The organism is Enterococcus sp. 125944, from assembly GCF_051909435.1.
GTDB lineage: Bacteria > Bacillota > Bacilli > Lactobacillales > Enterococcaceae > Enterococcus_D > Enterococcus_D gallinarum.
The window spans coordinates 173015-219869 of sequence record NZ_JBQASY010000004.1 but is presented as its reverse complement, the minus strand read 5'-3'; the positions used below and the strand labels follow the sequence as shown (position 1 = coordinate 219869).

The 46855-nt window shown below is 40.5% G+C and carries 42 protein-coding genes and 1 riboswitch (1 of these 43 only partly in view); of the genes, 11 read left to right on the top strand and 31 right to left on the bottom strand.

The genetic code is table 11. From position 1 onward, the window contains the following. Positions 1 to 5343: Spy0128 family protein (locus ACTFWY_RS05840; protein WP_439948473.1), on the bottom strand; the 5343-nt coding region annotated here is incomplete at its 3' end. Positions 5344 to 5723: 380 nt separating this feature from the next. On the opposite strand from ACTFWY_RS05840, the gene ACTFWY_RS05835 reads away from it, so the two are divergent. Beyond that, a complete protein-coding gene (locus tag ACTFWY_RS05835; RefSeq protein WP_311828275.1) occupies positions 5724 to 7154 on the top strand; it encodes a helix-turn-helix domain-containing protein in 1431 nt (476 codons plus the stop codon). A gap of 29 nt (positions 7155 to 7183) precedes the next feature. Here ACTFWY_RS05835 and ACTFWY_RS05830 read toward each other — a convergent pair whose 3' ends face one another. The 4 genes from ACTFWY_RS05830 to ACTFWY_RS05815 all read right to left on the bottom strand — a co-directional run bounded on the left by ACTFWY_RS05830 (position 7184) and on the right by ACTFWY_RS05815 (position 10430). Continuing rightward, positions 7184 to 7861, bottom strand: coding sequence for an NADPH-dependent F420 reductase (locus tag ACTFWY_RS05830; RefSeq protein WP_311828274.1), 678 nt, complete (start codon positions 7859 to 7861; stop codon positions 7184 to 7186). After that, positions 7861 to 8913: an LLM class flavin-dependent oxidoreductase gene (locus ACTFWY_RS05825; protein ID WP_311828273.1), complete on the bottom strand. Its 1053-nt coding sequence runs from the start codon at positions 8911 to 8913 to the stop codon at positions 7861 to 7863. The genes ACTFWY_RS05830 and ACTFWY_RS05825 overlap by 1 nt, the downstream gene beginning before the upstream one ends. Positions 8914 to 9085: 172 nt before the next feature. Then, positions 9086 to 9448 (bottom strand): TIGR02328 family protein, encoded by a 363-nt coding sequence (locus ACTFWY_RS05820; protein ID WP_171917231.1) that lies wholly within the window; start codon positions 9446 to 9448, stop codon positions 9086 to 9088. A 13-nt stretch (positions 9449 to 9461) separates the two neighbouring features. Beyond that, positions 9462 to 10430, bottom strand: a complete 969-nt coding sequence (locus ACTFWY_RS05815; protein ID WP_103301004.1) for an NADP-dependent oxidoreductase — start codon at positions 10428 to 10430, stop codon at positions 9462 to 9464. 228 nt (positions 10431 to 10658) lie between these two features. Here ACTFWY_RS05815 and ACTFWY_RS05810 point away from each other — a divergent pair, with 228 nt between their 5' ends. Together ACTFWY_RS05810 and ACTFWY_RS05805 are read left to right on the top strand one after the other, a co-directional pair. Next, complete coding sequence (locus tag ACTFWY_RS05810) at positions 10659 to 11738, top strand: ABC transporter substrate-binding protein (protein WP_138371106.1); 1080 nt, start codon at positions 10659 to 10661, stop codon at positions 11736 to 11738. A 1-nt stretch (position 11739) separates the two neighbouring features. Further along, positions 11740 to 13362: an amidohydrolase gene (locus ACTFWY_RS05805; RefSeq protein ID WP_195957861.1), complete on the top strand. Its 1623-nt coding sequence runs from the start codon at positions 11740 to 11742 to the stop codon at positions 13360 to 13362. A 287-nt stretch (positions 13363 to 13649) separates the two neighbouring features. On the opposite strand, the gene ACTFWY_RS05800 is transcribed toward ACTFWY_RS05805, so the two are convergent. Next, entirely contained in the window at positions 13650 to 13955 is a 306-nt protein-coding gene (locus ACTFWY_RS05800) for a prepilin peptidase (protein WP_081131553.1), read from the bottom strand. A 214-nt stretch (positions 13956 to 14169) separates the two neighbouring features. Then, the gene (locus ACTFWY_RS05795) at positions 14170 to 15651 is read right to left on the bottom strand and encodes a helix-turn-helix domain-containing protein (protein WP_138371108.1); all 1482 of its coding nucleotides are present in this window, start codon (positions 15649 to 15651) and stop codon (positions 14170 to 14172) included. A gap of 271 nt (positions 15652 to 15922) precedes the next feature. On the opposite strand from ACTFWY_RS05795, the gene ACTFWY_RS05790 reads away from it, so the two are divergent. Continuing rightward, entirely contained in the window at positions 15923 to 16069 is a 147-nt protein-coding gene (locus ACTFWY_RS05790; RefSeq protein WP_086269049.1) for a hypothetical protein, read from the top strand. A 258-nt stretch (positions 16070 to 16327) separates the two neighbouring features. Here ACTFWY_RS05790 and ACTFWY_RS05785 read toward each other — a convergent pair whose 3' ends face one another. From ACTFWY_RS05785 to ACTFWY_RS05740, 10 genes are read right to left on the bottom strand one after another with little or no spacing between them, the layout of a single operon-like run. Further along, complete coding sequence (locus tag ACTFWY_RS05785; RefSeq protein ID WP_423118774.1) at positions 16328 to 17722, bottom strand: oxaloacetate decarboxylase subunit alpha; 1395 nt, start codon at positions 17720 to 17722, stop codon at positions 16328 to 16330. After that, entirely contained in the window at positions 17715 to 18266 is a 552-nt protein-coding gene (gene citX, locus ACTFWY_RS05780) for a citrate lyase holo-[acyl-carrier protein] synthase (RefSeq protein WP_176332981.1), read from the bottom strand. The genes ACTFWY_RS05785 and citX overlap by 8 nt, the downstream gene beginning before the upstream one ends. Beyond that, entirely contained in the window at positions 18259 to 19791 is a 1533-nt protein-coding gene (gene citF, locus ACTFWY_RS05775; RefSeq protein ID WP_003125763.1) for a citrate lyase subunit alpha, read from the bottom strand. The genes citX and citF overlap by 8 nt, the downstream gene beginning before the upstream one ends. Positions 19792 to 19793: 2 nt before the next feature. Then, a complete protein-coding gene (gene citE / locus ACTFWY_RS05770; protein WP_003125762.1) occupies positions 19794 to 20681 on the bottom strand; it encodes a citrate (pro-3S)-lyase subunit beta in 888 nt (295 codons plus the stop codon). Next, positions 20669 to 20977, bottom strand: coding sequence for a citrate lyase acyl carrier protein (gene citD / locus ACTFWY_RS05765; RefSeq protein ID WP_003125761.1), 309 nt, complete (start codon positions 20975 to 20977; stop codon positions 20669 to 20671). The genes citE and citD overlap by 13 nt, the downstream gene beginning before the upstream one ends. Positions 20978 to 20983: 6 nt before the next feature. Continuing rightward, positions 20984 to 21970 (bottom strand): [citrate (pro-3S)-lyase] ligase, encoded by a 987-nt coding sequence (citC, locus tag ACTFWY_RS05760; protein WP_081131558.1) that lies wholly within the window; start codon positions 21968 to 21970, stop codon positions 20984 to 20986. 21 nt (positions 21971 to 21991) lie between these two features. Continuing rightward, positions 21992 to 22117 carry an OadG-related small transporter subunit gene (locus ACTFWY_RS05755; protein WP_005470670.1) on the bottom strand — a complete coding sequence of 42 codons (126 nt, stop codon included), beginning with the start codon at positions 22115 to 22117 and terminating at the stop codon, positions 21992 to 21994. 15 nt (positions 22118 to 22132) lie between these two features. Beyond that, positions 22133 to 23248 carry a sodium ion-translocating decarboxylase subunit beta gene (locus ACTFWY_RS05750; protein ID WP_138371111.1) on the bottom strand — a complete coding sequence of 372 codons (1116 nt, stop codon included), beginning with the start codon at positions 23246 to 23248 and terminating at the stop codon, positions 22133 to 22135. Between the two features lie 47 nt (positions 23249 to 23295). Next, positions 23296 to 23691 carry an acetyl-CoA carboxylase biotin carboxyl carrier protein subunit gene (locus ACTFWY_RS05745; protein WP_003125756.1) on the bottom strand — a complete coding sequence of 132 codons (396 nt, stop codon included), beginning with the start codon at positions 23689 to 23691 and terminating at the stop codon, positions 23296 to 23298. Positions 23692 to 23709: 18 nt separating this feature from the next. Further along, complete coding sequence (locus ACTFWY_RS05740; RefSeq protein WP_005470668.1) at positions 23710 to 24036, bottom strand: hypothetical protein; 327 nt, start codon at positions 24034 to 24036, stop codon at positions 23710 to 23712. Positions 24037 to 24456: 420 nt separating this feature from the next. Between ACTFWY_RS05740 and ACTFWY_RS05735 the strand changes: the two genes are divergently transcribed. From ACTFWY_RS05735 to citG, 3 genes are all read left to right on the top strand, one after another. Then, on the top strand, positions 24457 to 25803 hold the full coding sequence (locus ACTFWY_RS05735) for a CitMHS family transporter (RefSeq protein ID WP_005470665.1): 1347 nt from the start codon (positions 24457 to 24459) through the stop codon (positions 25801 to 25803). Positions 25804 to 25947: 144 nt separating this feature from the next. Beyond that, complete coding sequence (locus ACTFWY_RS05730; protein WP_003125752.1) at positions 25948 to 26643, top strand: GntR family transcriptional regulator; 696 nt, start codon at positions 25948 to 25950, stop codon at positions 26641 to 26643. Next, a complete protein-coding gene (gene citG / locus ACTFWY_RS05725; RefSeq protein WP_138371112.1) occupies positions 26636 to 27496 on the top strand; it encodes a triphosphoribosyl-dephospho-CoA synthase CitG in 861 nt (286 codons plus the stop codon). The genes ACTFWY_RS05730 and citG overlap by 8 nt, the downstream gene beginning before the upstream one ends. On the opposite strand, the gene ACTFWY_RS05720 is transcribed toward citG, so the two are convergent. Beyond that, positions 27493 to 28203: a response regulator transcription factor gene (locus ACTFWY_RS05720; protein WP_135172173.1), complete on the bottom strand. Its 711-nt coding sequence runs from the start codon at positions 28201 to 28203 to the stop codon at positions 27493 to 27495. The two genes, citG and ACTFWY_RS05720, sit on opposite strands and share 4 nt — an antisense overlap. A 50-nt stretch (positions 28204 to 28253) precedes the next feature. Here ACTFWY_RS05720 and ACTFWY_RS05715 point away from each other — a divergent pair, with 50 nt between their 5' ends. The 3 genes from ACTFWY_RS05715 to ACTFWY_RS05705 all read left to right on the top strand — a co-directional run bounded on the left by ACTFWY_RS05715 (position 28254) and on the right by ACTFWY_RS05705 (position 32488). Next, positions 28254 to 30065, top strand: a complete 1812-nt coding sequence (locus tag ACTFWY_RS05715) for a sensor histidine kinase (RefSeq protein ID WP_081131561.1) — start codon at positions 28254 to 28256, stop codon at positions 30063 to 30065. A gap of 380 nt (positions 30066 to 30445) precedes the next feature. After that, the gene (locus ACTFWY_RS05710; RefSeq protein ID WP_081131562.1) at positions 30446 to 31804 is read left to right on the top strand and encodes a Y-family DNA polymerase; all 1359 of its coding nucleotides are present in this window, start codon (positions 30446 to 30448) and stop codon (positions 31802 to 31804) included. Positions 31805 to 31906: 102 nt separating this feature from the next. Continuing rightward, positions 31907 to 32488, top strand: a complete 582-nt coding sequence (locus ACTFWY_RS05705; protein WP_103301012.1) for an SOS response-associated peptidase — start codon at positions 31907 to 31909, stop codon at positions 32486 to 32488. Between the two features lie 60 nt (positions 32489 to 32548). Here the strand turns inward: ACTFWY_RS05705 and ACTFWY_RS05700 are convergent, their stop codons facing one another. Beyond that, positions 32549 to 33151 (bottom strand): short chain dehydrogenase, encoded by a 603-nt coding sequence (locus tag ACTFWY_RS05700; RefSeq protein WP_081131564.1) that lies wholly within the window; start codon positions 33149 to 33151, stop codon positions 32549 to 32551. Between the two features lie 232 nt (positions 33152 to 33383). On the opposite strand from ACTFWY_RS05700, the gene ACTFWY_RS05695 reads away from it, so the two are divergent. Then, positions 33384 to 33560: a hypothetical protein gene (locus tag ACTFWY_RS05695; RefSeq protein ID WP_167757172.1), complete on the top strand. Its 177-nt coding sequence runs from the start codon at positions 33384 to 33386 to the stop codon at positions 33558 to 33560. Between the two features lie 104 nt (positions 33561 to 33664). Here ACTFWY_RS05695 and ACTFWY_RS05690 read toward each other — a convergent pair whose 3' ends face one another. The 12 genes from ACTFWY_RS05690 to ACTFWY_RS05635 form a co-directional block, all read right to left on the bottom strand. Then, on the bottom strand, positions 33665 to 35413 hold the full coding sequence (locus tag ACTFWY_RS05690) for an ABC transporter ATP-binding protein (protein WP_103301014.1): 1749 nt from the start codon (positions 35411 to 35413) through the stop codon (positions 33665 to 33667). Beyond that, a complete protein-coding gene (locus ACTFWY_RS05685; protein ID WP_176332976.1) occupies positions 35397 to 37151 on the bottom strand; it encodes an ABC transporter ATP-binding protein in 1755 nt (584 codons plus the stop codon). Before ACTFWY_RS05685 ends, ACTFWY_RS05690 begins: the two co-directional genes overlap by 17 nt. A 213-nt stretch (positions 37152 to 37364) precedes the next feature. Next, the gene (locus ACTFWY_RS05680; protein WP_113849383.1) at positions 37365 to 37631 is read right to left on the bottom strand and encodes a hypothetical protein; all 267 of its coding nucleotides are present in this window, start codon (positions 37629 to 37631) and stop codon (positions 37365 to 37367) included. Between the two features lie 192 nt (positions 37632 to 37823). Beyond that, complete coding sequence (locus tag ACTFWY_RS05675) at positions 37824 to 38285, bottom strand: single-stranded DNA-binding protein (RefSeq protein WP_003125737.1); 462 nt, start codon at positions 38283 to 38285, stop codon at positions 37824 to 37826. Between the two features lie 154 nt (positions 38286 to 38439). Further along, positions 38440 to 39801, bottom strand: a complete 1362-nt coding sequence (locus ACTFWY_RS05670; RefSeq protein ID WP_176332975.1) for a WD40/YVTN/BNR-like repeat-containing protein — start codon at positions 39799 to 39801, stop codon at positions 38440 to 38442. A 285-nt stretch (positions 39802 to 40086) separates the two neighbouring features. After that, positions 40087 to 41436, bottom strand: coding sequence for a bifunctional folylpolyglutamate synthase/dihydrofolate synthase (locus tag ACTFWY_RS05665; RefSeq protein ID WP_376715940.1), 1350 nt, complete (start codon positions 41434 to 41436; stop codon positions 40087 to 40089). 23 nt (positions 41437 to 41459) lie between these two features. Further along, entirely contained in the window at positions 41460 to 41981 is a 522-nt protein-coding gene (locus tag ACTFWY_RS05660; RefSeq protein WP_029486503.1) for a folate family ECF transporter S component, read from the bottom strand. 42 nt (positions 41982 to 42023) lie between these two features. Beyond that, a riboswitch (THF riboswitch) is annotated at positions 42024 to 42121 on the bottom strand. After that, positions 42105 to 42707: a HutD family protein gene (locus ACTFWY_RS05655; RefSeq protein ID WP_171917243.1), complete on the bottom strand. Its 603-nt coding sequence runs from the start codon at positions 42705 to 42707 to the stop codon at positions 42105 to 42107. (Overlaps the previous riboswitch by 17 nt.) Positions 42708 to 42716: 9 nt before the next feature. After that, a complete protein-coding gene (locus tag ACTFWY_RS05650) occupies positions 42717 to 43592 on the bottom strand; it encodes a YitT family protein (RefSeq protein WP_003125730.1) in 876 nt (291 codons plus the stop codon). Positions 43593 to 43674: 82 nt separating this feature from the next. Beyond that, positions 43675 to 45207: a histidine ammonia-lyase gene (gene hutH, locus ACTFWY_RS05645; RefSeq protein ID WP_003125729.1), complete on the bottom strand. Its 1533-nt coding sequence runs from the start codon at positions 45205 to 45207 to the stop codon at positions 43675 to 43677. A gap of 109 nt (positions 45208 to 45316) precedes the next feature. Beyond that, positions 45317 to 46684 carry an APC family permease gene (locus ACTFWY_RS05640; protein WP_311828271.1) on the bottom strand — a complete coding sequence of 456 codons (1368 nt, stop codon included), beginning with the start codon at positions 46682 to 46684 and terminating at the stop codon, positions 45317 to 45319. Between the two features lie 128 nt (positions 46685 to 46812). Continuing rightward, on the bottom strand, positions 46813 to 46855 hold the final stretch of the coding sequence (locus tag ACTFWY_RS05635; RefSeq protein ID WP_170081299.1) for a formate--tetrahydrofolate ligase. The gene runs 1625 nt beyond the window's last position; 43 of the gene's 1668 nt are visible here — the last part of the coding sequence; its start codon lies off the right edge, out of view; its stop codon occupies positions 46813 to 46815.

The window sequence follows — 46855 nt, the reverse complement described above, 5'->3', positions numbered from 1 at the left end:
GACGGCATTGCCTTCATAAGTCGCTGTTGCTTCCAATTGTCCTTCATTGTCCTTCACACTTACAGTCACTGGCACTTCCGTATCATCATAAGTGACTGTGTCATCTTGACCTGCTTTCTCACGGATCGTGTAGTTGTACTCGCCGGCTTTATCGTATGGAATCGCATCGAAGTAAACTTTCCCTGTGCCGTCGTTGGTTTGACTTTGAATCACTTGTCCCTCTTGATCGACTAACTCAAAAGTGAACTCCCCTGCGACTAATGAACGGCCAGTCAAGACTTTCTCAGCTTCCAGCACTACACTGCCGGCTTTTGGTGTGTAAGTGTTCGTGAAGACGGCATTGCCTTCATAAGTCGCTGTTGCTTCCAATTGTCCTTCATTGTCCTTCACACTTACAGTCACTGGCACTTCCGTATCATCATAAGTGACTGTGTCATCTTGACCCGCTTTCTCACGGATCGTGTAATTGTAGTCACCAGCCTCTTCGTATGGAATCGCATCGAAGTAAACTTTCCCTGTGCCATCGTTGGTTTGGCTTTGAATCACTTGTCCCTCTTGATCGACTAATTCAAAAGTGAACTCCCCTGCGAATAGTGAACGGCCCGTCAAGACTTTCTCAGCTTCCAACACTACACTGCCAGCTTTTGGCGTGTAAGTGTTCGTGAAGACGGCGTTGCCTTCATAAGTCGCTGTTGCTTCCAATTGTCCTTCATTGTCCTTCACGCTTACAGTCACTGGCACTTCCGTATCATCATAAGTGACTGTGTCATCTTGACCCGCTTTTTCACGGATCGTGTAATTGTAGTCACCAGCCTCTTCGTATGGAATCGCATCGAAGTAAACTTTCCCTGTGCCGTCATTGGTTTGACTTTGAATCACTTGTCCCTCTTGATCGACTAACTCAAAAGTGAACTCCCCTGCGACTAGTGAACGGCCAGTCAAGACTTTCTCAGCTTCCAACACTACACTGCCAGCTTTTGGTGTGTAAGTGTTCGTGAAGACGGCATTGCCTTCATAGGTGGCTGTTGCTTCTAACTGTCCTTCATTGTCCTTCACTCTTACAGTCACTGGCACTTCCGTATCATCATAAGTGACTGTGTCATCTTGACCCGCTTTCTCACGAATAGTGTAGTTGTACTCGCCGGCTTTATCGTATGGAATCGCGTCGAAGTAAACTTTCCCTGTGCCGTCATTGGTTTGACTTTGGATTACCTGTCCTTCTTGATCGACTAATTCAAAAGTAAATTCTCCTGCGACTAGTGAACGGCCAGTCAAGACTTTCTCAGCTTCCAACACTACACTGCCAGCTTTTGGTGTGTAAATGTTCGTGAAGACGGCGTTGCCTTCATAGGTGGCTGTTGCTTCCAGTTGTCCTTCATTGTCCTTGACGCTTACAGTCACTGGCACTTCCGTATCATCATAAGTGACTGTGTCATCTTGACCCGCTTTTTCACGGATCGTGTAATTGTAGTCACCAGCCTCTTCGTATGGAATCGCATCGAAGTAAATTTTTCCGCTACCATCGTTGGTTTGGCTTTGAATCACTTGCCCCTCTTGATCGACTAATTCAAAAGTGAACTCCCCTGCGACTAGTGAACGGCCAGTCAAGACTTTCTCAGCTTCCAACACTACACTGCCAGCTTTTGGTGTGTAAGTGTTCGTGAAGACGGCATTGCCTTCATAAGTCGCTGTTGCTTCCAATTGTCCGTCGTTATTTTTCACCTCTACTGTAACATTGGTGATTGAATCATCATAGCTAATCGTAGCGTCATGTCCTTGTACTTCATAAATTTTATATCGATAGGTTCCTTCTTTTTGATAAGTAATCTCATCAAAAAGAATATTATTTGCCTTGTTCGTCTTTTCTTGAAGGATTTTATTTTCTTCATCTGCCAAAACAAAAGTGAATTCCCCGTCTTCGATCTGTCGGCCTTCCAAAGCTTTCGTAGCCGTTAAAGCTAGGCTAGTTTCGATAATTTCCCTTGTATTAGCTAGTTCAAAGACATAATCGACTTCCTCGCTCGAGATCGTAAACGTATATTCTTTTTCATCCCGCTCATATCCATCTGGTGCTTTCGTTTCTTGGATTTTATAATCTCCATATCGTAGCCCATCTAAGCGGTCAAATTCGCTAGTTCCTTGAATCAACTTATTATTTCTGACAACAAGTTCGGAGAAAACAACTTCGTAATTTCCTTCGGCATTTTTACGACTGAGTTGGAAATGTGCCTCTTTGTTGATCCCAGCTTCCTTATCCCCTTCTCTGTCATATTTCTTGATTGTCAACGAGCCATTTGTTCCCGTTGAAGTACCGCTACCGTTGGTAGATTTGACGATTACGTCTTTTGTTACTTGATGGATTTCCGTCTGACTTCCGTAAAGAGACACATCATTTGAAACAACTTCATTATTTCGAATGCCAGGATCAAGTTTCGTTTGATAAACGATGAAGTATGGACTGTCAATGACATCCTCAAAAGCAATACGTAATGTGAATGTTCCATCAATACCATTCGTTGTTACATTTGGATTGTCTTGATTATTGAAAATAACTTTCTCACCTTTTATCCATTGATCTCCGTCTTTGACGGCTTTATACACATCAACAAGGACTTTTCCTGTCTCATCGTACAAGAAAGTCTGTTGATTATAATTGATCGTATCTTCAATCACAGCATTCTTGATCGTTCGACTATCTTGGTTAACCAGTACTTCCCAATCCAACAGTCGATTATTGTCAACATTTTGAGTGCCATTTTTTGTTAACCAGTTTCCTTTTGCGGATTTCTCAACTTGCGCTTCAGCAGTTAAATCCGTTGTACCATCTGTCAAAGAGATCATATTATTGTACTTGTAAACATCTGTAGCTGCTTCGACAGCAATGAAGACAGCAATCGTTTCTGAAGTGTCTTTCAACAGTTCTACTGTCACTTGTTTTGTCACTGGATCATACGTCAAGCGATAATCAGCTGAGCTCAATTCTTCCTTCAGAGATCTTACTTGGTTTCCTGTTCCGGATACGTCAACTGTATAAACTACTGCTTCTTTAAATGTTTGACCATCTTGTAATTGATCGACAATCTTGGTTCCTTCATGAAGTGTCGCTTTATACGTATTAAATAATCCCATCCAATAGATTTGATCACTTGTAGCAACATCTTCTGAAAAGATATTTGGGAAATTACGGTTAAAAGCTGCTTGCAAGTATGCTTTTACATCTCCTCCTTTTGGAATGAAAAGCCCTGCTTTTAGCGCGTTTAAGGTCCAAGTAGTGTCCATCCATGAATTTGCTTGAGCGGCTTCCCTATAAGAGTTACCGTCAATTTCATAATCGACAAAAGCAGAATTACTAAAACGTGTTTTGGCACTTCCTAAAGCGATCTGTGTCGTCATATCAAAAGTCGTTTTGAATCTGACCGTAATTTTGTCTGCTGTCTTTGCATAGTTTCCTTTTAGTTTAATTTGAAAACCAGATTCGTACTCAATTGGATTTTCTCCAGAAGTGGTTTCACGCTGCTTCGATAAATCAAAGTCGCTTGAAGTCAATTCTTTAACTTCTCCTGACTGGCTAGTTGCAGTTAAAACAAGAGAGTCTTCAATCAATTCTAATCCACTAATATTTGTCCCACTAATTTCTCGATAGCGATCTGTGATGACCATATTTTCCACTTCTACATATTGCTGATTTATCTCAATCTGCCATTGAATCGTTTGATCCTGATAACTTTTTGATGGTGCTGTTTTTGTCACACCAATTTTGCTTGTTGGGGTCACTGTTCCCGACCCATTATGAGAAGTTGTCGTATCATCTTTGATAGTTATATAGTTAGTAATTCTAGTATTCGCCAGTACTGGATCAAAGAGTTGTGTCTCATAACGAATCACATATTGTCCAGCATGAGCAAACACAAGTTGAAATTGAACAAGCTGATTATCTTTTTTTATTTCTCCTGCTTCATCAAAGTGCCAATCTGTCACAATACTGTTATCATTTTTGTTTCTGACCACTACAGAATCGGCTACTAAATAATGCAATGCATTTTCTGAAAGTGATCCAGAATACGTTTTATCAGTGAGAATTGAACCGTCTTTGCTAAGATCTAAAGAAACCTCCCAAGAAGCACGACCAGTTGACTGATCATAACCTAAAAATCGCTTATATTCCGCAGATTCATCATAGCTGACTGTTGCTTCAACTGATTTTTCATGGAAATTATCTCCAGTGATTTGAGCAACATTTTTGAAGGAGTTAATCGTTGGATCATTGACAACACTATAAATTTCAATTTTGACTGGCTTATCGATTTTTTGATTGAATGTAAAAGTTCCAGTCGTTGAGTTATAAGTATACAAGTCGCTAGTTCTAACCCAAGCGTCTCCATCATAAAGGTAACCATAAGAATGAGAATATGCCAATCCGCTTGGTAGTTTATCTGTCACAACGACGTTTTCCAGTTCCTTGCTTTCAGTATTATATACGATCTCCCAAACAATTGAGCCACTAGTACTTACTTTCCCACTCTTCGTAATATCGATTTGATAGATTGGTAAAGTAATCAGGATCTCATTGCCATCACGGTCATAAATACCAGTTTCGATGACAACATCTTCTGTGATTGTTGACACTTTCAATTCGGTTTCAAGATTGATTGTTCCACTTCTACCCGATAGATTCTCTGCGTTTTCATTGAAAACAATCTTTAATTCTCCATTTGCATTTAGATAAAAGTCTCCTAATGATCCTCCACCTGAACGCTGTAATGTGCCTGACACCTCATTGTGAACAGCAAAATAGCTTGGTAGCTGATAAATATAATAATCACCGTTTTTGATTTCCTCCTGATCAGATAATGACCAGTCAAAGTGAATCTTAATATTGTCGTTATAATAAGGAGGATTGTTTTGATCAAAAGGTTGATCATTCATATCTGTAATTCGTACATTATCAAATAGTTGAATTCCTCGAGCATTTAAATCTGGATTAACAGCATTTGGAGTGGCTGCTTGTTCGGTAGATTCAGTCTCTGAATCCTCCGTGGGTGCTCTTGGCTGTATTGTATTTTGATTCAACTCTGAAGTGGACGTTTCAGTCGTAGTAGTAGTGGTCGCTTTTTCCGGTTGACTGCTTGAGGTATCTTCGACTGTTTGACTAGTACTCTCCGCGTTTTCTGAAGTTGTTGTTGATTCTTCCGTTTTTGTGTCTGTCGCAGGTGAATTCGATTGACTCGTTTGACTTTCAACTTCTATATTTGAAACCATTTCAGCTACTGCAATTGCCGGTGTACAAAAAGTCGCACCTAGCAAAATCAACAAGCTCAAATATGCACATAGTTTTTTATTCATAGTGATTCATCCTTTCTAAAAAAACAACTGTTACTTTTTAGAAAAACTTAATTTTTTTACTTTTCTAAAATATAAATTTTTCTAAAAGAACCAACCAATATAATTATTTATGATGGCACCGTACTGTACGTTCTTCCCTCATTCTTCCGAAGACAGCATAACGATTGATATAGCTAGACCAGAACCTATTTTTCATTCAATAACATACCTTTTTTATAGAAAATCAGAGACAAGTATCAATAAAAAAGCATGTGTTATCTCACCTTTATTTTCCCAAATTTGCCACAAACCAAGTGTTCAAAAAAAAATCATTTTTCAAATATTTTTGACTATTTGGAAAAACGTGCTACCATCAATACATAACTGATTGGAGGAAAGCTATGTTCAGAGGTTTATTGTCAACTGCTTCACAAATAAAATTGCAGTTGATTGAAAGTTTGTTGCATGACCGTCACTGTTTTATTGCTGATTTGCTGGATGAATTTGACCTGTCTTTGTCGTTGTTCAGAAAGTATGTGACAGAGATCAATCACGATCTGTCCTTTCTTCAAATAAATATAGACAATCATTCCCAAGTGAGTTTGGAATTCCATTCTTTCGCTTCACGATCGGATGTCTATAGTTTTTTCTTGGCTGACTCTTCTGCTTTCAAACTCTTGGAACTTCTGTTTTCATCCCACTTTTCCAGTTATGAGACACTAGCGATTGAATTGAATCTAAGCAAATCCTCAATTATTCGTTTAATTAAAAAAATCAACACGGTCATACGTCCTTTTGATTTTCATATAGAAAAAAAACCTATCCGCATAGCTGGGAATGAAATTACTATTCGCCAGTTTTACATGGTTTTCTTTTTGGAGAAATACCAACATGAGTTTAGAGATGCCAGTAAAAATCAGGAACAAGAATTTTTAAAGGTTGCACAACTTTTGGCTGAAGTTACTCCATTAAAGCTGTATTTTTCTGACATACGAAAAATAGCGTTTATCATTTATGTACATAGTAAACGAGAGAAGCTTTTTGCCACGGAAGTGCAATCGAATAAAATTGAATATTTTCTAGAAAAAATCGATCTCGCTGAATTCTCTCGCTACAAACGCTCTTATTTAGAAAAAGTTATGGGTTATCTGACTTCTCATATCACAGCCGACCCAGCTATCTATAAACAAGTAAAAAAAATCTTCTATCAATTGACTAAACAAATTTTTCTTAAATACCATTACACCGAAACAGACTTTCAAGAAAAATTGGATGCTGTTAGTTTCAAATATTTGCTGGAAACGAATTTGAATGTTCCGTATTGTATTTTGAATGATCGCCTGGCCCGTTTTGTTGACAACTGCGATCCTGTCCAGCAAGCAATCAACAAAGATATTGTTCAGCTAGTGACTCATTCTGAATTACCGGCGATTCGCCCTGCTACGATCAACCATTTGATTTATATTTTCCATACTTCTTTTCCACTATTTACAAAACAAATCATTGATCAACATGCAGATTATCATCTCGCCTTGTTCTACGATACCAATAGCGACCATACGGAAATGATCCGAACACAAATCAAACAGTTCGTCCCCTACGACCTGAAAATCACGATTCTCAATCCGTTAGACTCTTTTTCAATCCCTGCCGTCAAAGCAACCTATGATTTGATTATCGGAAATATCGTCCCTCCTTTTCAGAAAGTTCCTTTCAAAGCAACAGACATCTTTATTACACGAAATGAGATTGGCTATATCGCAAACAGTATTCAAGAAAAAGCGATCCAGCAGATTGAGAAACAAAAAGAACCTCTTAGCCCTACTCACTGAAAAAGTGAGTTTCGCTAAAGAGGTTCTTTTTAATTTTGTCGTTCGAGTAATTGTTTGCCTTGAGCACTCTGATAAAACGTTTCAATTAAATGATTTAAATTTGTTTTTGTCTCACTGGCGCCAAAAAGTTCACCGCCAGGTTCTAGCATAAGACCATTGGCTAGACGACCGATCACTACCGGATCAAAGCCAAAGTCGTCAACGATTTTGGCCGTTTGAGACATAGATTCCGGATCATTACCAGCGATTGCCATGGCTTTTCTGGCTGGTGAACCAGCCGGCCGTGCTTCGTCTTGAACATCATGATAACCCATATGGTTGAATGCCTTGATAACTCTGCTTTTGTCAAAATATTTTTGGACCCTTTCTGAAGATGTTTCTTCAACAGTCGAATACGTTTTGCTGGTTCCATCAACTTCCCACCAATAGTTCATTGCATCGATCACAAGTTTACCAGCCAGCTGCTCTTTGGGAAGTGACGGATAGTTGCTTAAAGGGATTGCTAATAAAATGACTGGCATTTCCGTCAGGATCTCTGAGACATTCTTCACCTTTGCACCTGGAGCAAGGATTTCAACAGCTAGAGCATTCTTTTCCGCTGGCTTTCTGCTAGCGATCCAGACCTCATACCCAGCTTCTGCTCCTAATTTTGCTAAAGCTAACCCCAACTTGCCGGCTCCTAAGATGCCAATTCTAGATTTTTCCATTATTTCCCACCTGATCTCAATAGTTCTTTGACCCTAGGGATTACTTTTGTACCATAAAGTTCGATAGTCCGCAGACGGTCTTTTTGTAATTGTCCACCGGTTCCATAAACAAGATCAAACCGTTCGACGCCGACTTGCGGCATCGTTCGCGCAATTTTTTGTGCCACAGTCTCAGGACTGCCTACATAGTAAGAGCCATGTTCTACTTCAAAATCGAAACGTTCTTTCGACATCTCGGGCCAACCACGGTCTTCTCCGATTTTATCCATACTTTTCTTGATATAGTGCCAACCGATTTCGTACGCTTCTTCATCCGTCTCCGCAATCACCCCATGGGAATGCATCCCTACCGGAAGAATCGGTCTGCCCATTTGCTGCGCTGCTTTTTGATAAAGTTGTACATAGGGGGCAAATCGAGCAGGCTCCCCGCCAATGATTGCCAGCATAACTGGAAAGCCGTAGCGAACAGCACGAATAATCGACTCCGGTGTTCCTCCCACACCAATATACGTATCCAGTGTTCCTTCGGGTTTTGGATAAACTTCGGCATTCTCCAAAGATTGAGTAAATTTGCCTTTCCAGGTCAGTGGCTCCCCTTTAAGGAGTTCGTAAAACATTGCTACTTTTTCTTCAAATAATTCTTCATAATCTTGCAGATCATAGCCAAACAGTGGAAAAGATTCAGTGAATGACCCTCTTCCTAACATGATCTGCGCACGACCATTTGAAAGGGCATCAACTGTCGCAAATCGTTCATAGACCCGAACTGGATCATCAGAACTTAATACAGTTACTCCCGTTCCTAATTTGATTCTTTTAGTGACCATTGCCAGCGCAGCTAGCACGGTGTCTGGACTTGAGATTGCGTATTCTTCTCGATGGTGTTCGCCTAATGCGAGGATATCGACACCGACTTCATCGGCCAACTTTCCTTCTGCAATAATATTTCTTAATGATTGGCTGTAACTGATTCGTTCATGGGTTTGGTCATCAAAGGCAAGATCGCCAAAGGTATCTAACCCAAATTCTAATTGTTTGTTATTGATTGTCATGTCATTTCCCTCTTTTCAAATACTTCCTGCATTCACTATAACAACTTCTTTTTATTAACGCGAAAGATATGCTTACTTTTTGTAAGTCTAATGTATACGAATTGTTTTAGAAAGTAAAAGCGCGTCCTTGCTTCAAACAAGAACGCGCACTTTTTTGTTTTTTTATTAGCCATCAGAGATAGATCCCTTTGCTTCTTAAATTAGCTAAACACTCCTCTAAATACATTGCAGTATGTTCAGGATAAATAGGGACTGATTGCTCAATCGGCACTAACACCTGATAAGGAGGTGTCTTTTGACCGCGATAAGTAGGCTCTAACCATGCTGCTGCTGGACGGTATCCCCGATGCTGCATCTCTGCCATGACGAGTAGATGGTATTGATACAACTTATATGGAGAATGATCAAAAACATAATCGACTGTCGCATGTTTCTTTCCCCAGCCAGCGCCTCTCAGCGCAGCTACTTCCCGATGCTGTCCCAGCAATTGCTGCCGGGGTAATTTAGTCAAAAGTGCTTCATGCCACAATCTCATTTCCGCTCTTCCTCTACTTCGCTTGATTTTTATCCAGATTCTCTTGGTTGTCGAGCACGATTTTCCCTACCGCATGGTGTGTTTCACTTAATGCATGGGCATCATAGACACCTTGACGAGTCAATGGGAAAGTTTCGCCAATCACACTTACTAATTTGCCATCAGCCATTAGTTTAGCTAATTCGCTTAACTGTTCTCCATTTGTACGTAACCAAATTGCTTTTGCTTCAATTTGTTTCGTTGCGGCTAAGGTTTCATCTTCAATACTCAGTACAGAAATCAAGCGGCCATGCTCTTTTAGAACGGAGAAGCTTTTCTTTTGGATCTCGCCACCCATTGTATCAAAAACTAAATCAATGTCAGTAAGAACTTCTTCGAAATCCGTTGTATGGTAGTCGATCACTTCATCTGCACCTAATTTTTTAACAAGTTCATGATTACGGGGACTTGCCGTCGTGATGACATAGGCGCCGGCATTTTTCGCAAGTTGAATGGCGTAGGTCCCAACTCCGCCAGCTCCGGCATGAATCAACACTTTTTCGCCAGCTTTTAACGAACCATGATCAAATAGAGCTTGTAATGCAGTCAATCCTGCTAGAGGCACAGCTGCAGCTTCCGTGAAGGCAATAGATTCTGGCAGAGGTGCCAATAAGTTGGTATCCACGATCGTATAATCCGCATAGGTCCCAAATCGTGTCGTCTCTGGACGAGCGAAAATCCGATCGCCTACGTGATAGTCTTTAACCTTCTGACCAACTTCAACAATTTCTCCAGCAACATCCCATCCTAGAATAATCGGAAATGACCAAGGAAACATTTGCTTCAAGTATCCTTCGCGTAATTTCCAGTCAATTGGGTTGATCGAAGTTGCTGCAACTTTCACCAACACTTGATCCGCACCGAGTTCAGGTAGTGAAACTTTCGCTTCTGCTAGTTTTTCTTTACCACCATATTCATTAATAACAACTGCTCGTGTTTCCATGTAAATCACTCCTTGAGATTATGTAAATGAGCTTCCGTCATTTTTCTAAAGAAACGAAAGGTCTCTTTCATAGCTTAGGCAATGATCCCTGATTTTACAACTGTTTCGACTTTCCCTTTTCTATCAGAAAAAGCAGTTTTTTCACTGACTAACTTTTTATTGCCTTTTTAAAAGGTTTCATTTATTCTACAGGAATAAGAATGTGATAAGAAAGAAGGAATTGATGAATTGAAAAGATTGCACGTATTTTTTGGCGGGATCATTGCGATCCTAGGTATTCTTTTTGTTGGCAAAGCTGTACTGTCCAATGAAACAGGAAGTGCATCAGCAAATGATGCTAACACGGTTATTATTTATAATTGGGGAGAATATATTGACCCCGATCTGATAAAAAAATTCGAAACTGAAAGTGGCTATTCAGTGATTTATAATACATTTGATTCGAATGAAGCAATGGAAACAAAGGTCAAACAAGGCGGTACCAGGTACGATTTGATTTTCCCCAGTGAATCGATGATTCCTAAAATGATTGAGGAGCAGCTGCTGATTCCTTTAGAACATGATAAACTCGTCGGCAGTGAAGATCTTTCTGATTTTCTGATGGATCAGCGCTTTGACAAAAACAATCATTACTCCATTCCTTATTTTTGGGGAACTATTGGAATCATGGTTAATAGTGACCAAATCGATCCTACCACCATTCATGGCTGGGCAGATTTATGGCGCCCGGAATTTGCCAACGATATTCTAGTTGTTGATGGCGCAAGAGAAACGTTAGGAATGGCTTTGCAGACTTTAGATCTTTCTCAAAATGAGCTAGATACAGCAAACCTTCAACAAGCCATCGAGAAATTGGAAGCATTACGCCCCAATGTCAAAGCAGTCCTCACTGATGAGATCAAGACTTTGATGGTCAACAACGATGCACCGATCGGCATTGGCTATTCAGGAGATGCAGCGTATGTCATGTCTGAGAATCCTGCTATAACCTATGTCGTCCCTGATGATGGCGGTGCTATCTGGACAGATAACTTTGCGATTCCAAAAACAGTTGGCAATCTTGAAGGAGCTTATGCGTTTATCAATTTCATGCTGCGTCCTGAAAACGCCGCTCAAAACGCTGAGTATGTCGGTTATGCGACACCGAGTGAGACCGCGAAGCAACTGCTACCGACTGAATTGACCTCCAATAAAGCTTTCTATCCAGAGCCGGAAGCAATGCAACAGATGGAACACTACGAATACTTAGGAAAAAATGCCGTTGAACAGTACAACGATCTTTTTCTCGAATGGAAGTTGGGATTATAAAATGAATATACTATTGAAGTCTTCCTACATTTTTGATACAGAAAGAAAAACGACCTTTGCTGGTTTTATTTTGATTGAAGGAACTAGGATCAAGGATGTGGGTCCTTTGGATGCCACACCTACCAACTTACCGGCTGAAACAACGATCATTGATTGTCATGACCAAATGATCATTCCTGGCTTTATCGATGCCCATATTCACTTTTATCTTTCCGCTTTGCTTCATGCAGGGCAGTTAACTCATGTCACTGGAACAACTGAAGAAGCAGTTGCCCAGCAAGTACCGCAAATTCCTGTGACCCATGGCTGGAAAATTGGGATTGGTTGGTTCAGCAGTGACTTTGGACAACAAGTCTATCCCACAAAAGCAACGATTGATCACTACTGTGACGAAGTGCCAGTCATGCTGATCTCAGGAGACGCCCACAGCATTTGGTTAAACAGTAAAGGAATGGAAGCCTTAGAAATCACAACCGATTCAGTTCCTACCGGAATCAGTGGAGAAGCATTGATGAAAGATGGCGAATTGACGGGTTGTTTTCTTGAGGCAGTTGCTATTAATTACTTGGCGGAGGTGCTGCAATCTTTTCAAGCCAACAGTTACTCAACGTACCTTTCTTACATGAAGCAGCTCAATCGCTATGGCATTACTACAATCGGCGATGTTGCCCTGACTGGCGAAAGCTGGGACGACTTGATTTATCCAGAGCTTTACCAAAAAGTTGCCGAAAAAGCGACTTTACGGGCGGTTTTTTACCCTGCGATGCGTATGGAAATAGAGCATTTAACTGATATCTATCAAAACTATCGATCTGAGAAAGTCCAAATGGGTGGTGTGAAACAGTTCTTTGATGGTGTAACAAGTACCCATACTGCTTTGTTGAAGTCGGAGTACGAAACGCCTTATTTTACTGGTGATATTGGTATGCCGCTGATTGCAATTGAAAAAATGCGCCAGTTGATTTTCTTAGCAAACCAGCAAAATTGGCCGATGCGCATCCATACGATCGGTGACCAAGCGATCCATCAAGCGTTGTCTTTTTTTAATGAAAGTCACGCGCGCTTCCCTCTCTCTGCCGGTAAAAATAATACACTGGAGCATTTGGAAGTCATGGATCCTGCAGATCTTTCTTTAGTGGCACAAGACAATTTAGTTCTTTCTGTTCAACCTAGTCATTTATTAGTCGGCTATGAAACGTTAGATGAAGAAGTAGGTCCGCAACGCGCTAGTCAAATGTTTCCTTTTCAATCCTTTTTGACCCACGATGCTGTAGTAGCATTTGGAACCGACAGCCCAGTAGTGATCGATGTGTCTCCATTGGATTCGATCTATTATGCAGTGGCTAGAAAAGAAAAAAACGGCTCTCCAGTAGAAGGATTGATGCCCTCTGAAGTGATGAATGTGGCGGATGCTCTGGTTGCTCATACCGCTGATGCAGCTCAGGCACTCAGTCGACAAGACATTGGTTCGATCAAAGTCGGGCAGTTGGCTGATCTTTGCATTCTTTCGAAAAATATTCTTTCCCTTTCAGAAAAAGAGCTGCTTGAGGTAGAAGTCACTGCAACCATTTTTAACGGTGCATTTGTCTATCAAAAAGACGAAGCTTCGCAGCAAAATTCCTAATTGGATCTTTGACCATATCCCTCGAATACCCGAATAATGGCTGACTTGCTTCTCTCGTCCGAGGGCTCTCATTCATGGAAGACCCTTGACTGTGTTCACGTTCACGCTAGTCAACCGTATTATTCGGGATTTTTTGTCAACACCACCCTAATCCCCCATCCTTTTTTCGTTCTGGATACTGCCAGGCTATAATTTGGTTCCTCTTGATTGTTCCCTCTGATCATTTCTCGCTTTGTTTCGTCTTGACTCCTGCTCAATCATTGCCCTTTTGTTTTCCCTCCAATTCCTTAAAATATATACAATATGACCAACAGGATCCCACCAACGATTTCACTTATTGGATACTTGCGATTAATCGGTACCAAACAATTCCTGCACTTGCCTTTTAAGAATAAAAATGACCAAATAGGGATCAGCTGCCATGGGGTTAGTACCTTTCCACAGTGCTCACAATGAGAGCGGCCTCCCAATGATTCCTGACGGGGCAAACGATAAACAACAACCATCAAAAAAGAACTAAGACAGCTACCAAGACTAAATACTGATAAAATGGGTAATAGCAACGCTCTTCCCAAACCACACACTCCTCTCATCTAATCGACACCTCAAATAAAGAGCCTATTCATAAGCAAATACGCTCTTTTAAACACGAAGTTTTTTTATTCTTCAGCGACGTACTGCTGACAGCGGATACCTAGCAGTACGTGATCGTCTGATTTATGTCATCAAATTGATTGGATGTGACTCTAGCCTCTTGCTCTTATTTGCTACTACTGACACCTCCTTTGTTGCGAGACAAACTGAGTGTTACTGACCATTTCTTAAAGAAAATTCATTGATAATTCGAGGATTGATTTCCCACAATAGTCGATTCCAATCCTCTGCGTCTGGAATTGACTTAAAAAGCAAATGCCAGTTTCCAATCAATTGATCACTGACATATTCACTATAATTTGTCACTACTAGATCAATATGATTCTGCTCTAAATAATCTAAGTTCATCTCTAATGCATTCGGGAAAAACAGGTGCTGGAATCGGCCAAGATATTTGATAGCCATTGCTTGGATATTCTGACAAACAAGGTAGTTTCCTTCTAATAAAAAAGCAATATTTTTAGGTGCTCCCCAATGGATTTCCTTTAGTGAGTCCATGAATAGGACGGCCATCACGGTGATTTCTGTTACTGCTGTCTTTCCCCCTGAGATTGTCTGATGGTGTTCGGTAAAGAATGCTAATAACTCAAGATATAAATCTGGGTATTTCTCTTGGACAACTTCATGAATATCAAGAATATTTTGATTTGTCACTGGTGATAGCTGTTCTTTTAAATACAGCATAGTAAAAAAAGAACGCACAAGGATCATGTCTCTCTGAAGGTCATTGCTCTGCTGGCCAAAAGCGGATAAAAATAGTTGGGCACAGTCTGTAATCCCAACATTCGGCTGGAGTTCCTGAATAAACTGCTGTTCTCCAGCCAGATCCGTCAATGAACGCCGGCACAAAATCATCACATACAAATACAATAATTCCTCCACTGGCAAACGTTTGCCGATTGACGCATCAATCACATCATTGATAGCTGAAAAACGCTGGAATGCCTCTCGTTCTTTCAGCGCTTGAATCATTTCTGACTCGATAAGCAAGTCTCCCTCACGTTCTAAAGTAATCATTAGAGTATAACTAAAATCTCCCAAAGAAACATTGGGATAGCTGCTGAAGAAGTGCTTTTTTTGTAAGGCAAAGGCAATCGACTGGATGGCAATTGATGGCAAGACCGTGTGTGGAGTTATTTCTGATTCATAATAAAAATCATGAAAGAAACTGCGAATATCGATTTCTTTTCCAATGAAATCCACTTTCTTCAGGGACAGTGTCAGTCGATAGCGCGCTAATTCATTTTCTACCATTTTGAAATAGCGCAGCAAACTACTTTCTGAGAAGTGGAGTTGATCGGCCCATTCTCCGATCTCTTTGATCTGCCTTTGAAAAATCCCTTCAATAATGTGAAAGAGTGGTTCATTTTCAAGCAATGACCGCTTTTTAGTTTGGTACGCTTCTCGATTGGTTTCTTTGAACAAATAGCCTGAACTCGTGTTTTCAATCAGAATCGACTGCTGAAAATATTGCCGAATTCCGGTAATATCGGCAATGATCGTTCGTGAAGTGCTTTTTGTGAATTGGGCTAGTTCTTTGACTGATCGCGTTGGTATTCGCTCGAAGGTATGCAAGATTTTCAGCCATCTTACAGTTTCCTTATTGGTAATAAAATTAAGTTGAAAATTTTTCATCTCTTTTCTCCTTACTGGTTTTCATTGCCGTTATTGACTGAATCGTTTTCCTTATTATACGCCCTGCGGAGGAATTATACTCAGTTGCAAGCTTCTGGCAGCACCAGTTATCGTGATTTATACGAGAAAAAGGGACCCAGTTATGAAAAAAACGGTCATCTTGACAAAAACAGGCATCGAATTGTATAAAATTGTTATTTTTTGTTAAAGTCCTCTTGATTGTAAGCGGTATTTTTGTTATTCTTTAAAGGTAGAGGAGGTGGATAGTGCAGTGTATGCTATCAAGATATTTCATGGTTATCTGACAGCACAAGGAAAAAGAACTCGAGATAAATCAATTGCTTTGACTTATACATGCAAAGAAGATGCCGAACGCTTCGCAAATAAAATTGGCGGGAGAGTTAAAAAAATTGGATAACCTAAACTATTGAAAAAGAGTCGTCGACCATTGATTGTTGACCACTCTTTTTGTTTTGTTAAAAAATATTCTCTAGCAAATCCTTTTTTCTATTTGTTTTTATTTCTCGCTTGTCAAAAATAAAAATACACTGCTGCGATCAATTGTTGAATGGCCATTTCTTCCCCTTTTCACTTCTATTAGCCAAAAAAAATGACTGAAACGTCTGAGTTGAAACAAAGTGTTTTCTCGCTCAGAAACATTTCAGTCATTTTCTTTTTATGGAATCTCGATAGTCACATCGACTGTCTGGATCGCTACGTCATAAAACGGATCTTCTCGTCTTCCCAAGAAATCTTTTGCTTGAGCTGGGAAAAGTGCATACATCAGTACATCTTCTTCCGTTTTGGCATATTCTTTGATTTCTTGCTCGAATTCCGGGAGCTGTGGTGGAATCAAATCTGCTGGTCGTTCGGTGATCACCGCTTCCGTCCCAATGATTTTTTCTTGGATCTCCGTTTTGATTGGTGCCGGAGGACGACCGTAAAGACCACGAACGTAATCTTTGATCTCAGTTGGGACTAGTTTGTAGCGTTCCCCAGAAATCACATTCATCAAAGCCTGTGTGCCAACCATTTGAGACAAAGGGGTAACTAAAGGAGGAAATCCAAGGTCGGCACGCACTTTCGGCACTTCTGCCAATACTTCTTCGTACTTGTCCTGCAGACCTTGTTCTGTCAACTGACTCAATAAGTTGGATAACATCCCACCAGGCACTTGATAGATCAGTGTTTTTGGCTCTGTATCTTTGACTTTAGGATTCAAGATCCCTTCCTCTCGGAACCGATCGCGGATTGGATTGAAATAATCAGCAACTTCAGCCAATTTCTTTTTGTCCAGGTTTATATCAAATCCCAGTTCTTCTAATGCGATCGCCACAGATTCTGTCGCTGGCTGACTCGTTCCCCCTGCAAATGAAGAAATTGCTGTATCGATAATATCTGCCCCAGCTTCTGCAACTTTCAAATAAGTCATTTCTGAAATACCACTAGTAGCGTGGGTGTGGACCTCTAATGGCAGATCCACAGCATCTTTGATTCGGCTGACCAATTCAAATCCGATTTGAGGTGTCAGCACACCAGCCATATCTTTGATACAAATCGAATCTGCTCCAATATGGGCCATTTCTTTTGCTAATTGCACAAAGTATTCAACGGTATGAACTTCGCTTGTTGTATAAGAGATCGCTGTTTGGCAATGACCACCAGCTTCTTTTGCTGTTGTGATAGAAGTCGCCAAATTTCTGGTATCGTTCAATGCATCAAATACGCGAATAATATCGATTCCGTTCTTGATCGATGTCTCTACAAATTTTCGCACCACATCATCCGCATAATTTTTGTATCCTAGTAGATTCTGTCCGCGAAGAAGCATCTGTAATTTCGTGTTCTTCACTTCACGGCGAATCTGTCGAAGACGTTCCCAAGGATCTTCATTTAAGAAGCGGATACAAGAATCAAAGGTTGCTCCACCCCACATTTCTAATGAATGGTAGCCTACTTCATCCAATGTTTTGATGATGGGCAACATATCTGACGTCGGCATTCTGGTAGCGATCAAGCTTTGTTGGCCATCACGTAAGACTGTTTCCATGAATTGAATTTTCTTAGTCATCTGCTTGCATCCTTCCTTTTGAAACTAATTCATTTATTTTTTGCTGTATTGCTTTGACTGAATGCGTTCTCGATCGTCCGCATAGTTTTGCTTCCTTGTCACAAAGAAAGCAGCGCCGTCTCGGATAGCCTAACGCTTCGCGACTGATGGACTGCACTTCACCCGCTTCTAGCCAAAGCACGTCAAGATCTGCTAATCGCCCATAAGGATGTCTTTCTTCAAGTGCCACCATCCTTTTCTTTAGTTCTTCTTTTTTTAAAGGAAGTAAAAGAAAATATTCATAGCCAGTTTTTTCATTTCGATAAAGATGAAGGAATGAAAAGGCATCCGCCACTGCTCGCTCGACTTCATCCGTCAAGCTTTTAAACACAGCTTCTAACTCATCTGATGTTTTGACAGGTCCGGGAATATTCATGGTGGCAGATAGCAGTGTGTATTGGGGCGCCGACTCCAGTAACTCCTTTTGCCGTTTTGCACGCTGTTCTCTAGCCGCCAATACTTCTGCTAATGAAACTTCCGGTCCCTCAAATAACAAGCTACACATTTCTCACAACATCAATGAGCGTGCCGTCTCGATATTCAATCAATGCCACTACTTTATCGCCATAATGAATGGCTTCAGGCGTTCCAACAATCTGGTAAGCTTTCTCTTTTAACTCTTCGATCGTATACTGAGGCACATCTAGTGTTTTAAAATGTTCAATCAAATCTTGACGATCTGGATTGATGGCAATCCCTACTTCTGTCACGATCACATCGATACTTGTTCCTGGAGTGACCACTGTATTTACTTTGTCAACGATTGTTGGAATTCTGCCTCGCACTAAGGGTGAAATAACGAGACTCATTTTGCATGCCATACTCGTATCAGAGTGCCCGCCTGACGCTCCCCGAATCACACCATCGGATCCTGTCATCACGTTCACATTGTAGTCTGTATCGATTTCCAATGCGGACAAAATAGCGGTATCTAATTGGTTGATCACTGATCCTTTACTTAACGGTGAAGCATACATCTCAGCATCGATTTCATAGTGTCCTGCATTGCTTCCTAATGAAACGGCTGAAGAATGATCGAAATCTTGTACATCAATGATTTTTTCAACCAATCCTTCCTCCAATAGTTCCACCATTGCATTGGTAATACCGCCTAATGCAAAGCTCGCTTTTATTCCGTCTTTAAGCATCGCTTCGCGCAAAAAGCGGGAAACAGCTAATGCAGCACCACCGGTACCTGTTTGAAAGGAGAATCCCTCTTTATAGTAAGGAGAATTTGTGATCACTTTTGCTGCGTATTCCGCGATCAATAGTTCTTTCGGATTTTTGGTAAAGCGGGTGGCTCCTTTGGCAATCCCTTGTGGGTCACCGATTGCTTCCACTTCAACCACATAATCCACGTCGGTTTGCGGAATACTGATTGGTGTATTCGGAAATGGCACGAGCGTATCTGTGATGATCACGACTTTGTCTGCATATTTTGCATCGATCATTGCGTAACCTAATGAACCACAGGTTGCTTTTCCCACCGTACCATTGGCATTGCCATAGGCATCTGCACTTGGTGCGCCTAAAAAAGCCACATCGATATGCACATCTCCAGCTGCAATGGCCCGAGCCCGACCGCCATGTGAACGGATCACAACAGGATTTTCCATGATTCCTGCTGAAATAGCAGCACCCACATTGTCTCTCAATCCGCTGGAAGTAATATTGGTTACAACGCCATTTTTGATATGGTCAATCAACGGTGCATGGACATTTGCGATGGAGCTAGGGGCAATAGAAATATTTTTGATACCCAGACCAGCAATTTCTTCCAAGACCATATTCATGACATAATCGCCTTCACGAAAATGATGGTGGAAGGAAATCGTCATGCCATCTTTCAGCCCTGTCTTTTCGATCGCCTCGCGAATACTGCTAAGAAGTTTGGTATCTCTTGGACGAACGGGGGTAACGGTACGACTTGCTTCTTGATACGTATCGATATGCGCCAATTCCCCTTCAAAAACACCGTATTGGTCAGCATATACTTGTGGAATATCTTTTCCTACTTTATTCATGACCATGCCTAAATATCCTCCTCCGTAATCAACTTCGCTGCCTTAGCCAATGCAATCACTCGCTGTGCACGTTCAACGATTGGCTTGTCTACCATTTTCCCATTGACTGAAATAACTCCAGAGCCTTTCGCTTCGGCCTCGCGAATTCCCCAGATAACTTCTTTGGCATTCTGGATTTCTTTGTCTGTCGGTGTATAAATAGCATTTACCAACGGAATTTGTCGTGGATTGATCACTGACTTTCCATCAAATCCTAGCTGCTTGATTTGTTGCACTTCATTTTGGAATCCTTCTACATTGTCCACATCGGAATAGACAGTATCGATAGCCGCAATTCCTGCAGCTCTGGCTGCATGCAGAATCATGTTGCGGGCAAAGGATAATTCCTGTCCATCCGGATAGCGCTTGGTTTTCATATTTGTGACGTAATCTTCTGCTCCTAAAGCAATTCCGATCAGTCGCTCTGACGCTTTGGCAATCTCCCGTGCGTTCAATACCCCTTCTGCAGATTCGATGGCTGCCATCATTTTCGTTGTGCCCACTGGAATCTGATTGTCTTTTTCAACAGATGTAATGACCGCATCCACATCTAAAATATCTTGTGCCGTCTCTGTTTTTGGTAAGCGAATAACCTCAACGCCAGCCAAAACCATTGCTTCGACATCTTGGGCGCCACCTGCCTCCAAACTATTAATCCGTACGACTGTTTCTACATTGCTGTAATCAAATGTTTTCAATGCAAAGTGAACCAATGTACGCGCGGAGTCTTTTTCTTTAAGAGAAACTGCATCTTCTAAATCAAACATAATTGAGTCTGCACCATATAAGGGTGCGTCCCTTAGCATTGCTGCATTTGCACCTGGAACAAACATCATGGTTCTTCTTAAGCGTTCCATGAATCAATCTCCTTCCAATCATATGCGTCTTTTTTTGCTGCCCGATGAATCGCGGTAATGGTTCGAGCTTGAATCGTACAATCCAAAGCGCCTTTATCAACGGCAGCTACTCGAACAGACTTGATCCCTAAATTTTTGATGGTCTCTTCGATCACCTTTTTGATTTGTTGACCAAATTGTTTCTCTACACTGCTTTCCAAAGAAATTTGGATTTCGTCTGCTTCAGTCGGCTCGACAGTAATCAAAATGTCGCTTGACTCTACTGTACCGGCTACTGCGATTTGTGTAATTTCCATATGGTTTCACCTCTCGTTTTTTAAATAATGATATGTCGTTGATGGCAAAAATTGTCTCAAACGGCGGTCATCCTGATTTTTCAAGGCTTCTCTAACTTTGGTAGCACTGATGATCTCACCATCAATACTCAATCTAGGTAAAATAACCAATTCTAATGAGTCGCCAAACATTTCCTGCATCGCATGATTATACGTATCGGTCACCTTTGAATAGGGTTCTTCTCCGACAAACCGTGTCCGAATGTCTAATACAGGTGCTATCTTCTCTTTAAACAGTTGCGCATCAACCTTTGCCTGGATCTTCGCTACTGTTTCTATGGCACTGTCTTTCAGAAAGTAGGAAGGAAACGTTGCGGAAGATACAAGGTAATCATTGGTGGGAAAAACTGTTACATTGGACAAGTGTGCGACTCCACGTTTTACCATTTCCATCCGATCTGCAGTCGAAAACTCTGAACGATCTTCGGATAACACAAAGACATAAACTTGCTGACTCTGCTGCGCAGCTGTCTCGACAAGATACTGATGTCCTTTGGTAAAGGGATTGGCATTCATCACTATCCCGCTTCCGGTCCCCATTTTTTTCCCTTTAGCCAGCGTAGAAAGATAGCTCGCAAAATTTGGCAATCCTCGTTCCATAAAAAGAATTTCTGAGGTTGCGATGATTTTCTGAAACCCTAGTGAGCGAAAGATCAATTCATTGCTGGGTTTTGAATACAAGAAATAATGTTGTTCTCCTTCTTCTGCCAAGCGATCAACCAGATGCTGAATGATTTCCGTCAGTAGATTTTCTGATTGAAAGGCTTTGCAAACAACCAAGCATTTCAATATGTTGTGATAATAGGATCCAGTAGCAACCAGTAAATCGTTATCGTAGATTCCCACTGTGTAATCAAGTTCTTCCTCTTTATTCAGGCCGGCTCGATCCATCAAGGAAGCCCACTGTTTATAGACTCCTTGATCTCTTAGCCATAGCCGTTTTAATGAATACATAAACGTCTCTTCTTTATCTTTTTATTTTTTGATTGGAAAAAGTTTGCTAAGCAGCATCGAAGCAAGATAGATAATCAAGATAACCACGAAGACGCCGCCCCATCCCAGCACTAATAATTCCAGTGATTTCATTAAATCTGCTGACATCGAATCTCTCCTTTCTTAGGTTAGTAAGGCAAGCAATAAACCACCTGCAATAACTGAAGCAATCTGACCAGAAACATTGGCACCGGCTGCATGCATCAAAATAAAGTTTTGTGGGTCTTCATCCGTTGCCATTTTTTGGATCACTCGACTTGACATAGGAAATGCAGAAATCCCCGCGGCTCCAATCATTGGATTGATTTTTTCTTTTCTGAACAGGTTCAGCACTTTTGCAAACAAGACACCACCTACAGAGTCCATGATGAAGGCAACCAGGCCTAAAGCGATCACCATCAATGTATCGACTTGCAAAAATTCTTCATACTGCATTTTTACTGAGATAGAGAGCCCCAACAAAATACTAATGATGTTTACCAGCTCATTTTGAGCCGTGATAGAAAGTCGGTCTAATACGCCGCATTCTCTCAAGAGATTTCCGAACATCAAGAAACCAACTAATGGCAGAGATACAGGGGCAATGAGCCCGGCAACGACAGAGATAACGATCGGAAAAAGAATTTTTGCTGTTTGCGAGACTTCGCCAGCGCGATAATTCATATGAATCGAACGCTCTTTTTTCGTTGTGACCGCCTTGATCGCAACCGGCTGAATGATCGGCACCAAAGCCATATAAGAATAAGCTGCAACCATGATTGCTCCCATATATTTGGAATTCAAAGTGTTGGCTACAAAGATGGATGTTGGACCATCGGCGGCTCCAATGATTCCAATGGAAGCTGCATCATTTAAATCAAATCCTAATAAGACAGCGACGATAATCGTAAAGAAAATACCAAATTGGGCTGCAGCCCCAAATAAAAGCAGAAAAGGATTTTGGAGCAGCGGACCGAAGTCGATCATGGCACCAATTCCGATAAATAAAAGCAATGGAAATAACTCGGTTGAGATCCCCATATCAAACAATACTTGAAAAGGACCAGGTTCCCCGCCAGCACTCAAAACACCAGAGTTCGGGAAATTTACTAAAATCGTTCCTAGTCCCATCGGAACTAGTAGTGTTGGTTCATATTCTTTTTTGATTCCTAAATACATCAGGATGCCACCGACTACCATCATGACAATCCGTCCGGGTTCTTGTCCCATCCCTAAAAAGCCTTCAATCAGAGTTTCCACTAACGTCACTTCCTCTATTCATTAAATTTTTTATTGATTCATCCCTATTAATGAATCGTAATCAATGGGTCACCAGGATTGACCATCTCTCCTTGATTGACATGAATACCAGCTACTGTTCCCGCTTTTCCGGCAACAATCTCATTTTCCATTTTCATGGCTTCTAATATCATCAATGGTTGATTTTCCGCCACAGTATCTCCAACATTCACCAAGATTCTCAAAATCGTTCCCGGCATTGGAGAAGGCATGGCATCTGCACCTGCGGCAATGGGTGCCTCAGAAACAGATGGTGCCTCGGATGCGGCTGGTGTTGCGGTTTGCGGAGCTGGTGTTTCAACTACAGGTTGAACGGGTAGCACAGGTTGTGGTGTACCACCGATTTCTTCCATCTCTACTAGATATTCTTTGCCATCAATCGAAATTTTAAATTTACGTAACATTGTTTTTCCTCCAAAATGCTAATTTTTATTGATTCTTCGAATAACAAACTGACTCTTTTCATTTAATCCAGCAGCTAGACTTGACGCGATGATGGAAACAAGTTTTGCCTCCGGATTGCGCTGCATTACTTTCTTGACCACAAATTGGCTCTTAGGTTGATCACCTGCCGCAATGGCTGTCGCGATCAAACTAACAAGTTGATATTCTTCTTCACTAGCTTCGATATATGCAGGAACCGCTTTCCATTTCATTTCAGATTCATTATCATCGAGCGTTTCAGAAGATGTTTTTGTTATTTCTTGATGTGGTTCACTTTTTTTGAACAGTCGGGCGAATAATCCCATGAAGTTACTCCTTTCATTTTTTTCGTTCTCAACCACATTATATTGATAATGGACCAATCCGGTAGTTCTAAATCAAAGATTATTGTTTTTTTTCTGTTCCTATTTCTTCACCTTACAACAAAAAGGCTGATAAACATTGTTAAATCAACGTTTATCAGCCGTTAAGATTTTATTAATATCTTGTTAAGCCTCTTTTAAGAACACCTATACCAAATTGTTTTTTTCCTGTTCTTTTTCAGAATTCAATCTATCTTATCAAATGAATATTGCTTATTCTATAGTCGTCAAACGGAAAAGCTAATTGTTTCCAATACGTGTCTTTCTCCCCCAAAGGCATGAAGCTTTGTTTTTTATTGGAATGAATTGGCACCGTTTACAAAAACAGAAATTATTAAATCAGTTGTAGAAAGGAAGAAAAATATGTTATTGACGGTTTTATCTTATGCCATGATTATTGTCTTTATGTTTGTAATCATGAAAAAGAAAATGTCTCCATTCACTTCTTTGGTGGTCATTCCTTTGATTTTCACCTTAGTTGCAATGGTGTCAGGAGTATCCAAAGAAGGAAACATCGGGGATTTTGTTCTAGAAGGAATCAAAACAACTTCTAATACGGGGATTATGTTGCTGTTTGCGATACTATACTTCTCGATCATGCTGGACGCTGGATTATTTGATCCAATTACCAAAAAAATGATCTATTTCGCAAAAGGCGATCCGATGAAAGTTTTGATGGCAACTGCCGTCGTTGCGGCCACCGTTTCTTTAAATGGGGATGGAACGACCACTACCCTGATCTGCTGTTCAGCCTTTATTCCGATTTATAAAAAATTAAACATGAAAATGATGAACCTTGGGGTACTGGTGATCTTGCAAAATACCATCATGAACTTGCTCCCTTGGGGAGGACCTACTGCTCGAGCTATGGCCGTTTTAGAAGTTGATGCCGATATCCTTACTTATCTGGCACCAGGAATGATCATCTCAGTTCTTTATGTCATCTTCTTTGTTGCTCGCAGAATGGGGAAACAGGAACGGGCACGCTTAGGAATCACTGAATTGACTGCAGATGAAATCGAAGAAATGACAACGGTAACAGACCCTGAAACACTACAGATTCGCCGGCCAAAAAACTTTCTTTTCAATGGTATCTTGACGATTGGATTGATTGCATGGCTCGTAGCTAGCTCATTCATTGATTCGATTGCACTGCCACCACTTTTGTTGTTCTTAGTTGGAACGTGTATTGCTTTAATGGTCAACTACCCTGTTTTAAAAGACCAATCTTCACGAATTGGAGCCAATGGCGGAGATGCTGTTCAAGTCGTTATCTTAGTCTTTGCAGCGGGCGTATTTATGGGATTGTTCCAAGGTTCAGGTATGGCAGAAGCATTGGCTAACAGCTTTACTCACATTATTCCGAAAGAATTAGCCGGCTTCTGGGGGCTAGTTATCGCCCTTATTTCTGCGCCAGGTACCTTCTTCATCTCAAATGATGGTTTCTATTTTGGTGTGCTACCTGTATTAGCAGAAGCAGGGCGTGCTTATGGCTTTACCAATATGCAGATGGCTCTTGCTTCATTGATGGGACAGGCGTTCCACTTATTAAGCCCATTGGTTGCCTTTATCTACTTGCTGTTACGTTTGACTGGATTGGATATGGGTCAATGGCAAAAAGAATCAGCAAAATATGCATTGGGAATCTTTGTCATCTTTATCGTTACCATTGTGTTATTAGGTCATATGCCGCTTTACATTCCACAATAATATTCAGGATTGATTGGGACGGGTCGTCATTGCGGTCTCGTCCCTATTTTTATTAGTAATACATGAGGAAATCAAAGAAAATCTTGAAAAAAATTTACTAGCATGTTTTATTTTCAGAGGTATCATGAGAAATGAGGAAAATAAATGAGTAATATAGTTGAAGCCGTTAAAAAAAATCTTGATTTAACACAAAACAAAACATTAAACGTTCTGATTTATGAAGCGTTTCGAAAAACCATCATCCTTGGTGATATTCCAGCAGGTACTCGAATCAACGAGAAAGTCTTTGCTGAAGAATTGAACATTAGTCGAACTCCTATTCGCCTGGCTATGAAGCAATTAGTGAATGAAAAACTTGTCGAACATATTCCTAAAGCGGGAATCGTCGTCAAAGGTATTCGTATCAAAGATGCCTACGAAATTTATGATATCCGTAAATCATTAGATACCCTAGCAACGATCAAAGCCATGAATCAAATGACTGAAGCAGATTTCCAAGAACTGCAAACATTATTAGAACAAGGGGAACAATATAATGAGGCCGATGAAATAGAGCTGGTTTTAAAAAATTTCTCTGATTTCAACGCATTTATCTATGAAAAAAGTCAAATGCCTCGCTTAAAATCAATTGTCCTAGAACTACAAGCCTATCTCGTTTATTTTCGCGACATCGCTATCCGTTCGACGAAACGAAGAGATAAAGCATTGGAAGAACACTGGCTGATTTTTCGCGGGATGAAAACAAAAAATGTCGAACAAATCACGCTGATCACGCATGAACACCTTGATCGATCCTTGCAGTTTATTTTGGCGGAAATGGAGCGTAGACAAATTGACTGAGTCCCTTTCGAACCAGATTACCGACTATGCCATCAAAGCATTGTTCTATGAAGTCAGTCTCAGTCCTAAACCTGGACTTGTGGATCCCTTGACAACCGGTGCGCACCAAGACATGAACTTATTCACATTTATCGATAGCACGATCAGCTTACGTCCGTATTTTCAACAGTACCTACATGCAGGGCTGACACACAAAGGAACCCCTAGGGAGTTGTTTGATAAGCTTAGAAAAATCGGAGTAGCTGCAGAAAAAGCCATGCTGCGTGCAACACATGCCATCAATACGCATAAAGGAGCCAATTTTTCTTTTGCAGTCATTTTAGGGGCGACTGGCTGGTACTTGCAAGAAAAGGCATTGCCTTTAATAAAAGAAGATAGTGAGAGGATTTTGACTTACACGCAGCAAATGACAAACCACCTACTCGCAGAAGATTTCAAAGACTTAGAGATAAAGACCCAGCTCACTTATGGCGAAAAGCTTTATCTGGAATACGGAATAACCGGGATTCGAGGAGAAGCCGCAGCAGGCTACCCTAGTTTGTCGCACAAACTACTCCCGTTTCTACGGACAACTGTTGATTTCCCAATGGAGGAGCGTTTATTGCGGGGACTGATTTTCTTGATGAGTGAGATCGAAGATGGGAATTTATTGCATCGCGGTGGTTTATCCGCTTGGCAAACAGTGAAAGAAGAAAGCAAAAAAATTCACCAAGCCCCCTTCTCAAAAGAAGAATTGCTTGATGAATTACAAAGCTATGATAGGATTTTGACTCAACGCCACTTAAGTCCTGGAGGTTCTGCAGATCTATTGGCATTAGGTATTTATTTTGCTCAACTAGAAGAGATCCTTTAAACACCATCGGGCAAAAAGGTATAGCCTAATCCCCATACTGTCTTGATATAGCGAGCTTGCTTTGGATCATCTTCAATCTTATTTCTTAAATGATTGATAAAAACCATGACCGTATTTGCGTCTAGCTCACTGCCGTTCCATACGCTTTGATAGATTTGTTCTTTCGAAAAAACTTGATCCGGGTTTTCTATAAAAAATTGCATCAATTTTGTTTCCTTGGATGAGAGCTTGATTGGCTCTTCCTTTTTGTAGAGTTGGTAGCGGGACTTGTCAAAGCAGAAATCCCCAATCATGATTTTGCTCTCTTTTGAAAGGGCACGATGCTCTTTGAGAACTTGCCCTCTATCAAGGGTCACTGTTACTTGTGCTCTTAATAAGTTAGGCAAAAATGGCTTGGTAATATAATAATCTCCACCCATTTCCAATCCAGTAATGATGTCTTCTTCATTTTTCTTGCCACTGAGAAAAATGATCGGGACAAGTGGATCTTCTTCACGTATAATCTGAGCAAGATAGTACCCATCGTTTTCATGTTCTAAACTAATGTCCAATAAAAATAAATCAAATTTTACCCGTGTCATGATATCGACTGTCTTTTCAACCGAATCACTTTGATAAATCAAGATTCCGGTCGATTGGAGTGATTTCCATATCAATCGTCGTATTGCTGGATCATCATCAACGACAAGAATTTTTTCGTTTCTCACTTTTTTTCCTCCTAGTTCTTTGGATCAAATTATTAAAGGGAGCGTTTTTTATGAAAAAGCCTTCAAGCAGATTGCTTGTTCTAGGAATGATGACCGTCCTCTTTTTGACTGTATTAGGAATGGTCATCACAGCAAACAGCTATCAGCAGACACAAAAACATGCGTTAAAAATGGGGGAGAATCAACTAGCCAAAATCAATGACTCTGTAATCAAAATATTGCGATTGGAAATCAAATCTTACACTTTAGCACTGGAAGATTATGCTTCGAATATTTTTAATGAAAAAAATTACCATGAACTGATCGAAGACACTCAGTTGGACAACAGTCTCCTATTCAAGACCTCGGCTGCCGCCGGATTATATCTTGTTTCACCAACGGGCACTCTCCTTTCTGGCAAAGACATCCATGCTGACCAATTTGTTAAAGAACCTGTCAAAGTCACGGCTTTTGATCAAGATCCCCTTTATCTCAAAGCTTTAAAGGGGTCGGTTCTTCAAAACGGCGAAGCTTACTTTGCTGATGATACGTCTTATGTCAATTTATATCGACCGGTCTATGACAAGCATCATGTGCTTCAATCTATCTTGGTTCTGCCAATCAATCTTGAAGAGCTATATCAGCAAGAGATTGACACAACAGAAAACCAAAATGGCTATACGATGGTCAAAAATGAAGAAATGAAAGTGCTCATGCACCCTTCCACCGAACAAATCGGATTAGACATCATCAATGGGCGAAAGCTGAAATATCCTGACCTCGACTACAGCGATTTGGCTCATTTAGAAGATGTCCAAAAGACCAATGAAAAAGGAACATTAAGCTACAATTCTTACTGGTGGACAGAAGAAGACCCCAAAAAAGTTTTAAAAATCTCAGCCTATGAATGGATTACGGTTGGGGATGCACGCTGGATCGTTGCCAGTTCATCGGACTTTTATGAACGAAATGGACTCGCACTGCAAAAAAATCTGATCATACTTGGCTTACTGACCATTCTCTTAGCAATCATCATTCTTTTAGCAGTCAGTTTTAGTCATTACAATCGCCAAAACCGGACCTATATCGAAAATCTGCGTTTAGTTGAACGGCAAAATTTTTTGAAGGAAAAGCATGCCCTTGAAAAATCAATGATGCAAAAATCGCAATTGGAAACAGTAGGTCTGCTAACCACTACCATTGTTCATGATATGAATAATTTTCTTACTCCGATGATCGGAAATCTGCAACTGTTGATTGAAGAATACCAGTCAAACGAAGCGCTCGTTGCTGATCTAAATGAAGTCTACCAAGCAGCGCAAAAAGGCCAAAACCTGTCTACGAATGTATTGCGCTTTACTAAGACTGGAATCAAAACGAAAGAATCCCTCTCGATCGAAGAAGTGGTATCAGAAGCCATTGACACCATGCGCGTACTCGTACCAAAGAAAGTCACATTGTCCTATCAAGCTTCTTTTGTGGGCACTGCACTCATTGAAGCCAGTGACTTACAAGTTATTTTATACAATTTGATCACCAATGCTTATCAGGCTCAGCCAGAAAACCCCCACATCCAAGTCAGACTTAGTGCAGCAGCAGATAAGCAGTTGACAGCATTCCAAAACCATTCACTTGCTTATTGCGACAAACATTTTGCGCAACTTACCGTGACAGATAATGGTCCAGGGATCCCGAAAGAAATAGAAAGTAAAATGTTCACGCCTTTTTTCACAACGAAGACAGAGTCCAATGGAACTGGTCTCGGCTTATTCATCGTCTCATCGATTGCTAAGAAAAACGATTGGATCTTACAAGTAAAAAGCACCGTCTATGGAACGACCTTTACACTAGGGATTCCAGTAGATAGCGGCAACGTTCAGTAATCGCTTGCATTACTTATCTAAGCCTTTTGTTCGTTCATTCACTATACCTTTATTATAACGAAAAAGAATGAAGGTTTGACGAAAAGTACAATAAAAAACCAGCTATTGTTTGTCGTCATCAGCCGAAACTCATTTTAGTTTGTCACGGAAATCCCCTCTTGTTTTTCTGCAATGAAAAAATTACAGGATAGCTCATCGCGTGATTATTAGTGCCAGCTTCTGTTCTGCTTTTATGTCATTAAAGCCCTTCTCAAGGGCTTTTTTTGTTGCAGCTGTTTTTAATTGTCGCGATGATTTTACAAAAATCAAAAGTTTTAAGGTGTGTTCGCTTTACAAAAGAGAACATATGTTTGTATTATACAATTAGGGAGGCGTTTTTGATGGGAAGATTTAATTATGAAGAAGAACCGTTACGGGATATTTTGTTCATTGATGTAAAATCTTTCTATGCATCTGTCGAATGTGTCCAGAGAGGGCTAGATCCTTTGACCGCCTTGCTAGTAGTCATGTCTCATTCAGATAACACAGGAAACGGATTAGTCTTGGCAGCTTCGCCAATGGCGAAAACTGTTCTGGGGATCACCAATGTCACTCGTGCTGACAACTTGCCCAACCACCCGGATCTATATAAAGTTTCACCTCGCATGAATCTATATATCAAAGAAAATTTGACAGTCAACAACGTTTATCGGAACTATGTGGCGGATGAAGATCTCTTACTCTATTCAATTGATGAGTCGCTGATGGATGTGACGCAAACGTTGCATTTATTTTTTCCTGATCCTTCTCTTTCTAGAAGCGAGAAGCGGCACAAAATGGCAGAAAAAATCAAAGCCCATGTCTTCAAAGCGACCGGACTGCGGGTAACTGTCGGGATCGGTGATAATCCTCTTCTTGCAAAATTGGCCCTCGATACCGAAGCAAAGAAAAATCCCACCTTCATTGCCGAATGGACATATCAAGATGTGGAAAGCAAAGTATGGGGAATTTCGCAGATGACTGATTTTTGGGGGATTGGTTCTCGAACCCAAAAACGATTGACTCAGTTGGGGATCGAATCGATCAAAGCATTGGCTCATGCTGATCCAGATTTTTTGCGCAGCCGTATGGGCATCATGGGGGAACAATTATACCACCATGCCAACGGGATCGATCGAACGATTTTAGCAGAACCAGCCCCAAAGACAATGGAAAAAAGTTATGGCAATAATCAAGTCTTAAATCGAAATTATTACTTGCAGAGCGAGATCGAATTAGTTATCAAAGAAATGGCAGAACAAGTCGCCGCCCGAATCCGCCGTGAAGGCTGCCAAACACAATGTATCCATCTCTATATTGGAACAGCTTTTGGAGAGACACAGAAGGGCTTTGCCCACCAAATGAAAATCCCTGCGACAGATAACACCAAACTATTGATTGCTCACGCACTGTTCTTATTTCGCAAATACTACACAGGACAAGTGGTTCGTCATGTGGGGATCACTTATTCGAGACTGGTTTTTACCCAAAGCGTTCAGCTCGATTTGTTCCAAGATCCGGAAGAACAACTAAAACAGCGAAAGCTTGATTTACTGATCGATAAAATTCGCGCCAAATATGGATTTACTTCAATCGTTCATGCTGCCAGCAAATTAGAAGGCGGACGAGCGATTGCACGGGCGAATCTCGTTGGTGGTCATGCCGGTGGAATGGATGGTATCTCAAACGAACCTCAAGGCAAAGCAGTTCGTCCAAAATAGGATGGCTGCTAAGCATTTTGCTATACGCCTATCTCTTTTGCTGATAAATTGAATCTGTAGACCAGCCGGAATTCACAGCATTGCTAAAAAGGAGGAAACACCATGTGTGGGAGATATTTATTTGATCCAAGGACAGGTGAGCTGTCTGATTATTATCAAGAACTAGTCACGATAGCCAAAGAACAAAACAAAAAAATCGCTGTTGATGAAGTTTTCCCTTCCAACCAGGTCGTCACGCTGATTGCCGATGACTCGCAGCAAATCGTACCGATCCTAACCCATTGGGGCTTTACTGGTTTCAAAAAAGGCCAACTTTTAATCAATGCCCGAGCAGAAACCGTAGAAGAAAAACGTACTTTCAAGAAGCCATTTCTGGAAAAACGCTGTGCCTTTCCAATGTCTGGCTTTTATGAGTGGGATAGCGATAAGCACAAGTTTCTCTTTGACTCCTCGGAGCCCCTCTACCTTGCTGGTTTCTATCGGAACCATTCTACTGCCAGCGGTTCGGAAGATGAATCCATTATTTTGACGACCAAGCCCAATGCAACGATTGCACCAATCCATGATCGGATGCCTGTTTTGTTGTCGAAGGCAGATGTTTTGCCTTGGATCACGGATGTGACTTTCGCAAGAAACTATCTACTCCAAACGATGCCTGATATTCACCCACAACCTGTTTCGTAAACCAAAACGCCGCCAGAAGAATTTGCTTCTTCTGACGGCTTTTTTTAGCGAGTGACGGCTTTAATAAACAGTAAAGGTCCGTCCTGTCATGATACCAAAAACTGATTTTTCATAGGCAGCAAAAACTTTTTCATCCGCGACAGGCAGAAAGCCTTGGAATGAGGGAGCATAGGTCTCCCAAGAGCCTGCCAGCGCATTCGGACTGACCGCATTGATACGAATGCTACGACCAATTTCTAACGCCGCTGAAGCAACAAAAGCACCGATTGCGCCATTCACCAATGCCGAAGAAGTACCCATCGGAATAAACTCGTCTTGAATGATGCCTGAGGTCAACGTGATACTGCCACCCTCCGTTAAATAATGCTGTCCGATCAACACTAGATTGACTTGGCCTTGCAGCTTGCTGTCAATGGAGCGCTGATTTTCTTCCGGTGTCAACTCCGCAAAAGGTTTGAAGACGGTACTACCCGCTGCGGAAATAATAGCATCTACAGTACCGATCTCTGCAAACAGCGTCCGAATACTTTCTGGATCAGCAATCTCCACCCGGTAGTCCCCTGCACTTCGACTCGCCGTGATAACCTCAACAGATTTGTCTTGTAAACCAGCCAGCAAAATTTTCCCTAACGTTCCGGTATGTCCCACTAAAAGAACTTTCATCCAATCATCTCATTTCGCTTATTTTTTCTCATTCTACGGCAGATTTTTTCTTTTTACAAACGTTAGCTGTCCTTTTCCTCTTTTCCCTCTTTCTGTGCAGGTAAGTCTTGATTTAAGAGGATAGGATAAAGACAGCTATTGTCAAATTACGAAAAAAGTTTGAATGTTTTGTGAAACGCCTTCCTTGTAAAAGGACTTCTATGGTATAACTCTAAAAAAGAAGGTGAAGCTTATGAAAAAAGAAGAACTTTGTACAAGTAAATTCTATTTAGCGAAAGTAATCGGACAACCTACCTTACAAAAGATCAAGATCATTCGCTTACTGAGCAATACAGCGACTGTCGAACTTTTAGAAGGGGGCAACTACGGCGTAGCCAAACTCAGTGACATCCAGCCATTGACCGATTAGCGGTTAGTAAAGACTGCTCTAAAAAAGCGTCAAGCAAACAAGGAAATTCCTAGGCTTGACGCTTCTTCTATCTTATTAAAAAAGTGAGTCTTATCCTTGATGAATCAGAGTTGCTCTGACTGCATTTGGTACATTTGCTGATAGATTCCCCCAGCTTGTACCAGACTGGCATGGTTGCCCCGTTCAACGATTCTACCTTGATCTAAAACTAGGATTTGCTCTGCTTGCTTAATCGTTGATAAGCGGTGAGCGATCATAAAAGTGGTCCGTCCTTTTTGCAAGACCGTCATTGCTTTTTGAATGATCGACTCCGTTTCGGTATCAACGTGACTCGTTGCTTCATCTAGAATCAAGATTTTTGGATCAAATACCAAAGCACGGGCAAAGCTGATCAATTGACGTTCGCCACTGGAAAACTCATTGCCTTTTTCTACGACGGGATGATGGATACCTTTCGGGTAACGCGTCAGCAGGTAACCGGCACCAACTTGTTCTAATGCGGATAGGATCATCTCTTCCGTGATTGACGGATCATTCATACCGATATTACTGGCAATCGTTCCTGTAAACAGATAGGGATCTTGCATCACGATCGCCATCGAACGACGAACGCTGTGACGGTCAAATGCTTCGATCACTTGATCATCGATCGTGATAGTCCCTGCTTGAGGGTCATAAAAACGGAACAGTAAGTTCAAGATACTGGATTTCCCAGATCCTGTATGCCCTACTAATGCGACTGTTTCACCTGCAGATACTTGAAAATCAATCTCATGTAAAACAGCTTGCTCTGGGTCATATCCAAAGGTTACTTGATTGAAAGAAACATTTCCTTCTTTGATCGCAATAACTGCTTCTTGCTGTTTTTCAATTGGCTGATCAGCAAACTCGAAGACTCGTTTGCCAGCAGCTAGCGATTGCTGAACATTGGTGATCGTTTGGACCAGACCTTCGATTGGGTCATAGAGTCGATTGATATAATCAATAAAGGCATAAAGCAAACCTGCGGAGATAGCGAGCCGACCATCCAAGAAGAATGCCGATAATGTCGTGATCAGAATCAGGATCGTTGAATTCCGCAAAAGATTGCCCAATCCCCAGGCAATACTCGAATCCAATAACAGATACTTTCGACCTGTCTGAAACCATTTCTCGACGGTTTCATTGAATTCTTTCTGCAGTTGGCCTTCTCTCTGAAAGGCCTGAATAACTGCCATTCCTTGAACAAATTCATTTAACTGACCACTGATTTGAGAAATATATTCCCGCATGGCAATATTATAACGGGAAGCATACTTCGTATAGACATGTTGCCAAATACCCAGAATCGGAATCAGAATAAGCATAGCCAATCCTAGAGTATGATTCAGGAAAAAGAGTGCCAAGAAAGCCCCAATGATTTGAATGATATTGCTCATCAAATTACTGATGACAATCACATAGAAATTGGAGCGCAAAACTTCCGTGTCATTCGTGATTCGCGCGACTACTTTCCCAGCAGGAATCTGATCAAAATAAGAAACGGGCAATTGATGCATATGGTCAAAAAGCTGGTCCCGCATTTTCTTCACAATGCGATTTGACATTTTACGCAGCTGCAGCAAGCTGATATAACGAAAGAGCGAGCCAATCAAATTGATCAGCAAGTAACCCGCTAATAATTGGATCAAGAAAAGGATATTCAAATTCCCTGTCTCAACCGATGGAGTCATGACGCCGTCAATCAATCGTTTGGCAATCAGCGGTGATGTCAATTCCAGTGCAGCACCTAGCAGTAGCAATACTGCACCGATCGAAAATTGTTTTTTGTAATAGCCTACATAAGACAGCAGGCGCTTAATCGTTGAGAACATCTTGATCGTCCTCCTTTAACTGTTGATGATAATATTGCTCTTGGTACCATCCAGGAACTGCGATCAGCTCCTGATGGGTCCCTCTTTGGATAACATGCCCATCTTCCAAAACGATCACTTGATCGGCGTCCGTGATGGCGGATAAGCGGTGGGTCACGATGATCGAAGTCGGTGCATCTGTCATTGCTTTAAGGTTTGCGATGATCGTTTGCTCTGTTTTTGCATCGACAGCTGACAAAGCATCATCCAGCAACAGTACATCACTCCTTCGCAGAAAGGCCCGTGCTAGCGACAAACGTTGCTTTTGACCCCCTGATAAAGAAACTCCCTTTTCACCGACTAATGTTTCAAGACCTTCTGGCATCCGTTTGATGTCTTCAGCGAAACATGCGAGTGATAACGCTTGCCATAAGCGTTCTTCGGATGCTCCTGGATCCCCGAACAATAGGTTTTCGCGAATCGTTCGTGAAAACAACGTATGCTCTTGCGGAACTTCCGCAAAGTGACGACGAATCTCTTCTGTCTGAAAAGCAGTCAAAGGCTGCCCATTGATCATTGGCATTTGATTTGAATACGGGTACCGATGTCCGAACTGACGTAGCAAGGAAGTCTTACCACTACCTGTTTTGCCGACGATCCCCAACACTTCTCCTTTGGTAATAGTCAGATCAACGTCTTGTAAGACAAATCGTTCCGTATTCGGATATTTGAAACTGTACTCAGAGAATTCAATTGTTTGGATCATCGGTACAAGTTGTTGTCCTGTAGATTCTAGCTGATCGCCAGTCTGCAATACTTCATTGATCCGACGCCAAGAAGCAGCCCCTTGCTGCATCACATTTACCAGATCTCCTGCTGAAATCATCGGCCAAACCACCATCGTTAGATAGACTTGGAAAGATACCATCGCACCAATAGTGATTTGTTGATTGGCTACTAGGAAAGCCCCGATCCCGAAACTCATCACAAAACTAATCGCCAAAATGATTGTAATCAGCGGCCCAAAACGGGAATCAATCTCGGAAACGATGTCGTTTTTTTCACGAGTTTCTGTTGTTTTTTGCTGAAATTGCTGCGTCGTTGCTGCTTCTAAGCCGAATGCCCGTACCACTCGGATACCATCGATGATCTCCAACACTTCACTATTCATCTCTGAAACAGAGTTTTGTGCTTCTGTAAAAGCTTTATCTACTTGCGAACCCCATTTGAAAATGTAGTACGCCAAGAGGGGCATAGGAATCAGTGCAATGATTGTCAATACCCAAGAGACTGTAATCGCCATCATGGCAACGATGAAACTCAAATAGAGACTCGTATTCAAGAAAACCATCAACCCATAGCCTACGGTCATTCCCATGACTTGAACATCGTCACTAGAACGAGTCATTAAGTCTCCCGTTCGAAACCGATGATAAAAGGGAGCCCCCATGTTTAAGAAATGCTTCATCAATTGCTGACGCAATTGCTTTTGCAAATCGTATGATCCGATAAATAAATTAAATGTCCAAATAAATTCTGCAATATAGCCTAAAAGTATCGCACCGGCAAACAAGCTGACATAGCGAATCAAAATTGCCATCGTAAAGTCATCTTGAATCAGTGCATCAATGAATAAGCGCAAAATATAGATCGGTGCTACATACATCGCACTGGCAATAACCATAAAAATAAATACGATTGCATAACGCAATTTATGCGCTTTAAAATACGTCGTTAATTGTTGTAAAATATATTTCATTTTCTTCCCTCTCAATCTAAAAAAGTACACAAAAAAGCTCTGCCCTTTCGGAAAAAGGACAGAGCATAACGTCAAAAAATATCGACACTATCTGTGTACTAACGGATTACCGAATAAGGGATTAACTACTATTTTGTTGTTTGCGAATTTTGCTGTAACGTTTTGCATCGTAATCCCTCCTTCTTTTTTTATTTGCTGACTACAAGTAACACTTTACAGATAACTATGAGAATTTGCAAGAATTTTTATTAATTTTTTTTTAAAATGATTGACTTTCTTATAGTCCTTTTCATCATTTAATGATAAAAAAAGACCCTTTATTCTTTTCCCATTCTGAAAGAATTCTTCTTGTTCTTTTTTCTCTTTTGTCTTGATAATCCTTAGTCTGTCAAGACAAAGGAGGCCATTATTTGGCACAAAAAAAAGTTTTTCATAATCCGCCCACAAAGAAATCTGCTCCCAAAAAAAGACTTCCTGCATGGGAAGTCTTTTCTTAAAAAAGTTTCGTTTTTCAACACTTTGTTCTTTACTATTTTAATAATCGACAAACTATTACTCGTTTGAGCAGGCTTATGAAGGTCATTTTCGTCTCTTTTTTGCCGCACTTTTTTTGAAATAGGATGTCCGATACCAGTTCAGAAGATGAAGAAATGGGGAACATCCTTTTAGGTCTTAAATAAAATGTTCATCCTTCAAAAATTCTAATACTTGATTTTTCAATGTATCCGTATCAGAAGCTTCCTGACGACGATTAGGTGAGACCGCAGGCTGAGCGATCGATTCGACGGTTTCTTGTAGAGATTCTGGCGGCAATTCCAGCAATTGGAAACTATCTACTACAACTTCGGCACCATAGACAGATTGTCCTTCCTTGGTTTCAAAAGGACACATATGCAAATGTCCATTGATTTTAACACTTGCACCTTTCTGGGTATACCGCAAAAAAGTTTCTGCTTGCTTGCCGTTGATAACACAAGCAAACCATTCTGTTTGCAACTGTTCGCTTGTTTGCCACTGTGCAGCGACTGCTAAATTAAACCGTACACACGTATTATTTGCTGCTGCAGAAGCCAGTTGTTCTCGACTGGGCATCTCATTAATTTTCCCAGTAAGGATCACCTTGTTCGTTGCCACGTTACTCCCTCACTCTACATTTTATTTAGACTCGCACTAATGCAAGATTAGCCATAGTCTATCACAAAAAAAATTTCTTGCAATTCTTTTGAGAACATCTATAGTGATCTTCTACAGTTTTTGTCGCTGACTTTTAAACAAAATTTAATCGAGCTTAGCCTTCATCAGTCGTTGAATCTATTTCAGAGACATACGTCCACGTCATGCCATTGTCTTCTGAGGTAAATACACCTTTGACTGTACCACCTTTGTAATCCCCCATGGGACCTTGATTGACCATAACTTTCAACTTTCCATCTTCTAGATAAGGTGCTTCAGCAACCACGAAAACCTTCTTCCATTCATCAGGCATTTCAAAAGCAGCTTCCAGCCATGTGTTTCCTCCGTCTGTCGTCACATAGAGGCTTGGTTCTGTTGGCGTTACTCCGCCGAAACTCATAAAGCCAACATTCTCGTTGAGGTAGCATGCGTCCGTCAAGAGTCGGCTGATTCCCTTAGCCACTTGCTTTTCCTGCCAAGTTTTGCCACCATCTTGGGTCACATATGAGAGATAACCTTCCTGCCCCATTACGCGGCCACCCGATAAGAAAATGTAACCAAAACCGTCTTGGCCAAATGTCAATTTGCGAAAACGTACAGCTGCTGTCTGCTCTGCCAGAGCAACATTCTTCCACGTATTTCCTTGATTTTCCGTATAAGTATAATAGACATTTTGAGTTGGACTGCCCTCACTAGCATATTCCGTTCGAATAAATCCAGTCCGTTCAGGAGTCAAAATATAGCTGCCAGCGATCAGCGCTTGTTTGTCGCCACTATACTCGCCGCCAAAAAAATCATCTAACGGATAGGGCAGAATGATTTGATGTTTCCAGCTATCATAAGTTAATTTCAATTGACTCTTACCAATTTCTGTTTTATACGCAATCGTCTGATTCGTTTCCTTTGAGGTGGTCATTTGATTGTTCTTATCGGTGATCGCACTTAGATCTCCCGCATCTACATTCGTGATCGCTTTGTCCCCTTGAGCAGTCGTAGCAACCTTAACTTGCCAACAAATATCCCGCACAGAACCGTCATCGGAAACTTTACCCCAATAAGATGTCATTGTCTCACGATTGATCGACTTGGGCCACACAGTAAATTTTACCGTCAGCAGCCCATCTTGATAGGTTGCACCACTCACACTGTAAGAATCGATCCGTACATCTTCTTGCACCTTCACAGAAGAAAAATAGCGCATCAAATCATAAAATAAATTAAATCCTTGTGTATTCGGATCATAGTTAAATTCGCTTTCAAAGGGCAGAAATTGATTAAAATAAGTAACGGGTTGTTCTTTGATAGCGGATTGGTTTGCTTGAGAAGTCTCTACAGTTGATGATTTTGAACCACTCGAACTGACCGCTCGTCCTACAGAAAAGCCAATGATGAACCAGATGACTAGCCCAATCACAATCAGTGTCAAACCGACAGCTAACGCTACCCGAATTGCTGCTATTTTTTTATGCTCTTTCACGGGAAAAACCCACCTTTTGTTTTCAATTACTTGAAGTATAATGAAAAGTTTCTTTTCTCACAAGATGCTTTTTCACTTCTTAAGAAATTAAGAAAAGGGTTCCTCATTAAATAGTTTTTAGAAAAAATAAAAGCATTCGCAAAAAAGTGACATACTTCAGGCTTTCCAAAGATGGAAAAACTGAAGTATGTCATTTCTAACCATTCTACTGTTTCTTTCATATTTATTCTTATATTGCTTCTCTGGTTTCTTCACACACGTTGATTAATGGATCAGATTATTCCTTCAGATACCTTCTAAACATCTCCTATCATCTAATAAATATGTGCGAACTTGCGATACAAAATATAATGAACCAGTAATAAAAAGAGTATCTTTCGATCCCATTTTAGCAACAATCTCCTTAATACCTTGTTGCCACTCTTGATAATATTTAAATTGGCTATTTTCTCGAACAAGATCTTCTTTTTTCAACGCTTTCGGGTAATCGAATGTGGTTATTATAAGGCAATTATTAGGGATTTGCTGCATCTGTCGGATCATTTTCCTACTATTTTTGGTTGTTAACGCTGAAAACAAAATATATTTCTTTCCTTGTTGAAATTTTTCTGTAACTGTATCAACAAATTCTTTTATGGCATGTGGATTATGCGCCCCATCGATAATGATCGTCGGTTGTGAACTGATTTTCTCCATACGACCTGGCCATCGCGCTTTTTCTAAAGCTTTCTGTATGCTCTCTTTTTGTATTGCTTTGTTTTGCTGCTGACAATAAAGCAAAAAAAGTTGAAGGGCAGTTGCTGCATTTTCCACTTGGTATTTTCCACATAAAGGAATTCTAAGATTTAAAAATTGAAAGTCTTCATTTTCGAAGTGAAACATTTCTCCACTTAAAGAATCCTTAGGACTATGACTTTCAGGGCTTTGCTTCACATAGTGAACTTGGTAAGAGGTATTTTTCTTAGAGAGTGGCGCATTTTTTTTAGAAGCGACTTCTTCAATTATTTTCACTGCATTTTGCGAAATGTTTCCTGTAACAATAGGTATGTTTTTTTTGATAATGCCAGCTTTTTGCAAGGCAATTTCTTCCTCAGTTTCGCCTAATATATCTGTATGATCTAATCCAATCGTAGTAATAGCAGTTAAAATTGGTATAAAAACATTCGTACTGTCCCATTTCCCCCCGATACCTGCCTCGAAAATTGCGATGTCTGCGTGCTTTTGAAAATAAGAAAAGGCCATTGCAGTCAATATCTCAAATTCTGTTATTCCCTGATAGCGTGTATCCTCATCCATACTATCTACCAGAGGGCGAAATTCATTTGCTAGCTGGACAAATTCTTCTGCGGAGATTGCTTTCCCATTAATCGAAATACGTTCATAAAAACTTTCAATGTACGGCGAAGTAAATGTACCCACTGCTAGCTTCTGCATTTCTAATAAACAACGCAAGTAAGTTACCGTCGAACCTTTTCCATTTGTTCCTGCGATGTGAATCCCGATAGTATTCTTTTCGGGATGACCGCACAGCTTCAGTAGCTCGTTGACTCGTATCAAACCAGGCCGCGATCCAAATTTTTTGCGCGAATGAATCCAGCGTACTGCTTCATCTCCTGTTTTAAACATTCTTATCATCCCCAATAGAATTGTTAGTTCGTTTAGAAAACATTACGAGCGAAGCGTTTCAAAGGAATCGCATGACCAAAGAATACGATCATGGCTGTTTGTACAGGTAGCATGATCACCGCTTTGACGATACGTATTCCCCAAAGTTTCGTATCGGTCAAAGGAATTGCATACATCATTGACAACCAAATTGGTGTCAGACACAAACTGATAATTAATGTATTGCAAAGAACACATAGAAAAGAATTTTTTATTGTAATGGGCTTTTTATAAAAAAAGTAGCCATAAAGCAAACCTGCAATGAATGAATTCAGTGTAAAGCCAATGAAAAAAGGAGCTTTCCCTAAAAGAGTATTCCCGATAATATCAGCAATTGAAGCACCAATTGCTGTCCACCAAGGGCCAAATAAACTAGCCATAACCACTTCTGGAACAAAATCAAAGGTAATTTTCAACAGCTGGGTTTCAAACCCTAATACTTGAGACAAAACGACCATTAATCCAATCAGTAATCCCATTGTTGCGATAATATGTGCGTCGATTTTTTTCTTCATTCTTAGCATCTCCTTTAATAGAGCTGCTACACAATTAATTTATGCAGCGAATGCAAAGATAGAATCGTGAAATTTGTTTCTTCGTCTAAAAGGCAACATCCCATCCTTATAGCACTTAACGCTCTATCTTCTACTCTGTTTTTTTATTTTTGTCAAAACAGCAATCCTGTTGTTTGAAAGATTCTGTTTCTCTGATGAACTAGATTCCACTTGTATAAATGTTTCATCTTTTATAACCAGCGTTTCATTTTTTTGCAACATTTGTCGCTGTGTCCTATCGCCCAGAAGCACTATTGAAAGATTCTCCAATGCATAAATGACAGCAATAGTCTGCGGTTTAATAAAATGCATCTCATTTCCTTTAAGCGCCTGAACAAAGACGTCGTAATCGTCTTTAAAAATAACATTAAAATCTTGACACTCACCCTGACACGTTGTTTTTAATTTACCATCGAAATGGTGGGGCTCAAAAGCATTTAGGCTAATCCAAGAACCTAATTGCCCTAATCTAACTGGATTATCCAAAGACATAAGGATTCGTTGATAACCAGTAAAGTCAGAAAATTCCACGGTATTCATAGTCACTGTCGCAGTTGAGAGACGGAAATCAAAATCTCGTTTAGCTAAGCTACTTGAATCAGGTTCCACTAAAAGTTCTGTAGTCTGGCCTCCAGACCACTTTGTGGACAAGTAATCTTCACATGTTTTCTTCTCGATTGTTCCCACACTTCTTCCTTAAACAATATCTAATTCTTCAAATTGACTCAAAATTTTAATATCTTGTGCCACACTGACAAAAGCCTTTTGATCAACATCTTTCATGATTTGATCCAAAATTTCCATTTCGTAAGTAGTAATAACCAAAATCAGAATCGTTTGAGTTTCTTGATTATATGCGCCTAGTGCATATGGAATGATTGTGATTCCACGACTTAATTTTTCTTGCAGAGCTGGGATAACTTCATTCGGCTTTTGCGTAATAATCGTCACCTGAACTTTTTTATGTTTGACATACACTAGATCTGTAACTTTTCCACTTATAAAAATGGATAAAACACTATAAAAAGCATAGGGCCAGCCAAATAAATAACCGGCTACCAATACAATGACTCCATTCAAAACAATCGAAATCACGCCAATACTTCGACCGGTGATTTGTCTGATTGTAAGAATGAGCGCATCCATACCACCAGTTGAAAGTCCATATTTTAATGCCAGCCCCAAAGAAAAGCCATTGATTGTTCCCCCAAAAATGGCGCAAATAATCGGATCTGTAGTTAGCTCAGTACTTGGGACGATGTGGATGGCAAATGATGCAACCGTTACACAAATAACCGTATAGATGACAAACTTGCGATTAATTTTGAACCATGCAAGCATAAACATTGGAACATTCAGGAGATAATATATAACTGAAATAGGGACTTCAATATGGCTTTTAGCAAGACCAGTCGCAATGATTTGTGCGATCCCAGTTAAACCGCCGGCATAAATATTCCCTGGCTGCCAAAAAAGATTCAGCGCCAAGGAATATAAAAAGGCATAAATAAGAATCACTGTTAATTTTGTAACCACCTCTTGCCAGATATCTATTCTTTTAAAACGTGACATAATCCTCTTTCCTTTTCTTAAAATAAAAGGAAGACATCGCTTCCTCTGATATCGGTCAATCGGCACAAATCACGTCATACCTTTAAAACTGCAGATCCAATGTCACTTGTTTCTCAATTTCTTTTAAGAAATCTCTATCTTCTAAAACGGTAGTTGCTTTGTTTAATTCATCATACATTTCGATGTCTTTATCATGCTCAATAAAGTTTACTTGTCGACGAAATGCAAGATAAGCTGCTTTTGTGCCTTTGCCAAGTCCTGACTGATATCCTTTGATGTCTAGTGCTTGGCAAGCCGCCATGATTTCAGTTGCAACGACCCGCCGAGAATTTTTGACGATTTCTAGAGCTGTTCGGGCAGCAGTTGTACCCATGCTAACAAAGTCTTCTTGATTTTCACAGGATGGTATTGAATCTACACTAGCTGGGTGTGCCAAGATTTTATTTTCTGAAACCAGAGATGCACATGCATATTGTGTGATCATAAAACCAGAGTTCAACCCCGGATGTTTCACCAAGAACGAAGGCAGATTACTTAATTGGTGATTCACCAATCGTTCTACTCTTCGTTCAGATACATTGCCAATCTCAGCGGCAGCAATACCCAAAAAATCAAATGGTTGCGCCAAAGGTTCTCCATGAAAATTCCCTCCGGAAATCACTTCACCATTTCTAGAAATGATTGGATTATCAGTAACTGAATTAATCTCAATTTCTACTTTTTCTTTTACATATGCAATCGAATCTTTACTAGCACCATGAATTTGCGGCATACAACGTAATGTGTAAGGATCTTGAACATGATCTGGTGTCGCTTCCGTAATATATTTACTATCTTCAATTAAACGACGAATATTACGAGCGGTTGCTAATTGCCCACTTTGCGGGCGAATCGTATGAAGGTCTTCTTTAAAAGGACTAGAAATTCCGTCATGAACTTCCAATGAGAGTGCTCCTGCAACATCTGAAAGTTTTAATAACTGAATAGCATCATACGTTGCCAATGCCCCAACCGCGTTCAAAACTGTTGTCCCATTGATAAAAGCTAATCCTTCTTTGGCACTTAATTGAATCATTTTCAATCCTGCTTTTTCCATTGCTTCTTTCCCAGAATACAACGTGCCCTTATAATAAGCCTTACCTAAACCTAGTAATGGTAAAACCATATGAGCTAATGGGGCTAGATCACCGGATGCTCCTAATGAGCCTTTCTCTGGAATGTAGGGATGGACACCTACGTTCAACATCGCTAACAATGCTTCTACAGTGCTTAAACGAATACCAGAATAGCCTTTAATCAACGAATTAATTCGAATCAGCATAATAGCTCGCACAATATCTTCCGAAAATGGCTCGCCGTAACCAGCAGAATGAGTACGAATCAAATTTTCTTGTAATTGCACAGTGTCTTCTTTTGAAATACTGACATTACAAAGAGAACCAAATCCCGTATTGACTCCATAAACAACGCGACGTTCCTCTACAATTTTATCAACAATCCTGCGCGACTCTTTCACTGCTTCTTTGGCACTTTCGGCTATTACACATTGACGATGGTTGCGTGCTACAGCCACTACGTCTTCTAAAGTTAGGCTAGCACCATCCAAAATAATCATTTCTTGACTAGGAATGGTATTCTGAGCTTCTTCTTTTATCAACATTTTCATCGTTTTATTCCCCACTTTTCTAATAAATTCCTTCCAAGTATCAGTTTCCACAAGTTTTCTAATTTACTTGCTTCGATTTATTATTGTTTAAGAGTAGATACAAAATGCTTGCTACTATAACTCCAATAACTCCAGCTATTAAATTGATCGGATTGGCCGCAGCGACCATCCAAATACTAACAACTATGGAGATAATTGGAATGACTGGACCAAACGGCAGCCGGAAAGCAGGCACATTTTCCATGTCTTTTTTTCTCAACCAAATAACTGCCAATGCAGTCGGAATGTACTGGAAGAAACGAAAGACTACGGACAGTTCCGCTAATTGTTCAAATGATCCGCTTAGTAGAAAAGCTATGGTTAGTAAACCAGAAAAAATAATAGCAACGATAGGTGCATTTTTATTATTTTTTTTAGCAATCACCTTAGGTAACAATCCTTCGTCCGCGATTGAAGCTCCATATCGCGGAATCATCAGAGAATCTCCCATATTCAAGCCAGCAATTGAAATCAAGGCCCCGATTGAAATAATCCATTTCCCAGCTGGTCCAATCATTTCAACAAAAGCATCTTGAACTGGCGCATTGCTTTGTAAAATTCCCGTTCCAAGCATGGCAATCGTTCCCGCAATAATCATAAAATAAAGCAACGAAACAATACTTATGGATCCAATAATCGCTTTTGGCACATTTTTTTTGGCATTCCGCATTTCTCCAGCTACTACAGGTAAAGCTTCAAAACCAATAAAAGCATAAAAGACAGTGAGTGACGTTGAGGCCATGGCTTTAGATAAAGTCATGTCAGGATTCAATTGTAGAAACGGTGTAAAGTTTCCTTGATTGATTCCATTTTTGATGAAAAAAACTGCAATCAGTGTGAAGGCAATAATTGGAATCAATTTAGCTATTGTAATAACAATCGTAAAAATTTTTGAAGTCTTAATCCCCATACTATTAATCACAGATAAGAAAATAACCAAACAAATGCTAATCAATGTATTCTGTCCTTCTAACGCTGGAAAAGTTTGGATCAGAAGTTTCGCAAAACCTGCAGCCATTGCAGCCCACGCAATAATCGTCACAAACCACCCCAGAACACCAACATTAAATCCAATAAAATCGCCAAATGCTGTTTTCGAATATTGGAAAGCTCCGCCATTCTTATTGAAGTAACCCGCAACTTCGGCGAAGCAAACGGCCAACATCAAAACCAAGACCGCATCTAAAACCATTGCAACAAGAGAAGCAGGACCTAAATCTTGGTAAATGGTTCGGGGCAAAAGAAAAATTCCTGAACCAATTACTGCATTGATTCCGTATAGCGTCGCACCACCCAAGCTAAATTTTGCATTCTCATTTTTCGCTAGCTCTGCGGAGTCAATGTCTTTAATATCCGTTATCTCTGAAACCTCGACATCTTTTTGCATACTATTTCACCTCTTCTTTTTTTATTGTAAAACGTTTTCAATTACACGTTTTATTCTAGTAAGCAGTTCATGTTAGCTATTTTACAAGGAGAGTTCCCTCCACCTCCTTGTAAAATAGCTCTCAACTGCTAGAATAATCCGGTTATATTTCCTTTTTCATCAATATCAATT

Bases quoted from the DNA above. Each gene is read 5' to 3' on its own strand.
- ACTFWY_RS05695 (WP_167757172.1), top strand. From the start codon at position 33,384: ATGAAAAAAGAAGAACTTTGTACAAGTAAATTCTATTTAGCGAAAGTA.
- ACTFWY_RS05815 (WP_103301004.1), bottom strand. From the start codon at position 10,430: ATGGAAACACGAGCAGTTGTTATTAATGAATATGGTGGTAAAGAAAAA.
- ACTFWY_RS05710 (WP_081131562.1), top strand. From the start codon at position 30,446: ATGGGAAGATTTAATTATGAAGAAGAACCGTTACGGGATATTTTGTTC.
- ACTFWY_RS05735 (WP_005470665.1), top strand. From the start codon at position 24,457: ATGTTATTGACGGTTTTATCTTATGCCATGATTATTGTCTTTATGTTT.
- ACTFWY_RS05705 (WP_103301012.1), top strand. From the start codon at position 31,907: ATGTGTGGGAGATATTTATTTGATCCAAGGACAGGTGAGCTGTCTGAT.
- ACTFWY_RS05650 (WP_003125730.1), bottom strand. From the start codon at position 43,592: ATGTCACGTTTTAAAAGAATAGATATCTGGCAAGAGGTGGTTACAAAA.
- ACTFWY_RS05730 (WP_003125752.1), top strand. From the start codon at position 25,948: ATGAGTAATATAGTTGAAGCCGTTAAAAAAAATCTTGATTTAACACAA.
- citX (WP_176332981.1), bottom strand. From the start codon at position 18,266: ATGTGTAGCTTGTTATTTGAGGGACCGGAAGTTTCATTAGCAGAAGTA.
- ACTFWY_RS05830 (WP_311828274.1), bottom strand. From the start codon at position 7,861: ATGGAAAAATCTAGAATTGGCATCTTAGGAGCCGGCAAGTTGGGGTTA.
- ACTFWY_RS05740 (WP_005470668.1), bottom strand. From the start codon at position 24,036: ATGGGATTATTCGCCCGACTGTTCAAAAAAAGTGAACCACATCAAGAA.
- ACTFWY_RS05835 (WP_311828275.1), top strand. From the start codon at position 5,724: ATGTTCAGAGGTTTATTGTCAACTGCTTCACAAATAAAATTGCAGTTG.
- citD (WP_003125761.1), bottom strand. From the start codon at position 20,977: ATGGAAATTACACAAATCGCAGTAGCCGGTACAGTAGAGTCAAGCGAC.
- ACTFWY_RS05690 (WP_103301014.1), bottom strand. From the start codon at position 35,413: ATGTTCTCAACGATTAAGCGCCTGCTGTCTTATGTAGGCTATTACAAA.
- citE (WP_003125762.1), bottom strand. From the start codon at position 20,681: ATGGAACGCTTAAGAAGAACCATGATGTTTGTTCCAGGTGCAAATGCA.
- ACTFWY_RS05795 (WP_138371108.1), bottom strand. From the start codon at position 15,651: ATGAAAAATTTTCAACTTAATTTTATTACCAATAAGGAAACTGTAAGA.
- ACTFWY_RS05745 (WP_003125756.1), bottom strand. From the start codon at position 23,691: ATGTTACGTAAATTTAAAATTTCGATTGATGGCAAAGAATATCTAGTA.
- ACTFWY_RS05700 (WP_081131564.1), bottom strand. From the start codon at position 33,151: ATGAAAGTTCTTTTAGTGGGACATACCGGAACGTTAGGGAAAATTTTG.
- ACTFWY_RS05640 (WP_311828271.1), bottom strand. From the start codon at position 46,684: ATGCAAAAAGATGTCGAGGTTTCAGAGATAACGGATATTAAAGACATT.
- ACTFWY_RS05825 (WP_311828273.1), bottom strand. From the start codon at position 8,913: ATGACAATCAATAACAAACAATTAGAATTTGGGTTAGATACCTTTGGC.
- ACTFWY_RS05685 (WP_176332976.1), bottom strand. From the start codon at position 37,151: ATGAAATATATTTTACAACAATTAACGACGTATTTTAAAGCGCATAAA.
- ACTFWY_RS05755 (WP_005470670.1), bottom strand. From the start codon at position 22,117: ATGTCAGCAGATTTAATGAAATCACTGGAATTATTAGTGCTGGGATGG.
- citF (WP_003125763.1), bottom strand. From the start codon at position 19,791: ATGGTCATGAATAAAGTAGGAAAAGATATTCCACAAGTATATGCTGAC.
- ACTFWY_RS05680 (WP_113849383.1), bottom strand. From the start codon at position 37,631: ATGCAGGAAGTCTTTTTTTGGGAGCAGATTTCTTTGTGGGCGGATTAT.
- citC (WP_081131558.1), bottom strand. From the start codon at position 21,970: ATGTATTCATTAAAACGGCTATGGCTAAGAGATCAAGGAGTCTATAAA.
- ACTFWY_RS05660 (WP_029486503.1), bottom strand. From the start codon at position 41,981: ATGAAGAAAAAAATCGACGCACATATTATCGCAACAATGGGATTACTG.
- ACTFWY_RS05805 (WP_195957861.1), top strand. From the start codon at position 11,740: ATGAATATACTATTGAAGTCTTCCTACATTTTTGATACAGAAAGAAAA.
- ACTFWY_RS05715 (WP_081131561.1), top strand. From the start codon at position 28,254: ATGAAAAAGCCTTCAAGCAGATTGCTTGTTCTAGGAATGATGACCGTC.
- ACTFWY_RS05820 (WP_171917231.1), bottom strand. From the start codon at position 9,448: ATGAGATTGTGGCATGAAGCACTTTTGACTAAATTACCCCGGCAGCAA.
- hutH (WP_003125729.1), bottom strand. From the start codon at position 45,207: ATGATTATTTTGGATGGTGCTAGCCTAACTTTAGAAGACGTAGTGGCT.
- ACTFWY_RS05785 (WP_423118774.1), bottom strand. From the start codon at position 17,722: ATGACTAAGAAAATTCAATTCATGGAAACAGTCTTACGTGATGGCCAA.
- ACTFWY_RS05665 (WP_376715940.1), bottom strand. From the start codon at position 41,436: ATGATAAGAATGTTTAAAACAGGAGATGAAGCAGTACGCTGGATTCAT.
- ACTFWY_RS05800 (WP_081131553.1), bottom strand. From the start codon at position 13,955: ATGAGAGGAGTGTGTGGTTTGGGAAGAGCGTTGCTATTACCCATTTTA.